Origin of the sequence: Acinetobacter sp. YH12128 (genome assembly GCF_013418655.1) — a bacterium.
Lineage (GTDB): Bacteria > Pseudomonadota > Gammaproteobacteria > Pseudomonadales > Moraxellaceae > Acinetobacter > Acinetobacter amyesii.
In genome coordinates, this window is record NZ_VPBO01000002.1 from 230687 (window position 1) to 286072 (window position 55386).

Genomic DNA, 55386 nt, shown 5'->3' on the forward strand with positions numbered 1-55386 from the left:
ATGCCGGTCTTCGGTGGTAATAAACGACCAGTACGTGAACGCCCACCTTCGATGAAGTATTCAAGCGGTGTATTACGCGCCAAAATACTGTAGAGGTATTCTTTAAATACGGTGGTGTAGAGACCATTGCCACGGAATGAACGACGAATAAAGAACGCGCCGCCGCCACGTAAAATTTGCCCGACAAATGGCATGTTTAAGTTATCGCCCGCAGCAATGTACGGCACCATCAAGCCACGTTTATAGATCACATAAGACAATAATAAATAGTCGATATGGCTACGATGACATGGGGTGTAAATGATCTCGTAGTCTTTGGCTAGTTCACGAACGGTACTGAAGTTATGTACTTCGACGCCATCATAAAGCTGTGTCCACAGACGAGTCAGGGCTAAGTCAGCAAAACGAACCGTTGAGGCTGAATAGTCAGAAATGATTTCATTTAAATAACCAATCGCACGACGTTCAGCTTCAACCATACTGATTTTACTGCGAATGCTTTCACGACGAATCGCATCTTGCACATCCGTAGATTTGATCAGGCCGTGCATCACATTACGACGGTCAGATAAATCCGGCCCCAAAACTACTTCACGCTGTGCATCTAAATAATCATTCAGTGTGCTGACAATATAAGTCGCAGGTGACAAGTTTGGATGTGTAGTTTTGGCATATTCAACCAAACGACGCAAAGACTGTGGTTCATGGAATTCAAGGTACGATTGACGACCGTGCAAACCAATATTGACCAACTGCTTCACTTTGCTTGGTGTAGACCATGTATCGGTAAATAATAATTTAAACCAAGAATCTTCTTTATCGGGTTCACGACCCCACAGCACGGTTACAGGAACGAGCTCAACATCCGCATCAGGATTTTTTTCCAAAACCTCAATTAAACGCAATAAACGAGGTGGAAAGGCATGTGGCGGTGGATTGAGTAAGTTGTCTTCATCATGATGTTGTAAAAACACCACAGAGGCTTTTTCTGTTTGCGTACCCACAGTCATTGGGTCGAGTGCAGGGTGTAGCTTTAAACGACGGGTTTCACCATCGACAATTAAAGCATTACTCCGTGAATGATTTTGCAGAACGTAGCAGGTAATTTTCGTTGTCTGTACGCCGGTATCTGTATCGGTTTCAGTCACTACAGGTTCTACAGGGACTTCACCTAAAACATGCGGTGTTACCACAAGGTCAAGCAGTTTACTCGAAAGCTTTCGATACATCTGACCAAAGCCGCTCTTGGACATACAAACTCCTACTTTTCATGACCAAACCACAGAGATTCTGAGGGGAATCTATTCTGCGTAATTGTACTTAAAAACTGTATGTCATTTTCTGACAAATTGCATAGATATTGTAAGATTTTATCGTTAAAAAACGTATTTTTAGCAGTTATATTGCATCAGCAAGGTGACAGATCAGTCAGCGAATCTTTAGGGTTTTAGTCTGGATTTATGGCAAAATGGAAAATATATTTAAACATCTGTTGATGTTGCCTGCGTTAGCTTAATCCCGAATGATAGATAGGTTTGTTATGAATGCCTTAACACAAGAGTTGGTTGATTTACTCAGCCTTGAAAAATTAGAAGAAAATATTTTTCGTGGGCAAAGCCGAAATTTGGTCGGGAAACGTGTCTTTGGTGGACAGGTTTTAGGTCAGGCGCTCCGTGCGGCATCTTATACAACAGATCGACCTGCTCATTCCTTGCATGCCTATTTCTTATTTGGCGGTGATATCAATGCACCGATCATTTATGAAGTGGATCGTATTCGCGATGGACGCAGTTTTGTGAGTCGTCAGGTGCGTGCGATTCAACATGGTAAAACCATTTTCATGTGTATGGTGTCATTTGCAGAGCAAGAAGACGGGTTGAACTACCAAGTTGCAGAGCCAGAATATCCAGCCGTGGAAGATTTAAAATCTGAAGCTGAGCTAAAACGAATGATGGTGGAATTTGTTCCTGAAAACGTCCGTGCATCTTTTATGCGTGACCGTCATGTGGAAATTCGCCCGATTGATCCGCAAAACCCGTACCAACCGCAGCCTGCTGCGCCATCGTATGCACACTATATTCGTACCCATGACAAAATTGCTGCTGACGTTGATGACATCTCTTTACATCAGGCCATTGCAGCATTCTATTCAGATTTTACATTGATGACGACTGCACTACGCCCACATGGTTTAAGTTATTTATCACCAAGTTTGCAGTGTGCGAGTATTGATCATGCCATGTATTTCCATAAGCCATTCCGTGTGGATGAGTGGATGCTTTATGACATGGATGCCACAGTCAGTGCCAGTTCACGTGGTCTAAATTTCGGTCGCATGTGGCAAAACGGTGAGTTGGTCTGTAGTACGACACAAGAAGGCTTGATTCGTTTACGCGAAATTGAAACCCAATAAGCTTTGAGCACTATGTGTTAAGTCGTAAAAGCTGAATATTGAAAAAACCGAATCTCCTGATTCGGTTTTTTTATGCCGTCAATTTTTAGTATGAATCTACTCACGGATTCGAGTTATCTAATTGGGGTGCAGTACAAATTGAATTGGGTTGAATACATGCTTTGCAGAATTGTAGCAGTATATGTGACAAAAAATTCCTCGATTCCCAGTGGGGCGCATGGCATAGTGCCTGAATAAAGGATGATAAATGCAAGGCACAATGAGCTTAAATACGCAGATTTTAATTGCCGCAATATTGGGTGTGGCATTTGGCTTTTTATTAATTCAGTTTCCAGAGACGCAGTTTTTATCCGCCAGCCTGTATGGCCTGGGGATTGCCAGTAGTATTTTTATTGGCTTGCTGAAAATGATCTTGGTTCCGCTGATCTTTAGTTCGATTGTGGTGGGGGTATCGAATTTACAAGCGGGTGGTCAGCTGAGTCGTACGTGGAAAATTACCTTAGCTTGCTGTGTCACCACCACGGCTTTGGCACTGATCTTGGGTCTAGCATGTGCGCATATTTTTAAAGTTGGGCAGGGCGTGGACATCGTCATGTTCCAAGATGCAATACAACAACATCAGAGTCCTGACACCCTCACAGCAGGTTCATTCTTTACCAATTTTATTCAAAATACACTGATCAATCCGTTTAAAGCCTTTAGTGATGGCAATGTACTCGCTGTCGTGGTGTTTTCACTATTTTTAGGTGTGGCCTTGGTCAAAGGCGGTGAAAAATTTCGAAGTGTGAGAAAGCTCAGTCAGCAATTTTTTGACATCATGATGATGATCATCGGTTGGGTGATGAAGCTTGCACCGATTGGTATTTTTGCATTATTGGCTAAATTGATTGCTACCGAAGATATTTCGGTGTTGAGTCGCCTCGCGGAGTTTGCTGCCGTAGTCACAGGGACCACGATTTTCCATGGGGCAGTGGTGTTACCTCTGTTGCTTTGGATTTTTGGGAAAATGAGTCCACTGACATTTTTTAGAGGAACACGAGCTGCCTTAATCACTGCTTTTGCAACCAGTTCAAGTTCAGCAACGATGCCACTGTCGATGAAATGTGCGCAGGAAAATTTAGGCGTACGTCCTCAAACAGCAGGTTTTGTGATTCCATTGGGCACACAGTTAAATATGGATGGTACAGCGTTGTATGAAGCTGCTGCTGCGTTATTTATTGCTAACTTGATGGGCTTAGATTTAACCTTGGGTCAGCAGTTAATTGTCTGTGCAACCGCCATGATTGCGTCACTCGGCGCACCGGGCATTCCAAGTGCTGGAATGGTGACAATGATTATGGTTTTACAATCGGTTGGGCTTCCTGCGGAAGCGATTGCGATATTGCTGCCGATCGATCGTCTATTGGATACGGTACGGACTGTGGTGAACGTACAGGGTGATATGATGATTAGTGTGGTGGTGGATCGTCATACGCGAGATGTAGATGAACCAGCGTTGTCGAATTAAGCAGATAAAGAGCTAAAATGTGGGTTGTAGACGATCTCCCACAGATGCCCATCTAAGTCTTGAAAATAGCCTGCATAACCATCGTAAAACGTGGGCTGTGCGGGCTTAATTGTTTTTGCACCTGCGCGTTGGGCTTGGTGCATGATTTGATCGACGGCTGCGGGACTGTTGACGTTATGTCCAAGAGACATTTGAGTTGGACAAAACGCTGATGCACTAATTCTGGTGTCATGACTCAGGCTATCTTGCGGCCAGAGTGCGAGCTTTAAACTGTGTTGTAAATCAAAAAATGCCACAGCGCCATGTTCAAATTCAGTCCCAATAATCCCTGCGCTATTTAGACCTAGACCCTCCTGATAAAACGCGAATGCAGCGTGTAAATCTTTCACATCCAGTGTAATGACGGAGATGTGAGCGTGCATGGAGATGCTCCTGAACGATGTATTTTTATTTTAGGATGAGACTGAGTATAAATGCATTTTAAAGAGAATAGGGAGTTCGGAAGAACTGTACTTTAAACCTCGAACTTATGACCTTTTCCATCTTGAGTGTGTTGATTGCGCAATATAAAAATGGAGCGTAATGGATGTGAGCACAAATAAAGCAGGGCGAACCCTGCTTAATACAGATTTTAAATGGTGTTTAAGCAACTTTCAGTGCGGCACGTTTTGCAGCAGGAGAGTTGTCGAGATAGGCAATCGCATCTTCAGTTTTTGCTTCATGTACAGGATCGTACCAAGGCATTAAATACCCCAATTGCTGCGACACTAACCAAAGCGGATGTGGCAATAAGCGATTGTCTTTTTGCGCGATACGCGCCCATTCACGCCAAATCCACGGTTTATATACGGCAGGTTTAATCGATGTATAGCGCGAGTCTTGCTGCATGATATGTGCTGCACCATCGACCCATAGACCAAGTACGGCTGCAATCACGATCACACTTTGATAATAGCGAGAAATATAGCCCCCACCGAGATGACGATACAAATCAAAGGCCACGGTACGATGCTCTATTTCTTCTGCACCATGCCATTTTACTAGATCGAGCATATTCGGATCGGCACCGAGGCGTTCCCACTCTTTGTTGTATAAAGCATATTTGCCTAGTACACAGGTCATGTGCTCAACTGTTGCAATTACCCCTAAACGAAAGAGATCCCACTGATGATCCAAAGCTTTAGGTACGTTGAGCCCTAAAGGTTGGTCCGCAAGCAGTTTGCCAAAGAGAAAGTCCATGATTTCAAGGTTGCGTTGAATACTGATATTGCGGTGAGATAGATATTCTTTATTGGCAGAGTTATGCGCCTGAGCATGCATGGCTTCTTGGCGGATAAATGCTTTAACGTCCTCTGCTAATTTTTCATCTCTAATTTGCGGTAATACTTTGTTATACAGACGGCAAAACCAAAACTCACCTGCCGGTAAGATCATATTAATTTCATTAATAAAATAGCTGACAAAAGCTTGGTTGGGTACCCAGTCAACTTGAGTATCTTGCCACTCAAATTTCACTTTACGTGGCTTAATTTTATATTCGATTGATGATCCAAGTTTTGTGTTTCTCAAGCGGGAGAGTAATTTCATGACCTATCCTTGTTTTTATGTGATCGAGTACACATCTGATGTATTCAGTATCCAAAAAAAATCCTGCATTGTGATTAGCAATACAGGACATTTCATTATCTTCAGATGATACTTTTTGTCAGACAATCATCCTTGCGCTGACTTTAAAATTACTGGATTAGTGGTCTGAATTTTTGCCTTCAGCTTGGGGTAAATCTTCAGATGTAGTGTCGACGTCATCGAATGCTTCCGCATCTGCATCGATTTCAATATCATCTTCCGATGCTTCAGGAATGCTATCAAGATCAAACTCTGTGGATTGTTCTAGAGTGAAGTTAAGACGACCCGCCATGACACTCGCTAACTCTTCTAAACCTTGTTTATTCAATGATGAGAACAATTGGATAGAGAAGTTTAGCTTCATTTTTTTCAATGCTGCTTTCACTTCTTGTAGTGCTTTAGAGGCTGGGCCACGGTTTAATTTATCTGATTTGGTCAGTAGTACATGCACGAACAATTTACGTGAATGTGCCCATTCCAACATCATGACATCAAAGTGTTGTAGTGGATGACGGATATCCATCAGCAGCACAAGACCTTGTAAACTTTCACGGTGTATCAGGTAGTTTTCTAACTCTTTTTGCCACACGATTTTCATCGCTTCAGGTACAGCGGCATAGCCATAACCCGGTAAGTCGACCAAACGTTGATCAGGATTTCCTAAACTGAAAAAGTTGATCATTTGGGTACGACCCGGTTTTTTCGACGCACGAGCCAATTGTTTTTGGTTGGTGAGCGCATTAATGGCACTCGACTTACCCGCATTGGAGCGGCCAGCAAAGGCAATTTCATAGCCGGTATCTTCAACGCAGAGGTTGAGTTTAGGCGCACTCATTAAGAACTCAGCTTTGCGTAGCCAGTTGAGCGAGCGCACAGCATATTCAGTAATCGCAGAGTCTACTTTTTTCTCGTAAGTAATCTTTTGCTTCGGCGCATTGGCCGCTTTACTGTTTCGTGATTTTCCTCTGTGCTGATGCATAACCCAACTTCAATAACTGATTTAACAACACGCATTATAAAGGAAGTCGGGCAGGCAAGCGAATTTTGTCGCAGGCAAAGTGAAATTAGAGATTGATCATTTGAATTGGAGATTGTGTTGTAAATTTAGATGCGCTGCTTGGTTGCAAGACATCGGCAAGTTTGTACTGATCGAGACTTTGATAAAACTGTTCTAAAGCTTGGTCTAAAATGCTTTTTAAACCACACTGACTGCGCAGTACGCAGGGTGGGTCATTGCATTCAACAATCTGGTGATTACCTTGCAAAATCCGTACGATTTGACCGAGCTGAGCCTCAAGTGCTTCAGGGTTAAGGCGGATGCCGCCACCTTTGCCGCGGCTGGTGATTAACCAGTTTTGCTTTGCCATAAAATGCACAATTTTCACCAAGTGATTACGCGAAACGTGCAGGTCTTCTGCAATTTCAGCAATGTTATAAGGCACATCACGAGGACGTGCGATATAGAGCAAAATGCGTAATGCATAATCGGTGAATTTATTGAGTTGCATGATAATACTGTGAGTCTGAGAGAAATAAATAAGGGCTAGTCTAGCATAACTAAACTAACCCTTTGTATTTCAGGTGAATAGCTTAGTTAGTGTTTTACACCACCAGTGCCGAAAGCTTCGCTGTGAATATTGCTAGCAGGAATACCACGAGCAATTAAAGCTTTCTGTTGTTCAGCCATAAATGGCATTGGACCGCAAAGGTAATAATCCGCATTGATCGGTAACAGTGCAGTATCCATGCTGCCTAAGTCTAGACGACCAGCAGCATCATAATCTTCACCTAACTTATCATTAGCATGAGGGAACTCATACGCTGTAAAGGTGCTAAGACGTGGGTATTTTGCTTCCAAATCCTGAATGTGTTTATGCATTGCATGCACTTGTTTGCTACGGCAGGCATGGATAAATGTTACAGGTTGTGGCATGTCTAAAGTCACCAACTGATTTAGCATCGCAATCATTGGTGTTAGACCTACACCACCACTGATAAAGACATTGCGTTTTTGTGAATCAATCAGGAAGAAATTACCTGTTGGTGCAGACACTTCGATTTCTGAACCGATCTCCAAGCCATGCAGTGTATTCGATACCCAACCTGGAACCAAGTCACCTTTCTGATCTTCACGTTTTACAGAGATACGTAAGTAGTTGTCTTGCGGGCTGGTCGACAGTGTATATTGACGTGGCTGTTTTAGACCCAGCTCATCGACCAATACACGTACAGAGATGTACTGACCTGCTTCATATTTTGGTAAATCACCACCATCAGAAGGCTCAAGGTAGAATGAGGTGATTTCATCACTTTCAGCCACTTTTTTCGCGATTTTGAAATTACGCCAACCTAACCAACTGCCTTTAGTTTGCTGATGTTGCTCATAAATCGCTTTTTCAGTGCTGATAAACAAGTCTGCCAATTGTCCATATGCTGCTGCCCAAGCGGCAATCAGTGGATCTTCCATTGAAATGCTTAATACTTCACTGATCGAGTGCAGCAAATTTTCGCCGACAATATTATAGTCTGGCGCTTGAATGTTAAGACTCACATGTTTATGCGCAATTAATTCTACAACTGGTAAAAGTACAGATGGGTCCTCAATATTTTCAGCATAAGCCAATACAGCACCCGCCAAGGCTTGTGCCTGAGCACCGCTGCGCTGATGTCCCATGTTAAAGGTTTCTTTGAGGTCAGGGTTATTGCCCAACATACGATTATAGAAGTAACCAGTCAGCGCGACACCATTTTCACGTAGAACAGGAACAGTAGCTTTTACTAGGTCAATTTGCTGCGGAGTCATAGCTGATCTCTCATGGCTGTTATTTATAAGATGTATTTAAAATACATTTTTAAATACATCCGCGCAATACATGTTTTAGTAAAAACCATAAAAAAATTATGGAATATAAAAAGATTCCATAAATTTGTACTTTTTAATTGGGCTTTTAGATTATTTCTTGCCGAAGATAGAACCTAAGAGGCCACGGATAATTTTCTGACCTGTCGACCCACCCAAGCTGCGTGCTGCACTTTTTGCAAAAGTTCCTACAGTGTCTTGAATCAGTTTTTCACGTTGTTTGGCTGAGCGCTCAGCTTCTTTTTGTTGTTCGCGTGTAAGGCGTTCTTGTTCACGCGCTTGCTGTTTAGCGAGTGCATCTGCTTCCTTGGCTTGTTGTTTGGCCAACGCTTCTTGTTCTTTGGCTTCTATTTTATCTTGTTCCGCTTGGACGGCTTGTTGTTGGCGCTCCGCCACTTTATTTTGTAAAAGTTCATAGGCACTTTCACGATCTGCTTCGGTGTCATACATACCTGCGACAACGCTATTTGCCATCAGAGCTTTGCGTTCTTCTACAGCAATTGGGCTAAATGAAGAGTAGGGTGGCATCACCCAAGCACGTTCAACAATTTGAGGTGTGCCTTGTTCATCTAGACAGCTAATCAGTGCTTCACCTACAGCCAGTTCCGTAATCACTTGATCGACTTTAAACGCAGGATTGGCTCGGAAAGTATCTGCTGCGGTTTTTACGGCTTTCTGATCTTTTGGGGTAAATGCACGTAGCGCATGCTGAACGCGGTTACCTAGTTGTCCTAAAACACTCTCGGGTAGGTCAAGTGGATTTTGCGTTACAAAGTAAATGCCGACCCCTTTAGAGCGAATCAGACGAACCACTTGTTCAATCTTTTCTTGTAAAGCAGGGCTGGCGTTATCAAACAATAAATGTGCTTCATCAAAGAAGAACACCAGTTTGGGTTTATCCATATCTCCAACTTCGGGCAATTGTTCAAACAGTTCTGACAGCATCCAAAGTAAGAAAGTCGCATAGAGCTTAGGGGTATTCATTAACTTGTCGGCTGCGAGCAGGTTGATGTTGCCACGACCTTGTGCATCCGTTTGAATGAAATCCATGATATTGAGCGCAGGCTCACCAAAGAACTTGTCACCGCCTTGATCTGCCAAGGCAAGCAAATTACGTTGAATTGCACCTAAACTTGCAGGCGATAAATTGCCATATTCATTTTTAAATTCAGCTGCATGTTCACTGACGTAGCTAATCATGGCTTTTAAGTCTTTAAAGTCGATGAGCAATAAGCCCTGATCATCGGCAATACGAAAGACCGCAGATAACACGCCTTCTTGCGTGTCGTTTAAATTCAGAATTCGGGCAAGGAGAAGTGGACCAATTTCAGAAATGGTGGTGCGAATGGGATGTCCTTGTTCACCAAACAAATCCCAAAACACCACAGGGGAGGCAGCAAAAGGAATGCTCTCGATATTTAAACTTTTAATTCGCTCGTCAAACTTAGGATTGCTTTCACCTGCTTTGGCAAGGCTAGAAACATCCCCTTTGGCATCGGCTAAAAATACAGGTACACCCAGCCGAGAAAAACTTTCTGCCAACACCTTCAACGTCACCGTCTTACCAGTACCTGTGGCCCCAGCAATCAAACCATGGCGGTTTGCAAATTGTGAATGAAGCACCACATCTTGTGTGGTGTCTTGTGTTTTTTTGCCAATAATAATTGGTGTACCCATAGATGTTCCTGTATTTATTCGAGTTGCTGTTTATTTAAATGTTGTAGTGCGTTTTCTATATCTTGTATTAAATCTGCAGGATGTTCTAGTCCTATACAAAAGCGAACCAGTAAGCCGGCTTGAATATGTGAATGTTCGAGTACACGCATATCTTTTAAGTTATATAGCATGACTAAACTGACTGGGCCACCCCAGCTAAAACCAAGCTTAAAGAGTTTCAGCGCATCGCAAAAGCGGCGTACATCTTGCAAGCTATATTTTTCATTAAATACCACGCTGACCAAGCCGGCACTGTGTTGTTCTGTACAAATTTCTTTCCAATGCTGATGTCCTGCGGAAGCTTCATCAGCAGGATGTAAAACCTGTACAAAGGCTGGCTGCTGTTTTAGCCAATTTAATAAAGTTAAAGCACTTTGTGACTGGTGTTCATAGCGCAGGCGCATTGAAGCCAGGCTGCGTTGTACTTGTGCTGCATCATCACCAGAGATGCTAATGCCTTGAATGGCGTGGGCACGAAACAGTTTGTGATGAAGCTTTTTATCTCGTGTAATTACCGAACCCATCAAAATATCCCCGCCGCCACTTGGGTATTTGGTCAAGGCATGTACACTGATATCGACACTCAGATGCTCAGCACTGAAATCAAAAGCATTAAAGGCAAGTCCTGCTCCCCAAGTATTGTCCAGTGCAGTGAGAATGTTATGGGCTTGGGCTTTTTTGACCAAGCCGACTAAATCTGGAAACTCTAAAGTGACAGATCCAGCAGCTTCTAACCAAATAAGCTTGGCTTGCGCTGAAGGTGTGAATGAGTTGACATCAATCGGGTTATAAACCTTGACCACGATACCGTAGCGGGTTTCTAGGTTGCGTAGATGTTCCATATTTGGGCCATAGATATTATCTGCGACCCACACTTCATCCCCTTGACTTAAAAAACATGAATTGACCAAATTAATTGCAGACAAACCGCTTGGTGCAAGTAAGTGATACAAGCCTCCTTCAATCTGAGCAAGCTGATCGCCTAGGGTAAATGTCGTGGGGGTACCATGCGTGCCATAGCTATAGTCATAATCATCGGTCCAATGGCGATTAAATAGCGCATCTGTATTTTCGAAAATTATAGTGGATGCACGAAACAGGGGAGGTTGAACACTATTGATGTATTGCGGTGCCATTCTTGGTGCATGAATGAGTTCAGTTTGAGGATTCTTTTTCACGTGGCGCTCTGAAATGATCAAAATAATAATGAATGTTCAAAAGAATACGACTAAAAGGCATGGATTTACGATGCTTTTGTATAGAAAATTAAGTGAAAAGCAAAGTTGGCTTCATTCTTGCAAAACCGATATCAGAGCAACAACAATAGGTTTAGCGCATGAAGTCGCATTTAAAAGTACATTATTTTCAGCATATTGCTGGCGAAGGGTTCGGCAGTTGTTATGAATTTTTAAAACAGCATCAGGCCAAAATTACGGCCACAGAATTCTTTGCATTACCGGTCGATCAAGCCTTGGATCTCGAGGCTTTGCCGCATGTTGAAGATGTCGATTTACTTATCATTATGGGTGGGACCATGAGTGTAAATGATGAGGCAAATTTCCCATGGTTAAAAATAGAAAAACGGTGGCTGCGACGCTATTTAGCACTCGGTAAACCCGCAATTGGGCTTTGTTTAGGTGGGCAATTGATTGCCAATGCCTTGGGTGGTGCGGTGAGTCGAAATGCACAACAAGAATTGGGTTGGACGACCATCCGTAAGGTCGCTAACGTACCGCATGACTGTTTCAAACTACCTGAAGAGTTTAAAGTCATGCAGTGGCACAGTGAAACATTTGAAATTCCGAAAGGAGCGGTATTACTGGCAGAAAATGATGCATGTCGTAATCAAATGTATCAAATCGGGCAAAATGTTTTGGGCTTCCAATTTCATCCTGAAATTACCCCGGAAGTACTCGATTTATTTTTGGAAAATGATGAAGAAGTGGCATTTTTTTCAGGAACACATGTACAGCCAGTACATGATCTACGGAAAAGCGCAAAAAACAAATTTATTGAGGGAAATCAAATACTAAACCAAGCAATAGAGTATGTATTAAGAAAAAATGCCTATTGATTAAAAGTTAAGCAATTGATCTTGCATAAAAAATGAAAAATATAAGAAAAACAGCAAAAGACATTTGCTTATGCATTAAACAATAGCTATAATGGGCGACCCTTTGATGAAGGGGGTTAGCTACGAATAAAGTAGTTAACATCGTGACAGTCGCGGCATCGATCGTGACCTTAGTGATATTTCACTGCTCTTGACACTTGCCTCTTTTAAAGTGGGGTGAGATGCGTCAAGGGTGATTCTTTATATATTTGGCTTGGAGTTAACTGGTATGTCTAACCAGAGAATTCGTATCCGTCTTAAGTCTTTTGATCACCGTCTAATTGATCAATCAGCTCAAGAAATCGTAGAAACAGCAAAACGTACTGGCGCACAAGTTTGTGGTCCAATCCCGATGCCTACACGTATCGAACGTTTTAACGTTTTAACATCACCACACGTTAACAAAGATGCGCGTGACCAATACGAGATCCGCACTTACAAACGTTTGATCGACATCGTTCAACCTACAGATAAAACTGTTGATGCATTGATGAAGTTAGATCTTGCAGCTGGTGTTGATGTTCAGATCGCTTTGGGTTAAGGCTTTCGGTTAATTAACGCTCTAAGTTAATTAGGCCGCTTTTTTAGAGGTTTATGCACATGGCTATTGGTTTAGTCGGTCGCAAGTGCGGTATGACACGTATCTTTACAGATGCTGGTGTTTCTGTACCTGTAACAGTGATTGAGGTTGATCCTAACCGCATCACACAAATCAAAACGCTTGAAACTGATGGTTATCAAGCGATTCAAATCACTACTGGTGAACGTCGCGAATCTCGCGTAACTAACGCTCAGAAAGGTCACTTCGCTAAAGCGGGTGTAGCTGCTGGTCGTCTAGTTCAAGAATTCCGCGCTACAGAAGCTGATCTTGAAGGTCGTGAAGTTGGCGGAACTATCGGTGTAGATGTGTTCACAGTGGGTCAAATTGTTGACGTTACTGGTACATCTAAAGGTAAAGGTTTCCAAGGTGGTGTTAAGCGTTGGAACTTCCGTACTCAAGACGCTACACATGGTAACTCTGTATCTCACCGTGTTATCGGTTCTACAGGTCAAAACCAGACTCCTGGTCGCGTGTTCAAAGGCAAAAAAATGCCTGGTCACTTAGGTGCTGAACGTGTAACTACACAGGGTCTTGAAATCGTTGCTATCGACGCAGAACGTTCAGTTCTAGTTGTTAAAGGTGCGGTTCCTGGTGCTACTGGTGGCGACGTTACTGTTCGTCCTACTATCAAGGCCTGAGGGGAAATAACGTGAATTTAAATACTGTTTCCGGCTCTGCTGTTGAGTTATCTGAAGTTGCGTTTGGTCGTGATTTTAACGAAGCTCTTGTACACCAAGTTGTTACAGCTTACTTAGCTGGTGGTCGTCAAGGTTCTAAAGCGCAAAAATCACGTGCTGACGTTTCTGGCGGTGGTAAAAAACCTTTCCGTCAAAAAGGTACTGGCCGCGCTCGTGCTGGTTCTATTCGTAGCCCAATCTGGGTTGGCGGTGGTAAAACTTTTGCTGCTCGTCCACAAGACTGGTCTCAAAAAGTAAACCGTAAAATGTATCGCGGTGCTATGCAATGCATCCTGGCTGAGCTTGTTCGTCAAGATCGCCTTGTTTTAGTTGAAGAGATTGCTGTTGCAGCTCCAAAAACTAAAGAATTGCTTGCAAAACTTAACGACTTGAATGCACCTCGTGCATTAATCGTTACAGATGCTGTTGATGAGAACTTGTATCTTGCTGCTCGCAACATTCCACACGTTGATGTGGTTGATGCTGCTGCAATCGATCCTGTTAGCTTGATCGCGTTCGATAAAGTTGTTATGTCTGTTGCTGCTGCTAAGAAAATTGAGGTAGAACTCGGATGAACAACGAACGTATCTATCAAGTCCTACAAGGACCTGTATTCTCAGAAAAAGCACAAGTTTTAGGCGAAACTGCTGGTGTTCAAGTGTTCAAAGTTGCACTAGATGCAAACAAACTTGAAATCAAAAAAGCTGTTGAGCAACTATTTGGTGTTCAAGTTGTTAAAGTTAACACAACGATCACTAAAGGTAAGACTAAACGCTTTGGTAAAACATTAGGACGTCGTTCTGATGTTAAAAAAGCATACGTCACCCTGAAAGCTGGCCAAGATGTTGAAATGGCTGACTTGGGCGATACCGCTGAAAACGCAGCGGAATAAGGACGAAAATTATGCCGATTCAAAAATGTAAGCCAACGTCTCCAGGACGTCGCTTTGTAGAGAAAGTGGTTCATAACCACCTTCACAAAGGCGCGCCATATGCTCCGTTGGTTGAAGCTAAAAAACGTACTGGCGGTCGTAATAACAACGGTCACATTACAACTCGTCACGTTGGTGGTGGTCATAAACAGCACTACCGTATCGTAGACTTCAAACGTAACAAAGACAGCATCCCTGCTGTAGTTGAGCGTATTGAATACGATCCAAACCGTACAGCTCATATTGCTTTATTGAAATATGCTGACGGTGAACGTCGCTATATTATTGCACCTAAAGGCCTTCGCGCTGGTGATCAAGTTCAATCTGGTAACGATGCTCCAATCCGTCCAGGTAACTGCTTGCCACTTCGCAACATGCCTATCGGTTCTACTCTTCACAACATCGAGCTTAAAATCGGTAAAGGCGCACAATTAGTACGTTCTGCTGGTACATCTGCTCAATTGTTGGGTCGTGACGGTTCTTACGCTATCATTCGTCTTCGTTCAGGCGAAATGCGTAAAGTACACGTTGAATGCCGTGCTGTGTTAGGTGAAGTTTCTAACTCAGAAAGCAACCTTCGTTCACTTGGTAAAGCAGGTGCATCACGCTGGCGTGGCGTTCGTCCTACCGTACGTGGTATGGCGATGAACCCAGTAGACCATCCACATGGTGGTGGTGAAGGACGTAACAAAGGTATTCAACCTGTAAGTCCATGGGGTCAAAAAGCTAAAGGGTACAAAACACGTACCAACAAGCGTACGACTAAGATGATCATTCGCGACCGTCGCGTTAAGTAACAAGTAAAGGAATCTGACAATGCCTCGTTCTCTGAAAAAAGGCCCATTCGTCGATGCGCACTTGTTCGCTAAGGTTGAAGCGGCTATCGCGGCTAATAACCGTAAGCCGATCAAAACTTGGTCGCGTCGTTCGATGATCTTACCGGATTTTGTTGGTCTAACAATTTCTGTACACAATGGCCGTAACCATGTTCCAGTGATCGTATCTGAGCATATGGTTGGTCATAAATTAGGTGAATTCGCGCCAACTCGTACCTATCGTGGTCACGGTGTTGACAAGAAGTCTAAACGTTAATAGGTGCTATGATGGAAGTAACTGCTAAATTACGCGGTGCCGCTATCTCGGCACAAAAAGCACGTTTGGTTGCAGACCTAATTCGCGGCAAATCTGTTGCGCATGCTTTAAATATCTTAAACTTCAGCAACAAAAAAGCTGCAGTTTTAGTTAAAAAAGCATTGGAATCTGCGATTGCAAACGCTGAACACAATAACAGTTTAGATGTAGACGACCTTAAAGTTTCTACGATCTACGTTGATGAAGGCATGAGCCTGAAACGTATTTTGCCACGTGCTAAAGGCCGTGCAGATCGTATTACTAAGCGTACTTGTCACATTACCGTTAAGGTAGGGGTTTGATATGGGTCAGAAGGTTCATCCAATCGGTATCCGCCTAGGTGTTGTGAAACGTCATAACGCTAACTGGTATGCGAATCCGAAACAATATGCTGAATATTTGCTAAAAGATCTTCAAGTTCGTGAGTTTTTAACTAAAAAACTTAAGAATGCGATGGTAAGCAATATTCTTATCGAACGCCCTACAGGCGCAGCTAAAGTAACTATTAGCACTGCACGTCCTGGTATCGTGATCGGTAAAAAAGGCGAAGACATTGAGAAATTACAACGCGAATTAACAGCCATTATGGGTGTTCCTGCGCAAGTAAGTATCAACGAAATCGATCGCCCAGATTTAGACGCTCGTTTAGTTGCTGAAGCAATCGCTTCTCAATTAGAAAAACGTGTAATGTTCCGTCGTGCTATGAAGCGTGCGGTTCAAAACTCTATGCGTGCTGGTGCTAAAGGTATCAAAGTAGAAGTTTCAGGCCGTCTAGGTGGTGCTGAGATTGCTCGTACTGAATGGTATCGTGAAGGTCGTGTACCTCTTCATACTCTTCGTGCTGACATCGACTATGCTACTATGCGTGCTGAGACTACTTACGGTACGATCGGCGTTAAAGTATGGATCTTCCGTGGTGAGATCTTGGGCGGCATGAAACAAGTCATGAACCCAGCTCCAGCTGAAGAACGTCCAGCTAAACGTGGTCGTGGTCGTGGTGAAGGTCAAGAGCGTCGTGGTCGTCGCAATGATCGTTCTGCTGAAAAAGGAGAATAATCCATGTTACAACCTAAACGTACTAAATTCCGTAAAGTGCAAAAAGGCCGTAACACTGGTCTAGCACATCGCGGTAGCTCAGTATCTTTTGGTACTATTGCACTTAAATCAGTTGAACGTGGTCAAATGACCGCACGTCAAATTGAAGCAGCGCGTCGTACAATCAGCCGTCGTATTAAACGTGGTGGTAAGATCTTTATCCGTGTTTTCCCAGACAAACCAATTACTGAAAAACCATTAGAAGTTCGTATGGGTAAAGGTAAAGGTTCTGTGGAATACTGGGTTTGCCAAATCAAACCAGGTAAAGTCTTGTACGAAATTGATGGTGTTAACGAAGAACTTGCTCGCGAAGCGTTTACGCTTGCTGCTGCAAAACTTCCGTTTAAAACCACTATCGTGACTCGGACGGTAATGTAATGAAAACTAATGATCTACGTGAAAAGTCGGTAGAAGAGTTGACAGCTTTGCTTGATGAGCAACAGCTTAACCAATTCCGTCTTCGTATGGCGAAAGCAACTGGTCAATTGGGTAAATCGCACGAAGTTGCGCTTACTCGTAAGACAATTGCTCGTATTAAGACCCTCCTTACCGAAAAACAGGGGAACGGACAATGAGTGAACAAACAGTTCGCACGTTAACCGGTAAAGTAGTTAGCGACAAGATGGACAAGTCTATCGTTGTTCTTATCGAACGCCGCGTTCAACACCCGTTGTATGGCAAATCAATCCGCCGTTCAACTAAATTACATGCTCATGATGAAAATAATGTTGCTAAAGTTGGCGACGTAGTAAGCATCAAAGAAAGCCGCCCAATTTCTAAAACTAAGTCTTGGACTTTAGTTGAAGTTGTTGAAGCTGCTGCTGAGTAATTAAACGTTCTTGCATCATCGGTCAATTTCGAGTACTCTTTGAGCCTTTCGAAATTGCGACCGGTGATGCTCGGTTTTGGAGTAGGGCAATGATTCAAACCGAAAGTATGCTCGACGTAGCAGACAACAGTGGTGCTCGCCGCGTACAATGTATTAAAGTACTTGGTGGTTCACATCGTCGTTATGCTTCTGTTGGCGACATTATTAAAGTTACTGTAAAAGAAGCTATTCCACGTGCACGTGTTAAAAAAGGTGACGTGATGAATGCTGTAGTTGTACGTACAAAATTCGGCATCCGTCGTGCAGATGGTTCAGTTATTCGTTTCGACGATAACGCAGCTGTTATTTTGAACAACAACAAAGCGCCGATTGCAACTCGTATTTTCGGACCAGTGACTCGTGAACTTCGTACTGAACAGTTCATGAAAATTATTTCATTGGCTCCTGAAGTTCTATAAGAGGCACTCATGGCTAAGATTAAAAAGGGCGATCAAGTAATTGTGATCGCAGGTAAAGAAAAAGGCAAACAAGGTACTGTTTTGTCTGTTTCAAATGACCGTGTTAAGGTTGAAGGCCTTAACTTGGTAACGAAGCATCAAAAGCCTAACCGAGCTACTGGCGCTGAAGGCGGCATCGTAACTCAAGAAGCTGAGCTTCATATCTCTAACGTGGCAATTTTTAATGCTACAACCCAAAAGGCTGACCGTGTTGGTTACCAAGTGATTGAAGGCGTGAAAACTCGCGTATTCAAATCTAATGGTGAATCAGTGGCGGTAGCGAAGTAATAGGTTGACTAGGCAATGGCCAGACTTAAAACGCGTTACAACGACGAACTTAAGGCTCAATTAAAAGAAACATTGGGCGTTAAGAATGTGATGGATATTCCTCGCATTACAAAAATCACCATCAACATGGGTGTTGGTGCTGCATCAGCTGACAAGAAATTGTTAGATGGCGCTCTTTCTGATATGCAAGCAATTGCTGGTCAAAAACCAGTACTTACTTTAGCTCGTAAATCTATCGCTGGTTTCAAAATCCGTGATGGTTGGCCGATCGGCTGTAAAGTTACTTTACGCGGCGAACGTATGTACGAATTCTTAGACCGTTTGATCTCTATCGCGATCCCTCGTATCCGTGACTTCCGTGGTTTCTCTGCGAAATCATTCGATGGTCGTGGTAACTACTCAATGGGTCTTAAGGAACAAATCATGTTCCCTGAAATCGATTTTGATAAGATTGATCGTATTCGTGGTATGGACATTACCATCACTACGACTGCTCGCACCGATGACGAAGGCCGTGCGCTTATGCGTGCATTCGGCTTCCCGTTCAAATAAGAGGTCGATATGGCTAAGAAAGGTATGATTAATCGCGAATTGAAACGCGAAGCTACTGTTGCTAAATACGCTGCGAAACGTGCTGAATTAAAAGCAATTATCGCAAACGTTAATGCATCAGACGAAGAACGTTTCGAAGCGATGATGAAATTTCAAGCATTACCACGTAATGCGTCTCCAGTACGTCTACGTAACCGTTGTGGTTTAACTGGTCGTCCTCATGGTTACTTCCGTAAGTTCGGCTTAAGCCGTAACAAATTACGTGAAACAGTAATGCAAGGTGATGTACCGGGCGTTGTTAAGGCAAGCTGGTAAGGAGCACTATAAATGAGTATGCAAGATACCGTTGCCGACATGCTAACACGTGTTCGTAACGCACAAATGGCAAAGAAACAAACTGTTTCTATGCCAAACTCAAAGTTGAAAGTTGCGATTGCTAACGTACTTCAACAAGAAGGTTATATCGCTGATGTAACTGTTGCTGACAATGAAGGCAAAGCGACTTTAACGATTACTTTAAAATATTTCGAAGGCAAACCAGTTATCGATACTGTGAAACGCGTAAGCCGTCCTGGTCTACGTCAATATCGCGGTAAAGATGCACTTCCTAGCGTTAAGCAAGGTTTAGGTATTGCAATTGTTTCTACAAGCAAAGGCATCATGACTGATCGCGCTGCACGTGCTGCAGGTATCGGTGGTGAAGTTATTGCTTTTGTTTCTTAATAGGTGATTCCTCATGTCTCGTGTGGCTAAAGCCCCAGTAACTGTACCTAACGGTGTTACAGTTACTCAGAACGGCCGGCAGGTCGAAGTGAAAGGCAGCAAAGGTACATTGTCTTTCAACCTGCATGCGCTGGTCGAGCTAAAACAGGAAGACGGTACTCTAGTTATTGCTCCTAAAGCTGAATCTAAAGATGCTTGGATGCAAGCTGGTACTGCTCGCGCTGTGCTTAACAACCTTGTAAAAGGTGTTAACGAAGGTTTCGAACGTAAGTTACAGCTTATCGGTGTTGGTTATAAAGCTGCGGTTAAAGGTAACATTGTTAACCTTAACCTTGGTTTCTCTCACCCGATCGACTACAACCTTCCTGAAGGTGTAACTGCAGAAACTCCTACTGCAACTGAAATTGTACTTAAATCTGCTGATAAAGCTAAATTAGGTCAAGTTGCTGCAGAAATCCGTGGTTACCGTCCGCCAGAGCCTTATAAAGGTAAAGGTGTTCGTTATTCTGACGAAGTTGTACTTCGTAAAGAAGCTAAGAAGAAATAAGGCGCGAGGTTCTTATGAACGAAAAGAAACAATCCCGTTTGCGTCGTGCGAAAAGCACACGCTTGCACATCCGTGCATTGGGTGCGACTCGTTTGTGTGTAAACCGCACTCCGCGTCACATCTATGCTCAAGTTATCTCTGCAGATGGTGGCAAAGTATTAGCGCAAGCTTCTACTTTAGACGCTACTCTACGTGCTGGTACTACTGGTAACGTTGAATCGGCTCAGAAAGTTGGTGCTTTAATTGCAGAACGTGCTAAAGCGGCTGGTGTAACTAAAGTTGCATTTGACCGTTCTGGTTTCAAATATCATGGTCGTATCAAAGCCTTGGCTGATGCTGCTCGTGAAAACGGCTTGGAGTTCTAATCATGGCTAAAGTTGAACAAAACGAAGGTCTTGTTGAAAAGCTGGTTGCCGTTGATCGTGTAGCCAAAGTTGTTAAGGGTGGTCGTATCTTCTCTTTCACAGCATTAACTGTTGTGGGTGATGGTAATGGTCGCGTAGGTTTTGGTCGTGGTAAAGCACGTGAAGTTCCAGCTGCTATTTCTAAAGCACTTGAAGCTGCTCGTCGCAACATGATTACTGTTGACCTTGTTGACGGTACTGTTCAGCACCCTATCAATGCTCGTCACGGTGCAAGCCGCGTTTACATGCAACCTGCTTCTGAAGGTACTGGTGTAATTGCTGGTGGCGCTATGCGTGCAGTTTTAGAAGCTGTAGGTGTACGTAACGTATTAACTAAGTGTTATGGTTCTACTAACGCTGCTAACGTAGTAAACGCAACTTTTAACGGTTTGCGTGATATGACTTCTCCTGAGAAAGTTGCTGCGAAACGTGGTTTATCAGTAGCACAAATTCAAGGGTAATCAATCATGAAAACGATTAAAGTTACCCAGACTAAATCTTCATCGCACCGCTTGAAAAATCACAAGCTTAGCCTTAAAGGTTTAGGTCTGCGTCGTATTGGTCATACAGTTGAAGTGCAAGATACGCCTTCTAACCGTGGTATGATCAACCAAGTTTACTATATGGTTAGTGTAGAGGAATAAGCCATGACTCTGCGTTTAAATACAATTGCACCTGCAGAAGGTGCTAAGCGTGACAACCTTCGTTTAGGCCGTGGTATCGGTTCTGGCGTTGGTAAGACTGGTGGCCGTGGTGTCAAAGGTCAAAACTCACGTAAGAGCGGTGGTACACGTCCTGGTTTCGAAGGTGGTCAAACTGCGTTATACCGTCGTTTACCTAAATTCGGTTTCACTAGCCAAATGGCTTTGAAAACTGCTGAAGTACGTTTATCAGAACTTGCTAAAGTTGAAGGCGACATCGTGTCTCTTGAAACTTTAAAAGCTGCTAACGTTGTACGTAAAGATATGTTGCGTGCACGCATCGTACTTTCTGGTGAAATTACTCGTGCATTCACTGTTCAAGGTGTTGCATTGACTAAAGGCGCTAAAGCTGCTGTTGAAGCTGCTGGCGGTAAAGTCGAGGAGTAATCCCCAGTGTCTATGACTCCTAGTTCGACAGGTCATGTTAACATGATGAAAGGCCAACCTTTTCATGTGAAATATCGTGAAATTATTCGCCGTATGATGTTCCTCATCGGGGCGTTGTTGGTTTTTCGACTGGGAGCACATATTCCAGTACCGGGCATTAACAATGCCGCACTAGAGAATCTGTTTAATGCAAACCAAGGTACGATCCTTGGTTTGTTTAACATGTTCTCAGGTGGTGCATTAGAGCGTATGTCAATTCTTGCTCTTGGGATTATGCCGTATATCTCTGCATCGATTATCGTGCAGTTAATGTCTACGGTTGTTCCTTCGCTGGAAGCTTTAAAGAAAGAAGGCGAACAAGGTAAGCGTAAGATCAATCAATATACGCGACAAGGCACATTGTTTCTTGCACTTGTGCAAGCCGTTGGGATGTGTGCAGGTCTGATTAGTCAAAATATTACTTTGACTAGTGGACTTGCTTTTTACGTTCCTGCTGTAACTTCTTTGGTTGCAGGTACAATGTTCCTGATGTGGTTAGGTGAGCAAATTACTGAGCGTGGAGTAGGGAATGGTATTTCCATGATCATCTTCGCTGGTATCGTTGCTGGTTTGCCGAACTTGGTTCTGCAATCTTTAACCTCAGTAGATAATGGCCAATCAAGTTTAATTGGTCTTGCAATCTTTGCATTGCTATCTGTTGCAGTGTTAGCAGCAATTGTGTTTATTGAGAAGGCGCAGCGTCGCATTCCAGTAAACTATGCTCAAAAACAGCAAGGTCGTCGTGTATTTACTGCTCAGCAAACACATTTGCCATTAAAAATTAATATGGCGGGTGTGATTCCTGCAATTTTTGCGAGTTCATTGCTATTGTTCCCAGCGAGCTTAGGGCAATGGGTTGGCAGTGCAGACCCAAATGCTGGCGTGATTAAACGTGGCCTACAAGATTTGGCACTCGTATTGTCGCCGGGTCAACCGATGTATTTGGTGCTATTTGGTGCATTAATTATCTTCTTCTGTTACTTCTATACTGCGCTAGTATTTAGTCCGAAAGAAGTGTCAGAGAATTTAAAACGTAGTGGTGCTTATGTGCCGGGTATTCGTCCTGGTGAGCAAACTGCACGCTATTTAGATCATATTTTGAATCGTTTGACTTTTATTGGCGCGGTTTATATCACAATCATCTGTTTAATGCCGATGATTCTACAAAGCTCATTTGGTATTCCATTTAGCTTAGGTGGTACGTCTTTACTGATCGTAGTGGTGGTGGTGATGGACTTTATGGCTCAGCTCCAAGCTCATCTCACATCGCATCAATATGACAATCAATCGTTAATGCGTAAAACGACTGCTCATCCGAAAGGATAAGCGCACTTAGAGGTTTCATTATGAAAGTTCAAGCTTCTGTAAAGAAAATTTGTGGTAGCTGTAAAGTTATCCGTCGTAATGGGGTTATTCGCGTAATTTGCAGCGCAGAACCTCGTCATAAGCAGCGTCAAGGTTAATCTGATCAAGACCTGTTGATTTCAGTAGGCTAATTAGGTTATTATCCGCCCCTCAAAGATTTTGTCGGGCGGTTGATTATCTTAACTGCCTTTTTGGAGAAAATTGAATGGCTCGTATTGCCGGTGTAAACATTCCGGATAACAAGCATGCTGTTATCTCTCTAACGTACATTTTTGGTATTGGTCGCCACACTGCAAAAGCTATCTTAGCTGCTGCTGGTATTGCACCAACAACTAAAATTCGTGAATTAGATGACGCTCAGCTTGATGCGATTCGTGCAGAAGTTACTAAGGTTCCTACCGAAGGTGATTTACGTCGCGAAATTTCCATGAACATTAAACGTTTAATGGATTTAGGCTGCTACCGCGGTCTTCGTCATCGTCGCAGCTTGCCTGTCCGTGGTCAACGCACCAAAACTAACGCACGTACCCGTAAAGGTCCGCGCAAACCTATTAAGAAATAAGATTTCTGGAAGCTAAAAGATGGCTAAAGATACTCGCACACGCAAGAAGGTCACTCGTACCGTCTCTGAAGGTGTTGCACACATTCACGCTTCTTTTAATAACACCATTGTGACTATTACCGATCGTCAAGGTAATGCACTGGCTTGGGCTACCTCTGGTGGACAAGGCTTCCGTGGATCACGTAAATCAACTCCGTTTGCTGCTCAGGTAGCTGCTGAAGTTGCTGGTAAAGCTGCTTTAGATTACGGTTTGAAAAACTTGGACGTCCTTGTAAAAGGTCCTGGTCCAGGTCGTGAATCTGCGGTTCGTGCTTTAGGTGCAGTGGGTTATAAAATTAACAGCATTACCGATGTGACGCCAATCCCGCACAACGGTTGCCGTCCACCTAAAAAACGTCGCGTGTAAGGAGAAACATTCATGGCTCGTTATATTGGTCCAAAATGCAAACTCTCTCGCCGCGAAGGGACAGACCTGCAATTAAAATCTGGCGTTAAACCATTTGACGTCAAAACAAAAAAAGCTGCTAAAGCACCTGGCCAACATGGTGGCGCTCGTGGCGGCAAACAATCTGAGTACTCACTACAATTACGTGAAAAACAAAAAGTACGTCGTATGTACGGTGTTTTAGAGCGTCAATTTAGTAACTACTACAAAGAAGCTGCTCGTGTTAAAGGCGCAACAGGTGAAAACTTGTTGAAACTTCTTGAAAGCCGTCTAGATAACGTTGTTTATCGCATGGGTTTTGGTTCTACACGTGCAGAAGCTCGTCAGCTTGTATCTCACCGTTCAATCACTTTAAATGGTCGTCGTGTTAACATCGCGTCTATCCAAGTTAAAGCTGGTGACGTTGTTGCAGTTCACGAAGGTGCTAAACAACAATTGCGTATCAAAAACGCAGTTGAGTTAGCGACTCAACGTGGCATTCCAGCTTGGATTGAAATTGATCATTCTAAATTGGAAGGTACGTTCAAAGCTGCACCAGATCGTTCTGATTTACCTGCTGAAATCAACGAAAGCTTGATTGTAGAATTGTATTCTAAATAATCCTTGAGGTAGCAATAATGACGCGTACTGCAAATGAGTTTCTAACTCCGCAAGCGATCAAGGTCGAAGCGGCAAGCGGGACCTCGGCAAAAGTTATTCTAGAACCATTAGAGCGTGGCTTTGGTCATACTCTTGGTAATGCTTTACGTCGTATCCTTTTGTCTTCTTTACCTGGCGCAGCCGTGGTTGAAGTAGAGATTGAAGGTGTCGAGCACGAGTACAGTACTTTGGAAGGCTTGCAGCAGGACATCGTCGAGCTCTTGCTGAACCTAAAAGGATTGTCTATTAAGCTGTTCGATCAAAATGAAGCTTATCTGACATTGGAAAAACAAGGTCCTGGCGACGTTACAGCCGCTGACCTTCGTTTACCACACAATGTTGAAGTGGTTAACCCTGAACATTTGATCGGTACTTTAAGTGCTTCTGGCTCATTAAAAATGCGCCTGAAAGTTTCTCAAGGTCGTGGTTATGAGACTTCTGATTCACGCTTCCCTGAAGGCGAAACTCGCCCAGTGGGTCGTTTACAATTAGATGCTTCTTACAGCCCAATCAAACGTGTGTCTTATACAGTGGAAAACGCTCGTGTAGAACAACGTACTGACCTTGATAAACTGATCATTGATCTTGAAACCAACGGTACTGTTGATCCTGAAGAAGCAATCCGCAAAGCGGCAACAATCTTGCAACAACAAATTGCAATTTTTGTTGATCTTCAGAAAGATCAAGCACCAGTTGCTCAAGAGCCTCGTGAAGAAGTTGATCCGATTTTGCTTCGTCCAGTAGATGATCTAGAGCTTACTGTTCGTTCTGCTAACTGTTTGAAAGCAGAAAATATTTACTACATTGGCGATCTTGTTCAACGTACTGAAGTTGAGTTGCTTAAAACTCCTAACTTAGGTAAAAAATCGTTGACTGAGATTAAAGATGTTCTGGCATCGAAAGGCTTGCAATTGGGCATGCGTTTAGAGAACTGGCCACCGGCTAGCCTCCGCATGGACGATCGCTTTGCTTATCGTAGCCGTTAATTAAGTAGGACTATCACCATGCGTCATCGTAATAGTGGTGTGAAATTAGGCCGTACAAGCAGTCATCGTAAAGCGATGTTCCAAAACATGGCTAATTCTTTGTTCGAACACGAGTTAATTAAAACTACTGTTCCTAAAGCAAAAGAATTACGTCGTGTTGCTGAGCCTTTAATCACTTTAGCTAAAGTCGATTCTGTAGCAAACCGTCGTTTAGCGTTTGCTCGTACTCGTTCAGCTGCAACTGTTGGTAAATTATTTACCGTTCTTGGCCCTCGTTACAAAGAACGTAACGGCGGTTATCTACGTGTTCTTAAAGCGGGCTTCCGTGCAGGTGATGCTGCACCGATGGCTTACGTTGAGCTAGTAGATCGCGAAGTTAACTAATTTCGTGAAGAGCAGCGTACGTTGTTCTAAAAAAGGTCGGTTTTTAACCGACCTTTTTTAATGCCTGCAGTTTTGTATTGGCTGTATATTGTTAGACAATAATTCAATTTGTCCTTAAAAGATAAAAATAAATCGCCTTTTGCTTAAACTTGACATTGTGCATTGTCAAAAATGTGATTTAATAAATATAAATCTAAGATAGGTTAAAAGAACAACATGGAAAAACAAGTTGATATTCTCATTGTAGGTGCAGGGATCTCTGGTGTAGGTTTGGCTGCTCATCTTTCAAAAAATTGTCCAAATCGTTCATTTGAAATTATTGAACGACGTGAAAGTTTCGGTGGTACATGGGATCTTTTTAAATATCCGGGTATTCGTTCTGATTCGGATATGTCAACTTTTGGCTTCAATTTTAAGCCGTGGAAAAAATCTAGTGTGCTTGCTGATGGGTCTTCGATTAAAGGCTATCTTTCTGAAGTGATTGATGAATATAAGATCAAAGAAAAAATTCATTTTCAGCACCGTGTTGTGAGTGCGAACTACGATTCACAAACTCGTAAATGGTCTGTTGTTATTGAAGATGCGAAGAAGAAACAACAAACCTGGGTTGCAAATTTCGTCTTTGGCTGTACGGGTTATTATAATTATGACCAAGGTTTCCAACCTGAGTTTAAAGGGCAGGAAAACTTTAAAGGTACCTTCATTCATCCACAACATTGGCCTGAAAATTTTAATTACGCAGGTAAAAAAGTGGTGATTATTGGTAGTGGCGCAACAGCAATTACCCTTGTGCCAGCTATGGCAAAAGGCGGTGCAGGGCATGTGACCATGCTACAGCGTTCTCCAACCTATATTGCCTCAGTACCTTCTATTGACATCATTTATGACAAGATGCGTAAAGTATTGCCTGAAGATGTTGCTTATAAACTGACCCGTGCACGAAATATCGGTGTCCAACGGGCTGTTTATGCTGTTGCACAAAAGCAACCTAAATTACTCCGTAAATTTTTATTAAAATCAATTGAGTTGCAGTTAAAAGGTAAAGTGGATATGAAGCACTTTACCCCAGATTACAATCCTTGGGATCAGCGCCTTTGTGTGGTGCCAGATGGTGATTTGTTTAAAATTTTACGCGAAGGCCGTGCATCTGTTGAAACCGATCAAATTGAAAGTTTTACTGAAAATGGCATTCAATTAAAATCAGGTAAACATTTAGAAGCGGACGTGGTGATTTCAGCTACAGGACTCAACATTCAAATTCTAGGCGGGATCAGTGCCACAATCGATGGACAGCCACTGAATACCTCTAAGCATATGTTGTACCGTGGCGTGATGGTCAGTGATGTACCAAATATGGCGATGATTATTGGCTATATTAATGCTTCATGGACTTTAAAAGTCGATATTGCTTCTGAATACATCTGTAAATTGATTAACTATATGGATCAAAATGGTTATAACCAAGTGATTCCACAAGGTGATGCGACCGAGTTGTTAGAAGATACGGTGATGGGAAGTTTGACGTCAGGCTATATTGCACGTGCAGCGGATGTGATGCCAAAACAGGGTAAACATGCACCGTGGAAAGTCAGTAACAACTATTTGGCAGATCGTAAAGAATTAAAGCATGCTTCATTTGAAGATGGAGTGCTGAAATTTGAAAAAAAGTCAGATCAACTAGCGGCTAAACCCAGATTAGTTTCTTAAGTCAGTTACATAAAAAAGGAGCATCATGCTCCTTTTTTTGCTTTAGATGTGTGACTTTAGGGTTTTATTTGATGCGCTTTATTTGTTGAAACATATATCATGTTGAAAACAAGGAAAAACACACAGGGTTAATGTGAAGAATCAAGAACATTCAGAATTTATAAAATTAAATGCTTATGAGCTATATACCCAAGCTTGGCAGCCTGAAACAGCAGATAAAGATGCAACTTTGGCCCCGATTATATTGATGCATGATTCACTGGGGAGTGTGGATTTATGGCGTGATTTTCCTGCGCAATTGGCTGCTGAGTCTGGCAGAACGGTGATTGCCTATGATCGATTGGGTTTTGGCCGATCGTCAGCGAATCCTCATCTATTAAGTACAGATTTTGTCTATGCTGAAGCGCGGCAGGGCTTTAAGGCACTTCTTCAACATTATTCCATTCAACAGTTTATCGTGATGGGGCATAGTGTTGGCGGGGGAATGTCAGTCGTCATTGCAACTGAATATCAAGAACAATGTCATGGTCTGATTACCATAGCTGCGCAGTATGAAGTGGAAGAACTGACATTATCGGGTATACGTGAAGCCAAAACAGGTTTTGCGCAGCCGGGACAGCTTGAACGCTTGGCTAAATACCATGGGGATAAAGCCCAATGGGTTTTGGATGCTTGGACGGAAACTTGGCTTTCACCAAGTTTCCGTCAATGGAACCTCGAAGATTATGTTGGAAAAGTACAGTGTCCAAGCTTGATCATCCATGGAGAACTGGATGAATACGGGACGACAGCACAAGCTCAGAAACTTTTTTCGGGTATAAAAGCTGATGCAGAGCTAGAGATTTTGGAAGGGCTTCATCACATGCCGCACAAAGAGCAACCCGCATTGGTCGCTGCATTAATCTGTGATTTTGTGAATGATTTAAGTTGATATCGAAAGAATGAAAAAAGCCCATCATCTGATGGGCTTATTTGTTATAAAGAGCGGGAAATCAGCTCTTTCATAATTTCATTGGTACCGGCATAAATACGATTGGCTCGATTGTCAATATAAGCCCGTGCAATTGGATATTCAAGCATATAGCCATAGCCGCCATGCAACTGCAGACATTCATCCACGACTTTGGAGAACATTTCTGAAATTTTGTATTTAGCAGCTGCGGCTGCGTCAATACCGAGCTGTTCCTCAAGTTGCAGCTCCATACATCGGTCTAGATAAGTTCGACAAAAATCGATTTCAGTGCGTAGCTCTGCCAATTTAAAACGGGTGTTTTGGAAACTAGATACGGTCTTGCCAAATGCCTTACGCTCTTTGGTGTATTGAACAGTGTGCGCAAAGGCTGCTTCTGCACCGGCTTGGCAAATAATCGCGACCAACATACGTTCCCAAGCCAATTCCTTCATCAGCATCATAAAGCCCATACCTTGCATGCCAAGTAAGTTGCTTTTAGGGACGCGGACATTGTCAAAGAACAGTTCACAGGTATCCTGACCTTTCATGCCAATTTTATTTAAAGGTTTGCCTTTGCTAAAACCGACGCGATCTGCCTCGACGATAATTAGCGATAAATTAGCTGAACCTTTTTCACTATTACCTGTCTTGCAGACCACAATTGCCATGTCACATAAATAGCCATTGGTGATAAAGATTTTTGACCCATTAATAATATAGTCATCGCCATCTTCTGTAGCGGTTGTGCGTACCGCTTGTAGGTCTGAACCTGTGCCCGGTTCGGTCATTGCAATGGCAGTCACGGTTTCGCCAGAAGCCATTTTCGGCAGCCAATGCAGCTTTTGTTCTTCATTGCCAAAGTTATGAATATAATTGGCCACGATGTCGGAGTGCAGTGAAAAGCCGGTAGAGGAGTCCATAGCATAGGCCTGCTCTTCAATCAGAATCATGCTATAGAGTCGGTCTACACCATAGCCGCCATAAGCTTCGGGCATGGTCGGGCAAAGCAAGCCCATGGCACCGGCTTTATTCCATAAGTCACGGTCTACATGTTGTTGTTTTTCATACTTTTCGATATTGGGCACAACTTCTTTTTCATAAAATTTTCGTACTGTTTCACGAAATGCATCATGTTCTGCATTAAATAATTGACGTGGCAGCATGTTGTTGAGTGGGCGAATCGCTCCAGATTGCATTTTGAATATCCTATTCATTTTTATGGCTTTGTCTCAACTTATAAGATGCAGCGAGTGACTGCAATGTGCAGAACATTCAAAAGCAGGGAATGCGATGAAGCATTCGGTCAATCTGTGAAAACACTCCACTTCAATGGGGTGGATGAGTTACACTAGACGGGTTCAACGATTGGGGAAGACAATGACTGATGAAATCAGCTTAGAAGAGCGTAAAGTGATCTACCGTGCACGTCGTGGTTTAAAAGAGATTGATGTTTATTTTGATCCCTACGTCAAAAATTACTATTTACAAGCCGATGCAGCTGAAAAAGACATGTTTGCAGAACTCGTTGCTGCAGAAGATCCAGATTTGTTGGATTGGTTTATGGAAGTTAGTGAACCGCCACGTCCTGAATTAAAAACGTTTATTCAAAAATTAAAACATTACGTTCATGGATAATCGGCAATTCAAACTGAAACGCAGTTTTTTATCGCATGCGTTTCAGTTTTTTATTTTTGCGGTATTGATGACGCTGCTTTATCAGTTACTAACACCCATGCTTTGGGGGATATTTTTCCTCATTGGACTGGTGGTTTATGTTCTGTTTTTCCGTAAGCATTTACACGTCACCAGTCTAGATTATTTGGATGGAACTGATTGGTCTTTGCAACGACTCAACCGCCCGGTGCAACGCGTTCAAATAAGCCATATTTTGGATCATCAAATGTATATTGTGGTGTATTTTATGCATGCACGTGCAAAACCAGTGATTATTTGGCGCGATCAATTGTCATTGAAACAGTGGAAATCACTCAAAGTATTGGCCAAAATGATCTAATTGTTAGACAGCCTTTATTTTTAAAATTCAATAAAATGCAAATATTTCATTATCTTATATTGTGGGTAAAATAATCTTGTCTGACAGGATTGAAATTTATTGGCAAAATATTTAAATTGTCTGACAATTTTAAGCTGTGCGGTGATTCTCTGCCTATATATTAGCCTTACCAACAGCCGTTAAGGGAAATCATCATGATGATGCCAACTTGGATGTTTCTGGTAATAGCGATTGTGTTAGCAATTGTTATAGGACGACTAGGAACAGTGCTGAAGGAACAGTTAACTCAAAAATAAGCAGTCAAACGCTTTCACAGTTAATAAGTAGCATGTGCCGAACCGTCGCTATGCTACTTTTTTTTGCCTAAAATTTAGTCTTTGTAAAAAATCAGTCAATTGCATTCAGCGTGATTCATGGCACAGTGTGTCGTTCAAATTAGAGCAAATACTCTTTTATTCATTTTTTGCTTCTGATATGTTTGTCGTGATGGACATAAACACAATTATAGAGGACAGGAAAATGTCGAGCGTCCAAAAAATATGCCAGGGTGTGGCAGTTGTAGCAATAACAAGTACATTATTCGCGGGTTGTTCGCAGGTTGTAAAAACCGGTGCTAATGTTGCACTCGGATTTACCGAAAAACATATTGTGCCACCAATTTTAGCCATGGAAGATGCTGAAATGGTGTGTAATTCAGGTAATTCATTAACTCCAGCCATTATGGCCACCAAAGATATGGGCGCAGACCCAACACGTGTGGCTGTGTTGATGTATTCAGCAGCAGGGATTTGTGCAGAACAAAAAGCCTTGGATGCAGAGTTACGCTATTTACGTGCATCTAAAGCTAACCAAGTATCCGAAGCACAGGATGCTCGTGTTGAGCAAAAGCGTTGGGCGGCACTTGCTGCACAGCGTCAATATACCGGCTATCAATTATTTCAAGATCGTTTTGAAAAGAAGTATAAGAAAAGTCTAGGTGAAGGCTGTCCAAAAATGAACAGCGACATTGACCAAACAGTGTATATGTTGGGAATGTTAAGTGGCTTACAGGCCATGACCAATGATATTAACTCAGGTGGGGCGGTAAACGTTCCAAAAGACATTGCTGCGATTGTTGAACGCGGTATGGTGTGTCTGAATAATGAAAAATTCTGGGGCGCACCAAATGCAACCCGCGCTGTGATCTGGACGTTATTACCGGGTGCTGGAGATGGAAAACCTGATCCATACCAAACATTGAAACAATCTACGCAAATTGGTGAGCAAAAGGGTGTGAGACTGTCACATGCTTTATATGCGGTTGCTGCACAAGCCAGTGGCGATGATGCGAAAATCCGTGATGCCTTACGTACCTTTGCACAAGCGCGTAGCGATGAGAAACCTGTTAATCCACAATTTAAGCTCATCGATAGCATGGCTGAAAGCATGGTGAAAGGGATTTCAGATCGTTATTGGACTGAACATACAGGCGTTCGTACGGCTGATGATGGTATGGAACATTTCTGGGATGAAAGTGCCAATAGTTCTGAACTCGATGATTTGTTTAGTGGTGATATTGAAACCAGTGGCACAGCTGCAAATTAATCTTTGCAATAGCGTTTAAAAGTGAGGTACAGGAGGAGCGAAAATGAAACTACAATTTTTAATACCGAAAATTGTCTTTCTTGCCGTATTCGTTTCGATCTGTGCCTCGCTACAGGTATTTAAAGATTATTTTATCTACTGGCAAGATGATTTATTTCATGACTTTTGGCGCTTATGGACTGCCCATTGGGTTCACGTCGGTTGGATTCATTTTGCTTTAAATATGTTGGCCTTTATCTGCTTACCGTTTATTTTTCCAAGAGTTTCAATATGGCACTTTGTTGCCATCTTATTGATTTTATCCCCTTTAATCAGTCTGAGTTTCTATTTTTTCCTTTCCGATATTGAAGCCTATGCAGGATTATCTGGTGTCTTGCATGGCGCCTATGTTGCGGTCGCTTGCGTACATTTAATGTATAAACGGGAGCGAAATTTTGCAGCCTTTGTTCTCTTGCTGATTTTGGCAAAATTGGTGTGGGAAAATACCATGGGGAATACCGGAACGGCAGAATTAATAGGAAGCCCCGTTTTAGTCGAAGCCCATTTATTGGGGGTGATTTGGGGCATTGTCATCGCCGTGTTTTATCTTATTGGTAATTATTTCTGGGATCGCTAGCGCACTTTAGGTGATTGGGTTGACAAAAAAAAACCGAAAAGAAAATACATATTGTCATTTTAATGTTTTGAATATTGATGCAAATTTAAACGTAATAATAAAACAGTTAGGTCAGGGAAAGGAACTTCTCGAGCCGCTAAGGAAAAGGATGCTTGGCTCCGCTAGGCTCCAAAATAAAAAATAGGAAGACTCATGCAAAATGATGCACAAAACAGATCCGGCATCGTCGGGCTGTTAAGGTATGTCTGGACAGAATGGATTTCGACTCTAGTCGTGTTGATCTTGCTTCTGCTTACATTGATTATCGGTACAGGGGAGATGATTCATGGTCAGCTTCTGCGTACTGGTGAGCGTTTGTATGGTAATGAAAGCATTGGGATGCAGTATTCATTTTTACGTGCAGAACCGACCAAGCCTGAATGTGACCGTAACCCGAATGTCGATGCGTTGGTGAAAACTCAAATGCAAGCCAATGCAGCAGATGAGTTTGCTGATTTTTTTGGTACGGCATCTGAGAATGACGTTCGTTCGTCTATTTTAGCGAGTGTGCAGCAGTGTGAAGAAAAGTATCAATTTTATGATAAAGCCATGCAACATATGGAGAAGCATCCGAGTATTCGCGCCTATCGTAATTTTGAAACAAGCTTCTTCGGTATCTTTAAATTTGGTACTGAAAATCGCGCCATTTTGTTGATTTTTATGGTGGTTATAGCTGCGATTAGTGCGACATTGAAAATTCATCATATTGGTCTACGCGGTCCTGCAACCAAGAAGGATTATCGTGTTTATAGCCTGATGATGAGCTTCGGTAATGGACTGTTAACCTACTCAAGTATCAGCCAATTCAATTCAGTGAAAAATTCGGGAGTTCCAATGACCACCGAAACTGAACTGATTTATTGGATGTGGATGACGCTGTTCTCAATCCTGACATTGATCAGTGTTTTGCAATTGTTTAGTCCGCCAAAAGATGCCAAAGAGGGCGGTAGTCTTAGTTTCGCGTTCCTAAGCGTGCCTTTATATGCGTATATGGCGTTGATTACAGGTATCGCCTTTATCTTCTTTATGGACTACCCGATGGGGCAAGGCATCTATTTAGGGCAATTGGTCGAGTTTTCAAGTATTTTCCTGAATCTAGCGTTATTCATTTGGGCGGGTATGTTGTTGAAGCAAACCCGTGTCGTAGATTTATTCTTGAATATTTTACGCCCATGGAACTTAGCTCCTGAGACTTTAACATGGCTGATTTTAATCGCAGCAGCATTGCCTACAGCCTATACTGGAGCATCGGGGATCTTTGTCATTGCGGCAGGCGCGATTATTTATAAGGAAGTGTGGAACGCTGGCGGACGCCGTCAATTTGCCTTGGCTGCAACAGCAATGTCCGGTTCGCTTGGGGTGGTTTTACGTCCATGCTTATTGATTGTGGTTGTTGCATCGCTAAATAAAGAAGTGACCACGGATCTGCTTTATCAATATGGTATTTATACGTTCTTGCTGACATCTACGATGTTTTTAATTGTGTCGTTATTTTTTGCAGAACATAAGTTCCGTATTGCTCAAGCCAATGTGGCAGCGCCGCAGTCAGGACGTGCCTTCTTAGCCGTTATTCCTTATATTGTGATTTTCGTGCTGATTTGGATGTTCTATAAATATTTATTGAATACAGATTTAAATGAATTTACTGCACCAGTCATGATGCCTGTTATTCTGCTGATGATCGTTTTAGTGGATAAATTACGTCATCAGCCAGCACCATTGTCAGCAGTTGGGCATTGGGATGAAACACTAACAGCAAATTATAGTGCGAATGCTGAACCTGCTTTAGCCGGCGCACAGGTTGCACATGCAGAATACCGTGAAGGATTACATGGTAATAGCACAGATGATGGGCAGGCTGCGAATCATACAGTGGCTCAATCCAGCTCTATGCAGATTCTACGTCAAGTTGGTTTTTGGAAGTCGATGCATATTTCGACCAGTGAAACCGTTGGACATATCGGTGCTTTGGTTATTTTGATGGCGCTTTCGGTAAGCGTTGGTGGATTGCTAGAGCGTACTGAAGTCATGAGTTTATTCCCAACTGATATCAGCAGTACTTTTTTGGTTATCACATTGATTGTCGGATTGATGGTCTTTGTGGGTATGATTATGGATCCGTTTGGCGCAGTCATTTTAATTTCTGCAACTATTGCTCCTGTAGCCTATCAATACGGTATTCATCCTGTGCATTTTTGGATGATTACACTCATTGGTTTTGAGCTAGGTTATGTTACGCCTCCAGTTGCATTGAACCACCTCTTGGCCCGACAGTCGATAGGGGATGCTGAAGTCAATGAAGCGGATGCTGAAGTTCGTCACTTGTCGTTTTATTACCGTTATGAACGTTGGATTTTGCCGCTGATTGTGCTGTTCCCTGCAATGTTGATTATTGCGTATCTGCCGTATTTCTTTAAGCTGTTTGGTTGGTATCAATAAATTAATTTTGAAGCATTAAAAAAGCACCTTCGGGTGCTTTTTTATTGAATAAGGGGCTGTGCATTTGATGGTAAATGAATGAGATCTTTATGACTTTTTAAACTTATTTTGTAGGAACGGACTACATAGCAAAATCGCTAAAAATATAAAAGCAAAGCCGAATAGGCTGTAAATATCTGGCAATTCTTGCCACAGTGTAAAGCCCCAAATACCGGCAAAAATAATCGCTATATAGTTTACGGGACCAATTTGACCTGCGGGTGCAAGCTTATAAGCATTGGACATAAAAATTTGACTGATATTGGCCAAAAGTCCCGCTGTAATCAGAAAAGCTAACTCCTTTAAACTATAAGGACGCCAGAGCCAGAGCATCGGGATCATCGATATGAGCGTGCCAATAAAGCAGAAATAAAACACGATGCGTTCAGGTGGTTCAGTTGCAGTAAGGGCACGGACAGTGACAAATGCCATGGCTGCCAAGAAGCTTGCGGTTAGTCCGATGAGTGATAACTGATTGAACATTCCTGCATCGGGCTTTGCGACGAAGAGCACGCCGATTAAACCAATGACGGCGGCAATGAGCATACTCAGGGTTATTTTTTCTTTTAAAAATAACCATGCAATTAATGGGATGAAGATCGGCGAGGAATAGGTGAAGACCATGGCATTGGAGAGTTTTAAGTGTGCGATGGCATAAAAAAAGCCATACATTGCCACCAAGCCTACGATTGAACGCCAGGTATGCATCCACAGTTTTTCAGTTCGAAAAAACGTGCTGCCTTTTTGTAGGATCAAAGGGAGAAAGATGAATAAGCCAACCGCATTGCGAAAAAATACGATGGTGGCATTATCTACTGTATGGGAGGCGTAGCGTATACAAACCCCCATGATGGAAAAAAGCAGCGCTGACAGCATGAGAAAGCCAATTGCTTTGGGGATATTTTGTGGTGGTGTAGTAGTGGACATAACAAAAAAGCTAGAATATCTGATGATATTCTAGCCTATAAGTACGCATGGTGTAGCAGAAGTCGGTTATTTTGCTTGTTGTGCTAACTGTGCTTCGAGTAATTTAATTTGTTCTTCTTTCAGTTTAATCAGCTCATCTGCATCTGAATGCTGCTGTTTTAAACTTTGCTCCTGATCATTCAATTGTTGTTGAATGTCATCTAATTTGGCAATTTCCTCTTTGGCTAAAGAGGCATTTTCAGGCACAGCTGCATCTAAAATGTCTTCTTCGACCAATTTAATGGTTTCAGTCTCTGCGGTAGGGACTGATGCTTCAGTCTCAGATTGGACAGGGGTTGCAACAGGCGGCTTAGCCGGTGCAGCGACCAGTTCTTCTTGAAGTGCAGATTTATCTGCTGTACTGCTGCTTAACCATTGATATGCAAAAAAGATAGCAATCAATAACGTTAAGCCCCCAATGATTCCAACTAACAATTTTGGATTATGTCTTTGATCTTCTGTCATTGCTTGACCTTAATTTTTATTTAGGCTGACGTGGCTTAAATTGGATCACACCGATATCGTCTGGCACGGCAGGTTGTTCAGGTTGATCGACATGAGTCGGTCGATTTTCACTGTAACCACAATCAATGCATTCGATCCATTCGTCTTCGCCAGAGGTCAGCATGACAACCCGGTCCATCGCTTGGCATTTTGGACATTTTGCACCTGCAATGAAGCGTCGTTTAATGGTCATCATACTTACCTTGAATCTAACTAAGGTCCCTAGTTTAAGCGTTTTTAGATGCGTTCGTCCAACCTTGATGACGCAGCAAAGCATCTATTTTTGGCTCGCGTCCGCGGAAATTGATAAATGCGTCAAGTGCCGTATCTTTTCCGCCAACTGCTAGAATAAATTGTCTAAACGACTTGCCAGTCGAAGTATTAAAAATTCCTTCATTTTCGAATCGGTCGAAGGCATCACTTGCCAAAACCTCTGCCCATTTGTATGAATAATAACCAGCAGCGTAACCACCTGCGAAGATATGACTGAAACCATGTTGGAAACGGTTGTACGGAGTGGTTGGTGCAACCGCATATTTTTGACGAATATCATCTAAGGTGTGTTGGATGCCTGCAGCGTCCAAAGCAGGGTTGGCCTTATGGATATTTAAGTCAAACATGGCAAATTCAATTTGACGTAACGTTTGCATCCCAGACTGGAAGAAACGTGCATCTTGTAGTGCTTTTAACAGATCGGCTGGTAAGGTTTGTTTTGATTCAACATGTTCACTGAGCAAATCTAAACTTTCTTGATCCCAAGTCCAAAATTCCATGAATTGACTTGGCAACTCTACCGCATCCCACGCCACGCCATGGGTACCAGCCACAGCAATATTATCGACTTCAGTGAGCATGTGATGTAAGCCATGACCAAATTCGTGGAACAGCGTCGTTACTTCATCATGGGTAAGTAAAGCAGCTTGCTCACCGACAGGTGGGGTAAAGTTGCAGACCATGTAGCAAATTGGTTTTTGCAGACCATTTTCAGTTTGCATGCGTGAACGGAAGCCGCTCATCCATGCGCCGCCACGTTTACCGCTTCGTGCATACAGGTCAAAGTAAAAACCGCCAATCACGCTGCCTTGATCTTCAAGTTCAAAATAACGTGCATCAGGATGCCAAACAGGCGCTTCACGCTCGATTACATTGATGCCATAGAGACGATTTACAATGCTGAACAAGCCTTGAATAATTTTAGGTGCAGGGAAATAGGGCTTCAGGTCTTCTTGTGACAAATTAAACTGTTGAACTTTGAGTTTTTCTGAATAGAAAGTGGCATCCCACGGTTGTAACTCAGTGATACCGTCTTGCGCTGCAATGGCTTTCAGTTCAGCGATTTCTTTCTCTGCTGGTGCACGCGCATGTTCTGCCAGTTCTATCAGGAACTGATCTACAGTTGCTACATCGGGTGCCATTTTGCTTGCCAAGGACAATTCGGCGTAGTTGTTAAAACCAAGCAGGCTTGCCATTTCCTGACGTAGCTTCAAGATTTCTTCCATGACTGCTGTATTGTCAAATTCAGCAGAGTCTGCCTGATCAGAAGCACGTGTGGTATAGGCTTTATAGAGCGCTTCACGCACTTCGCGGTCTTCTGCATAGGTCATAATGGCAATATAAGACGGGAAGTCGAGTGTGGCTACAGCCTGTTCGAGTTCGCGTTGCTGACCATATTGTTTCAGAAGTTCAATACTGCCTTGAGGTAGTCCTTTGAGCTGCGCTTCAGTTAAAGGTTTGAAGTAGGCTTGGGTGGCATCCAATACGTGATTGGAAAAGTCTGATGATAACTGTGAAAGTCGTGCAGATATTTCTGCATAGCGTTTTTTGGGTTCACCTTCTAAGGCTACGCCTGAAAGTTTAAAATCTCGTAACGCAAGTTTAATCGCGCTTTGCTGTGCTGCAGGAAGCGTGTCGAAAACACTGTTGTCATGTACATGCTGATACGTTTGATACAACACTGTATGTTGACCTAGCTGCGTATAGTACTCACTCAGGACGGGCAGTAAAGATTGGTAAAGTTCACGAGTTTCAGCATTATTCATCACGGCATTTAGATGCGACAGCACGCCCCAAGCTTCACTCATGTTATTTTCAAGGGTATCGATGTGTTCGAGTACTTGTAGTTGTGCTTGTACGGATTCGGGTACATCCGTTAATTCTTTTAAAAATGCCTGACCTTGGGCAATGCTCTGTTCAATCTTTTGTTTTAAGTCTGCAAGGGTAATTTGGTCAAATTGTGGAACAGGCAAAGTTGCCTTTTCTAATGTCATGTCGGTCTGCCGATTTATTTCCTGTGTTATTTGTAGAAGTAAGGCTTCTAGAAGGATAAATCAAGCCTTGGGTGCTATTTATTCGCTCTTGTTTCACCGTGGATAGATTGAATATCTTGGATGTAGGTGCCAAAGCGCCCCTCAATGACCGATAATTTTATGAATAGATTTTGATTTTTGTAGTGTTCATATTCATCTACATTGATTCGAAACATACCAGTAGAGTCATACGGTGTTTCAATAGAATAGTAGACACTTCCTTTTTTACCATGTTTTTTAACAGCGCTTGCTTCCAATGTCACCACAGTAGGTGTACCCAAAACTAGGGTATGAAGCAGAGGAGGATAGACAACTAGATTTAAGTAAAGAAACAGAATTACAAAAATAGGGAAGAGGAGTAAAAAATAGAATTTTGGCTTTTTTTGTACATTTGTCCATGTACGTGGAATGATCCATTGTCCGTATCTATGCAGAACATAAAAGTAGATCAAAACAGCCAAATAAATCAACGTTGCAACAATGAAGGCTGTGATTTTGACTTGATTTGTTGGGGTGAAGTCTATAAAAAAGAGAGCAATCAGTGCTGAAATACTAAGTACAAAGACTAAGCATATTACATATTCATGGTAATAGTATTTAGTAATTTTCTGTGATGTCATGATTTTTAAGTGGTTTATTTTTATAGAGATATATTAAATGAAAAAGAGCGCCGAAGCGCTCTTGATTTAAACCTTAATCCGCAGATGATTTTGCATTGGATTTTTTCTTTTTCGGTTTGGATTTTTTCTTCACTTTATCTTTAGCCTTCGCTTCAGATTTGCTTGCAGATTTTTTAGCAGGCTTTTTACCGAATGAACTGGGCTTAGATTTCGATTTTTTGCGTCGTATGGGCTGTTCTCCATCTTCAGCAGCGTTGGTTTTACGTTCTGAAAAGACTTCTTCTTTGGCTGTAGGCTTTGCAACACGAGGGGCACGCGCTCGAATAGCCCGACCTGCATGGCTCAATTGTTGAATCAATTCAAAGTCGATTTTGCGCTCTTCTAGATTTACACCAGCGACTTTAATTTTTACTTCATCGCCGAGACTGAAAACTTGACCTCGAGATTGACCAATTAAGCTCTGACTCGGTTGGTCATAGACAAAGAAGTCATCACCCAATTGGCTGACGTGGATCATGCCATCAACATATAAGTCTTTGAGCGTTACAAACAGACCAAATTCAGCAGTCGCACTGATAGTGCCGACAAACTCTTCACCCAAATGCTGCTGCATGTAATGGCACTTCAACCATGTAGTGACAGAACGTGAAGCTTCATCTGCACGGCGCTCGGTCGCAGAGAAGTGTTCACCTGCATCATCCAGCGAAGCACCAGAAATTGGGTAAGGCTTTTTCTTCAATTGTGCTTTGATGGCACGGTGAAGTAACAAGTCTGGATAACGACGGATTGGAGATGTGAAATGCGTATACGCTTCATAAGCCAAGCCAAAGTGACCTGCATTGTTCGCGCCATAATAAGCTTGCATCATTGAACGGAGTAAAACGGCATGAATACTTGGAGCATCAATACGGTCTTTGGTGGCATCAATCACGGCTTGATAGTCAGCTTGAGTCGGCTGTTCAGGGAATGGCAGCCCCAATAATTTCACAAAATCACGAACCTTTTGAATGCGTGAAAACTCAGGTGGCTCATGCACACGGTACAGCATTGGAATTTCATTTTTTAATGCATATTCTGCCGCTGCGACGTTTGCCAACAACATACATTCTTCAATTAGCTTATGTGCATCATTACGGCTGCGCGGTAGGATTTCGTTAATACCGCCTAGCTCATCAAAGGTCATATAAGTTTCAACGGTTTCAAATTCCATCGCGTGGCGTTCAGCACGTAAGCCTTTCAACACTTGATACAATTGGAATAAGGTATTGACCGATTTACGTACATCACGGTCTTCAGGAATGGCTTGACTATTACCCTCAAAATATTCGGCCACTTGAGTATAGGTCAAACGAGCTTTTGAATGCATTACACCCGGATAGAGCTCAAACTTAGTGACACGACCCGCGCGAGATAAGTTTAAATCACAGACCATACATAAACGGTCTACGTGTGGGTTCAAAGAACATAAACCATTCGACAGCGCCTCAGGCAACATCGGCAATACAAAATGAGGGAAGTACACCGATGTACCGCGCTCTTGAGCTTCGTCATCCAGCGGTTTACCCGGACGTACATAATGGCTGACATCGGCAATTGCCACCACAACACGATAACCACCACCCGGACGTTTTTCCGCATACACGGCATCATCGAAGTCGCGGGCATCTTCACCATCAATGGTGACAAGCGCTAAATCACGTAAGTCGACACGACCTTCACGGTCTTGTTCTGATGGCTCTTTAAAGCTGTCGGCTTCTTGTTGTACCGCTTCAGGGAATTCGTAAGGTAAACCAAATTCTAAAATGGTTTGTGGAATAATAATTTCAGTGTCTGCTTTATCAGCCATCGACTGAACAATATGACCTGTCGCAAATTCCTCTTTGGTTGGGTAGCTGTCAATCGCAATACGCACAGAGTCGCCGAGTTTGACTTTGGCATGCTCGATTAATTCTCTTTCTAACGTAATCGGTTGGTGTGCATTGGGATTTGCCGGCTGAATAAAATATTCACCTTCATATTCAGACACTTTACCGATAATTTCTTTGACACGATGCTGTAGAACTTCAGTAATAAAGCCCCATGCTTTGCCTTTACGGTCTATCGACGTTTGGCGGACTTTAACACGGTCACCATTAAACACTTGACGCAACTCACGTTCAGGAAGTAAGAGGTCATCTTCACCACTAATATTGGCTGTGCCTAAACCTTTTGAGTTGATATAAACCGTTGCTTCATGAGTCGGTTGCTCAGCTGCAAGCTGGAACTTAAATCCGTCTTTCATCAACTGACCATCTCGAACCATCGCAATCAGACGATGACTCAGTGCATCAATACTTTTTTGATCGGCAATTTCAAAATGTTCTACAAGATCGGCATGCGACATTGCAGTTTTCAGTTGTTCAATCGTCTCTTGAATCAGAGTACGGCTTGGAATTGGATTGTCATAACGTTCGGCTTCAGCTTTTGCTTCAGGGTCGACCCAGTTTTTCATAATGTATTTGGCTTCAAATCAGAAGATTAGGATTAGCATAAGTCATGCAAGCAGATACTGCACGCAATTGATTGCAATAAAGTGTTTTATGCCGATATTTTATAATGTTTAAAGCTGAAATGTAGGGGACAGCAGTGTGTGCTGAACTAATTTTGCACTAATTTTTTGAAAATCGTTTAAAAAATATCTAATTGAGTAAAAAAATGAAAAAAATATAACGACTGTGCTTGCAGTCGTATCATGATCTTTGTATTATGGCGGCACGTTACGGTGAGATGGGTGAGTGGCTGAAACCACATCCCTGCTAAGGATGCATACGGGCAACTGTATCGAGGGTTCGAATCCCTCTCTCACCGCCACGATTTACTTATGTCGCGCTCATAGCTCAGCTGGATAGAGCACTTGGCTACGAACTAAGGGGTCGGGAGTTCGAATCTCTCTGAGCGCACCAATAAGTAAACCGAACAGTAACGTATCGCCTAAATTGGCACACAAGTAATGCGCTCATAGCTCAGCTGGATAGAGCACTTGGCTACGAACTAAGGGGTCGGGAGTTCGAATCTCTCTGAGCGCACCAACTTGAAAAAATTACCGCACATGTTGCGGTTTTTTTGTGCTTGTGATTTATCGCTTTGATATTGCCGTCTTTTTTTTGGATTCTATTAAGCGTTCTATTTCATAAAACTACCCATCAGTAAATTTCAATTTTGCTTATCTTCTATAGATAACCCTTTTTTCAGATATTCATAGTGATGCAATTTTTTTAAATCTAAGTTTAAAAAAGAATTGAGTGAGTTAAAGCCGCGATTCAATGATGGCGATAGATTTGTTATCTATCTTGAGCATTTATACATGAGTATTGCTAAGTTTAAATTCCAAACTTGTGATGAAAAAGCCATTAAAAAAGTAAATCTGGCTGATTTTTAGCGTGTTTAAAGGGTAATTGTTTATTTGCTGTGCGTTTGGTTAAATTTATATGAAAAAGCTCTTAACAAAAAATAAAAATCACGTATAATGAGCCTCATCAAGACGTCGCGCTCATAGCTCAGCTGGATAGAGCACTTGGCTACGAACTAAGGGGTCGGGAGTTCGAATCTCTCTGAGCGCACCAACTTGATCAAGATTGAAAAAACCGCACATGTTGCGGTTTTTTTGTGTCTGAAATATAGCTAAAACCAATAAATTCAGCTTATCAATTAAGGTTCTAATTTAACTTCTGTTTAACTTTGAGTGCAAAGACTGTATTGCCGCCTAAAGCCGGCAGCATGTCGTGATACGGCATACTGCGCATAGCACGAAGTAAAAAAGGCGCTTTGTCATCAATCTTCATCGCACTGGTCAATTGTAATAACGAACCTTGTTGTAAGGGGCGAATATGCATTGCACCTCGGACAAACTTTAGGTCTCCACCGGTTGCGGTATATTGATTTTGCAGTAAGTCGGGATAGTTAAAACGCATTTTAAAATCAAATGGAATATTGATCACACCTAAACCCACCGAAATTTTATAGTCGGCATCCATGAGGTGCGGATTAATTTTCTGCACTTGCATATGTTTAACTTGTCTTGGAAATAAGTGCTTGAACGAAGACACATTAATCCAGCGCTGTAAGCTCGAAGGCTCTTGTGCATAATATTGAAAACTGGTGCTAAAGCGCATCAATTCATAATTTTGCCCAAAGGGAACGCGCTGCGCTGCCAAAATAAAGGACACAGGTTCTTTCGAGCTTTGACTTAATTGGGTGACTTTGTCGAGTTGAGAGGCATTTAATTTGAGTTCAGGCAATTGATTTGCAGCGAGAGTTTCACTACTAAAGGCTTTAAATCGGCGCTGTAATGATTCGAGTAAAAAACCATTGGTTCCCGCAGGAATCCCTAATTTGGCATCGGGTAAGGCATTTAATATTTTGCTAAACAAAAAACCTTTGGGCTGATTTAAATCGCCCCATTGGGTCACACTAATCAAGGTGTGTTGTGCATCGATCTCAAACCATTCAATTTTCCCTGCACCAAAGGGCACCGGTGCTTGTAGAACCAAACTATTAATGCTGTTGTGATCAATTTGGTGCTGCATCACCACGGTTTCTTTAAAGTTTAAAACCGGAATAGGTGTCGGGATATGGATGCGGTATTCAACTTGGCTGGTTGAACCTTGCTGTTGCAAAACCTCAGCAGATTTTAGCGTGGGAAATAAGCCGGCGTAGTTTGGATAATTACTGAGTAATCTCGCCACATTTTTGCTGTTGGTTGGGACAACCACGGCGGCACTTTGAAATTTACCAATGACTTTTTTACCTGCTTTCATCGTGGGTAGACTAATTTGCTGTGAAGGATGTGCAAAAATCACGATGTGATCACCGGCAAGATTTGCCAAGGCTTTGGCATTGCCATTAAACAAGTCCAAACTACTGGGGATCTGGGGTTGCCATTGAACGAATTTGGCCCAACTGGTCGATATGCTCAGTCCAGTCAAAAACATCAGCACCATAATTATTTTTGTTATCTGCATGTCACATCCTGCGTATGCAATCTTTTATTTGTTGCTGTTTTTAACGTATTTCTAGATGGAAGGGAAGTAGTGAAGTGTTACAACCGACCATTAAAAAGCATGAAGCAAGTTTGAATTGTGGTGTAGTATTTAGCGCAATTCATTTTTAAATATTCATACGCTTATGTCTGAAAATCTACCTGCATTATCGCTGCGCTATTTTTTAAATCTAGAAGAATCACAGGATGGTTTTGCACTAGCAACTTTTGGCAAAAAGCAATTTACGCGTTTTTTAACGCCAGCCATTAGCCTTGGGATTATCATCTGGGGTTTTTACTTAGGTGTAAATGGTGTCGGTGCCTACTATGTTGGTCTGGGTGCTTTCTTTTTACTCCTTCAAGGCATCATGCGTTATTGGTTTTTACCGATGATGTTTAAACGCCAGTTTGTAAAATACCAATTAGGCAAAAGTGAACAAGGTATTGATTTATTTCAAGACTATGCAGAAATTCATGCCAATGGTCGTAAGAATGTCTTTCATTATGCTGAAGTGGCAAATTTTGCTGAAGGCAAATTGACCTATATGCTTGAACTGAAAAATAAAACCGTGATTATTGTGCCGAAAAGTGCATTTAAAAATACTGCGGACCAAGCGATTTTTACCAATACTTTTCAGCACTAAGACAATCTATTCATAACAAAAGAGGGAGTAGTATGCAGTCACGTCCATCTAAAATTGTTTGCGTCGGTCGTAGTTATGCAGATCATGCCAAAGAATTAGGCAATGCAATTCCTGACCGTCCTGTACTTTTTATGAAGCCGCCAAGTGCATTAACCGCATTAGACCAAGGCATCTCATGGAATCCTGCATGGGGCAGTTGTCACTATGAATGCGAATTAAGTTTACGTATTGATCGTCCTTTATCGGCTGAAACTGATCCTCTCAAAGCCTTAGAAGCAGTTGGAGCTTTGACTTTGGGCCTAGATCTGACTTTGCGTGATCTACAAGATGACTTAAAGAAAAAAGGTCAGCCGTGGGAACGTGCCAAAGCTTATGATGGTTCTTGTATCCTTGCGGATTGGGTCGATGTCCAAGAGGTGGTTCAAGATTGGAAAAATGTGCATTACACCTTGCATGTCAATGATGAACTGCGTCAGAACGGTGATACTGCATTGCTGATTTTTGATGTGGGTACTTTGTTGGCAGATATTAGCCAAGTGTTTAGTCTTGAAGCGGGTGATGTGGTCATGACAGGTACGCCTGCAGGTGTCGCGGCACTACAGTCAGGTGAGCAGTTGAAAATGACGCTGAAAGGAAAAAATCAGGATTATATCTGGACAACCTTTGTCAAATAATCTGTGGGCTAAATATAAATAAAAGGCTGCTTAATGCAGCCTTTTTTGATTGACCTATTCATGACTGCTTGGCGGTGGTTCATTGGGTTGTAAAGGGCCTGTCTCTTTCCATGCTTCATAGGTCTCGGCCATATACTTTGAGTCGGTGTCTCCCAATGCACCTGCTTTGGCATACCATTGTCGCGCTTTTTCACCATCACGAATGTCATAATGATAATAATGTGCCATTTTCATCGCCGCGTCAGCATCTTGCCCTTGTTCTGCGGCATAGCTTAAATATTCAGCTGCTTTGTCGGGTGTTGACGAAGGATGTTCAGAAAAATAGTGTTGATTTCCCAAGACTTTGATCGCTTCGACATTCTTTTGTTTGGCTGCTTTTTCATACCAAATTTGCGCTTGGTGCTTATCTTGAATTAAGCCTTTTCCAGTGTCGTACATCCAACCAACGGTATATTCAGCAGCAGGATCATGAGTCTTTTTTGCAAGGTCTAGCACCCAGTGTGCAAGGAAAATATTGCCATCTTGCTGCATCTTTCTAATCACTTGATCTGCATGCGGGTTACCTTGATAAGCTTGGGTCATCAACCATGCGAATGCGTCCGTAGTGCCTTGATCCGCAGCAGCTTTGTACCAATGTACACTTTGTTCGATATTTTGTTCTGTGCCCGTTCCACTGAGGTATAAATCACCCACTTTCATTTGTGCGGTCGCATCACCACTTTGAGCTATTTTGAGCGCGGATTTAAATTCACGCTGTTCTTTGGAACTACAAGCCATTAAAAATACGGCAGATAAACACAGCGCTAAAATGGTTTTTTTATTCATTTGAAATGGAATTATTATCATTTTTCGTAGATTTTTTGATCTTAGCGGATTGTTGAATCACTTTATAGAGACCCTTATAGCTAAATTTAAACAAATTTAGGGCTTTAAGGCAGATTTTCTAAACTGATCTGGGGTGCAAAGCATCCATTTTTTAAACATATTTATAAACGCCGAGGCATTGGCATAACCAAGTTCTAAAGCAATATTTTCGACGGTTTGACCTGCGTTGAGCATCGACATGGCTTTCATGACTTTGAGGCGTTGTCGCCATTCATGCAGCGACATCCCAAGTTCTTTTTGACAATAACGTGCCAGAGTACGTTCCGTCATGTTTATCCGCTGTGCCAATTGCTCAAGCGCGCTCTGATCTGCAGTATGTTGATGTAAATAATCAAGCAGTTGTTTGAGGGCAGGGTGTTCCGAATGCGGTAAATAGCTACTGACCAATTTGGCTTGATGTAGTTGATCTAAGATCACATGGAGTAAGCGTTGATATTCGGCGGTATTTTCCAAGAGGTCGGCTTGTTGGTGCAACAGACGCAAATGGCTGAAGATCGCAGTGACTAAGGGCGAGCTGAGTAAAATCCCCGGTTGTTTCGGTAAGTGAGTACATAGCGATTCATGTACATATAAGGTTCCATGTGAAACCGCAGTACGATTTAAACCACTGTGTTCTAAATGTGGAGGAAGCCAAATGCCATAAGGCGGTGGAGTAATATAGTCTATCTGATTGATGTTCACTTCCATTACGCCATTAAAGGCATAGACAAACTCGCCCCAAGCATGCCCATGAACGGGATAAACAGACAGTGCAGGATCGTCACGAAAACTGATCCACAGCGCTGCTTGAATTTCATCGTTGGTGGGAAGTTGTTGGAACTGCGTATGATCTACACGAGCTTTATGACGCATGAGAAATTTTGCCTGAATAAGAAGATCACTTGTCTATTTTGAAGTATATATTTTATTTCTGACAGTTCTATAGTGTTGCTTGTCGTATTGCCGAGTAAATAGTAAGGAACAGCGTAAGGCGCTAGATGCAAAAGCTTCTGGTCTGATGATTATTTTGTGCATGATTTTAGGGATTCAACAGGTCATTTTGAAATTGGCCGCGGTTGATATTGCGCCGATCATGCAAATTGCCATTCGGTCGGGTTTGGCTGCGCTGTTGGTCTTTCCACTGATTCGTCTCAAGCCGGGAACACATTTATATACACGCGAATACTTGCTACCGGGTATCTGGTTGGCGTTTTTATTTTCAGCTGAATTTATTTTAGTGGCAGAATCCCTGCGCTATACCTCTGCATCACATACTGTTGTCTTGCTCTATACCGCACCGATATTCGTGGCACTAGGTTTACATTGGAAGTTGCCTGAAGAAAAGCTTACAGCGATCCAATGGGTCGGTATTTTTATTGCCTTTTCAGGAATAGTACTGTCGTTTATGGGACGTGAAAGTAGTACTACAGTCAACACTCAAGCCCCGTTGGGTGATGCGATGGCATTACTTGCTGGGGTGATGTGGGCCTTGACCACCATTTCATTAAGACTCACCAAACTCTCTGATGCACCTCCGACTCAGACCTTGTTTTATCAGTTAGTTGGTGGTTGTGTGTTTTTATTACCTGTGGCGTGGCTGACAGGACAAATGACTGTACATTGGACCGTATTGTCCATCAGCAGCATGATTTTTCATGTGCTCATTATTTCATTTTTCAGCCTCATGTTGTGGTTTTGGCTGTTAAGTAAATATCTGGCCAATGGTCTGGGCGTATTTTCATTCCTTACCCCAATCTTTGGTCTGGTCTTTGTTGTATTGATCTTAAACGAAACGATTGAACTGAACTTTATCTTGGGGACGGCCTTAGTAATGGTCGGGGTGATGACGGTAACCTTGCATCGATGGTTAGCTAAATTGATGGGACGTCAGCGCACAGCGACCTAAGATCATGTATAAATAAAAAAGGAGAGCTACGGCTCTCCTTTTTTTATTTACGCTTATTTTTCTTCAAAAATAGTCGCAAGTGGAATCGAGAGTTTGGCCACGAGATAATCATCCGATTCGACCAGTTGCGGCCCAATTTTTTCCATCCAAACATCATCTGGATCGACGCGACCTAAATCTTGCCGTTTAGGGAGCGGATAGGGCAGCTTACTGTAAAAACTCCAAAAGTCCACTTGGGTTAAATTACGAACTAAAACATAATGATCATCATCTGTACGTTTAATCAGGTGTTGCTCTTCAAACAATAAAATATAGCTTGGCAGGCGGCCGATTTCATCACGCCCTAAAACCTCAAGCGCTTCTTTTTCTGTCACGCTCTGACCGAGTTTTTGCTTTTTATAAAATAATTCAAGCAAATCCATCAACATAATAACAGGATGACGTTTTTGGTCGTTGCCCGAATTGAAAGCGGTCAGTGCATAACTAATTTCTACCCCAATCAGTACGATATTCCATGAAAGGAATATCCAAAGCAGGAAAATTGGCACTGCAGCAAAAGCACCGTAAACGATTTGATAACTAGTGAAATTTGACATGACAAAACCAAAGAGGTTTTTGAGTAATTCAAATACCACGGCACTAAAGACACCCGCGATCAGCGCCGCCTTAATCGGCACACTGCGGTTGGGAATCGTCCAATACAGAATGAAAAAACCTAAAATGGTCAATGAAAAAGACAAGATCCACAGCAGAAAAGCCCCATCCAGTTCATAGCCGGCAAAATTATTGCTGAGGACATTCATAGAGGCCAAGGTAGATGACACAACAAATGCGCTACCCAGTAAGATTGGGCCTAATGAGATAATAGTCCAATAGCGCATAAAGCCAATAATGCCGCCACGTGTCTCACGCACCCGCCAAATTCGGTTAAATACTGTCTCAATGCTGGTCAGCATCATAACTGTGGTAATGAATAAAAACAGTACACCAATAACAGTCAGGTTACTGGATTTATCGGTGAATGCATTCAGTGCTTTATCAAAAGCAATTGTCGTTTTCGGTAGAAAATTACTATAAATCAATTGTTGAAGCTGTTGACGAGCAGGTTCTAAAGCTTTAATTGAGGAGATGATGACCAAGAATACGGTCAACATGGGTACCACTGCAAACAAGGTGGTATAGGTTAATGATCCTGCTTGTTCACGGCAGCGATCGGCTTCAAAACGTCGAATGACAAATAAAACAAACTGAAACCATTTCTTGTCGTAAAAGGGAAGTTTTTTTAAAAATGCTTCGATCATTCGTTCAAGTCTCGAGTTATTTTAGTCATGTTTATGCAATTTTCATCACTTAGCTTAACCAAAAAATAGGAAAAATACCGTATAGTTTTCTTTTTTCATTGAATTTATAAAAATGACGCAAGCTTATGTACTAGTGCTGTATTACAGCAAATATGGTTCAACACGTGAGATGGCACATTTGATTGCCAATGGAATTGAAGCGTCTGGAATGGCGGTAAAAATACGAACCGTTCCAAATTTATCCGCTGTGGTGACTGACGTGCAGCCCAGTATTCCTGCCGAAGGCGATATTTACTGTAGCTTAGATGACTTAGCGCATTGCTCAGGTTTAGCCCTTGGTTCGCCAACACGTTTTGGTAATATGGCGTCGGAAATGAAATATTTCTGGGATCAAACCACAGCGCTTTGGCTCAATGGCGCATTACATGGCAAACCTGCCTGTGTGTTTACCAGTTCAGGTTCAATGCATGGGGGACAGGAAAGTACTTTGCTGACCATGCTGCCACCTTTGTTTCATCACGGAATGATGGTTATGGGTTTAAGTAATGCCCATCCTGCATTATCGAATACCAAAACGGGTGGTACGCCTTATGGTGCAAGTCATGTCAGTGGTCCACGCCATGATCAGTCATTGAGTCAAGATGAGCGAAACTTATGTGAAGAGCAGGGTAAACGCCTGGGCGAAGTGGTCAAAAAGTTGATTTGATACTTACTTGTTCTAGGAAGTTACACAGACTTTGTAGCGAACGAGCAAGAAAAGGCTTAAATATTGCCCTTTTCTTGCTTTTTTACGTGTGATTTCTTTTTATTAACGATGTCGTATTTGCGCCCAAAAATATAAAAATAAATCTGTCGAACTATTCTTAAAATACCCAAAATAAGTGATATCAATAACATATTGAAAGTTTTTAAATACAGCCTGCTCAGTGATGGCCTTGAATCGATTTTTGCTGTCTTTTTGGGCGCGTTATTTTTATTTTTTGATTACATGATTTGTATTTAAATTTCTTCTTTGGGGTGTGTGATGTCTATTATTAATTTTCGAATGATTTTCCTGTGTTCCGCATTTGCTGCATCTTCCTTGTGTACGGCAATGCCAGTTTTGCACAGTATGGATTTCCCGCAAGAGAAAAAAGCTGAAGAAAACGAATTTTTGGCGAAACAAGATCAAGTCAAAGCAGAATCAAAATCTTTAACTGATGCTTCAAATTAATTGATTCGCCATGGTTTTCGAATAGCATTTCAATAGACTAGAAATACATATTAGAAAAACAATAACCTATAAAAAAAGAGCGCTGATGCGCTCTTTTTTTATATCCAAATTAGTCTTGATCCGAAGTCTTTGCAGCGTCTTCAGGCTGTTGCTCAACTTCAAAGCGCTGTTTGCAATCTAAACATTGGTAGTCGAGAAAAATATTTTGATCGACGATCACGCCGGCTTTTTTACCAAAACGGTGTCCGAGGAAACCGCCTGTGATACCGACGCTAATTGCACCAACAAAAGTCCCGATGGTTCCGCCCATAATCACGCCAAGTGGGCCAGCAGTCACGCCACCAATCGCAGCACCAATAGATGCGCCAGATGCCGCACCACCGACAGTCCCTGCAGCAGTTCCTGCACCACTGAGTAAGACACCACCAATTTTTTGTAAGTTTTGTTCATGGTTACGCTTTTCAATATGGGTTGATCCACATTTTGGACATTTAACTGTCGATTCCATGTTTTGCTCTTCTGTATTCATAACTTTCCATAGCCTTAAAAAATAAAATGGCCGAATTTATGGTGCAGCATAATGTAATTTGACAGATGAGTAGTTGACCCATTCGATCAAATGTGACGATTTTCCTGAATTTTATCGAGTTTTGCACACCGATGTTTTGTCTGCTTGTAACTAAGGCGTTAAAAAGTGCGCTCTATGTCACCTTAATGGCAAATTTTTAGCAAAAAAAAGAACACCTGATGTGTTCTTTTTTCTTTTGAACGTAAACTAGTCACGAACAAATTCAACTGTACCATTCGCCAGCGATTTCACACGTGCCAATGATTCAACGCGATAACCTTTTTCAAGCAAAATATCACGACCAGGTTGGAATGATTTTTCAATCACGATACCGATACCCAACACTTCAGCACTTGCTTGATGAATAAGATCTGCAAGACCTAAAGCCGCTTGACCATTGGCCAAGAAGTCATCAATCACTAAAACTTTATCTTCAGCATTGATGTGCTTTTTAGAAATCGCGATCGTGCTTTCAGTTTGTTTGGTAAAAGAAAACACTTTTGAGCGATACAAATCATCTTTTAAGGTCAAAGATTGATATTTACGTGCAAAAATCACAGGAACACCAAGTTCAAGACCAGCCATTACTGCAGGTGCAATACCTGATGCTTCAATCGTAATGATTTTTGTGATGCCAGCATCTTTAAAAAGACGGGCAAATTCTTGACCAATTTGTTGCATCATCACAGGGTCAATTTGGTGGTTCAGGAAAGAATCGACTTTCAGAACTTCTTCAGAGAGAACGATACCTTCAGCTAAGATTTTCTGTTCCAGAGCGTGCACGGGAGAATCCTCGAGGGGCAGGTGCTTTTTAAAGCAAAAGCGTATTTTAAAAAGCACCGTGAAAAATGCAAGCGAAATTGATCAAATCAATTAATTTGTTGCACCTTTATAGCCCGTTAACAATAAACCGTAAGAGGTTTTATTGTCTTGGTGGGAAACTTTGACAGGTAGATAATCTAGTTTTGGTGCTAACCAGAAAGTCGTTTGACGGCCTGGTTTGTCATGACGCATCACGACTTTAACGGTGTCAAAAGTTCCATAAGTGGTTTTCACTTTTTCAGTGCCTTGTTTCACGAACTTACGAGCTTCAACCTCTTTGGCGTCGGCAATGTAGTAATTCGATTTCAAACCACCATTTTTTAAATCTTCACGAATTTGCAATTCAGCATTGAGTTCATCTAGCACACCTGATTTCCACGCAAATGAACGCGCTTTATCATCTTTTTTGGTATTAATGGTTTTTGCGCCAGCATTGAAATTGATGTTCATGGTGTTGTTGTGCACCAAAATTTTGCTGCTGCGGCTAAAGCTGTTCGAGTGAATTTGGCTGCCATTTAAACTAAAACGACTGGTTTCAGTTGCAGAGGCCATCGCACCAGCTTTTGCTGCGAAAATATACGTCCAGTTATTCCCAGATTGTTTTAGGGTACGTGTTGCAGAACCCAAGTTTTTGCCGTTGTAATTAAACTGGTAGCTTGCTTGGAATGGACTCATGGCAAATGACTGACTTGAGAAACCAGTCAAAAGCAGTGTAGTCGATACCCCAGCAACAAGACCTAAATTTTTCAAAACTGAATGTGCCATAAGTATGGTTTTCCTATTCAATAGAAGTGCGGTGGGCTAAACCACCTGATATGTTTATTATGCGGCTGGATTGTGGAGAATCACGTCACAAATCCGTGCCTAATGTATATATTGTGTAGCGTTTTTATAGGTTCAAGATGCCTAAGTACAGGATAAGTCTAGCTTTCCTTTTGCTTTATAGGCGTGACTTCATCGTCTTTTAAATTTGAATCATCCCAGTCTTCCATCCGTTCTTGCGACATTTTGGTGAACAATGCGGTTAAATTAACATTACCAATCACCACCAATTCGGCCTCACGTAAAACAGCATGGTTCACATGGACTTTGCCCAGTGTGTCGATAATCGATCGACTTTTACCGAGCCAGCGATTCAGGTCTAAATACAGTAAATCATCTTTAACTTTGATCACATTGAGCTTTTCCAAAATCATACCCAATGGATCTTGGTTGAGTACTTTTTGATAGAACCATAACGCCATGCGCACGCCCATCTTATACAGAACATTTGGATACTTTGCTTCAATCACTTGTGTATCACTAATTTGTTCAAATACGATCAATTGGGTTTGTTTGTTGAGTTCCATCTGTACCAGTTTTAAATCAACAGAGAGTGTTATGATCAGCCCGTTATAATCCAATGTGGCATACAGTCGAAGCCAGTCATCATGCAGGTCAGCATGCAAGTCTTTGAGCATTTTCACATTATCGGTCACAAAGCGCTGAAATGTCGCATTTAAAAACACTTGAGACATTGGGAATTCACGCTCATCTTCAATAAATCCTTCAGCTTTTTGGTACACTTGGCGTATACGTTTAGCGATATTGGAAACTAGCGTTTGCATAAGAAGTGCATCCTGACAAATTATGTTTTTTGACGATGTTTATCTTGTCGATTTCTATAAAAACACAAGGTTTTGATCTTGCAGTTTAGCAAAATAAATTGCACCATTTTCATGATTTTAATTGTGCATTATCTATGTGTTGATGGATTTCTCGTTTTCATCAAAAAATGAATACGAGTTTTATTTTATACTGTTTTAAGCAGTTTGGGGAATGCGGCAAATTGTCGGTTTAATGTGATGCTGAAAAAAATAACGTTCATGCCCTTGATGAAAGAGTGGTGGAAAGATCCCATATTTGCAACTGCATTGGCGTTTGCTGCTGTGTTGCATTTGGCTTTTTTAACCATGCAATTTTCCATGCCCCAAGAGGCGGATTATAACACCAAAGAAATTGCAGTTTCTTTACGTTCTACGACGGAAAAAATTGAACATGCAGACTTTTTAGCACAAGCCGATCAGCAGGGCTCAGGGACATTCCGTGAGTCACATCGTATGTCGAGTGACATGCCTGCACCGATGATCGAACAAAAAGCCGGGGAGCAAAAAAGCGAAGCTTTAGAACAACTGCAACAAAAGAAAGAGCTGAGCTTTGAAGACAAAGTGTTGATGACAACCTTGAGTTGGCAAAAACAAGCGGAAGAAAACAGTCGCAAAAAAGCCGTTGAGGAGTTGAATAGTCAGTTTCAGGCCAAGGCTGCGATGGTGGCGAGTATCGAAGCTCAATATTTACAACGCCAACAAAATTTTAGCCGTCAGCAAAAAATTAAAACCATTGATGGTATTCAAGCCAAGCAAGATGTTTCTGCTGCTTACATGGAAAAATTTCGCGAAAAAGTCGAATTTTACGGTAACCGTTATTATCCTGAAGCGGCAAAACAGCAACAGCTACGCGGTGAAGTACGTTTAATGGTTATTTTGAACAGTAATGGCGGGATTCGTGCCATTCGTTTGATCGAAAGTTCAGGT

At 42.2% G+C, this 55386-nt stretch carries 67 protein-coding genes and 4 tRNA genes (2 of these 71 only partly in view); 48 read left to right on the plus strand and 23 right to left on the minus strand.

The features are described 5' to 3' along the window. On the minus strand, positions 1-1253 hold the 5' end (the start) of the coding sequence (gene plsB / locus FTU64_RS02720) for a glycerol-3-phosphate 1-O-acyltransferase PlsB (protein WP_180059174.1). The gene continues 1321 nt to the left of window position 1, outside the view; the window shows 1253 of its 2574 coding nt (coding positions 1-1253); its start codon is at positions 1251-1253; the stop codon falls past the left edge of the window. Positions 1254-1540: 287 nt separating this feature from the next. Here plsB and FTU64_RS02725 point away from each other — a divergent pair, with 287 nt between their 5' ends. Next, entirely contained in the window at positions 1541-2413 is an 873-nt protein-coding gene (locus tag FTU64_RS02725; RefSeq protein WP_168379112.1) for an acyl-CoA thioesterase II, read from the plus strand. Positions 2414-2660: 247 nt separating this feature from the next. Next, positions 2661-3920 carry a dicarboxylate/amino acid:cation symporter gene (locus FTU64_RS02730; RefSeq protein WP_180059175.1) on the plus strand — a complete coding sequence of 420 codons (1260 nt, stop codon included), beginning with the start codon at positions 2661-2663 and terminating at the stop codon, positions 3918-3920. Here FTU64_RS02730 and FTU64_RS02735 read toward each other — a convergent pair. From FTU64_RS02735 to FTU64_RS02765, 7 genes are all read right to left on the minus strand, one after another. Continuing rightward, the gene (locus tag FTU64_RS02735; protein WP_180059176.1) at positions 3917-4342 is read right to left on the minus strand and encodes a VOC family protein; all 426 of its coding nucleotides are present in this window, start codon (positions 4340-4342) and stop codon (positions 3917-3919) included. The two genes, FTU64_RS02730 and FTU64_RS02735, sit on opposite strands and share 4 nt — an antisense overlap. A gap of 220 nt (positions 4343-4562) precedes the next feature. After that, on the minus strand, positions 4563-5507 hold the full coding sequence (locus FTU64_RS02740; RefSeq protein ID WP_180059177.1) for a metal-dependent hydrolase: 945 nt from the start codon (positions 5505-5507) through the stop codon (positions 4563-4565). A 157-nt stretch (positions 5508-5664) separates the two neighbouring features. Next, on the minus strand, positions 5665-6525 hold the full coding sequence (yihA, locus tag FTU64_RS02745; protein WP_180010522.1) for a ribosome biogenesis GTP-binding protein YihA/YsxC: 861 nt from the start codon (positions 6523-6525) through the stop codon (positions 5665-5667). An 85-nt stretch (positions 6526-6610) separates the two neighbouring features. Beyond that, on the minus strand, positions 6611-7054 hold the full coding sequence (locus FTU64_RS02750; protein ID WP_078192461.1) for an Rrf2 family transcriptional regulator: 444 nt from the start codon (positions 7052-7054) through the stop codon (positions 6611-6613). 86 nt (positions 7055-7140) lie between these two features. Then, on the minus strand, positions 7141-8349 hold the full coding sequence (gene hmpA / locus FTU64_RS02755) for an NO-inducible flavohemoprotein (RefSeq protein ID WP_078192460.1): 1209 nt from the start codon (positions 8347-8349) through the stop codon (positions 7141-7143). Positions 8350-8499: 150 nt separating this feature from the next. Next, positions 8500-10083, minus strand: a complete 1584-nt coding sequence (locus FTU64_RS02760) for a helicase HerA-like domain-containing protein (protein ID WP_180059178.1) — start codon at positions 10081-10083, stop codon at positions 8500-8502. A 14-nt stretch (positions 10084-10097) separates the two neighbouring features. Then, positions 10098-11300 (minus strand): PLP-dependent transferase, encoded by a 1203-nt coding sequence (locus tag FTU64_RS02765; protein ID WP_180021614.1) that lies wholly within the window; start codon positions 11298-11300, stop codon positions 10098-10100. 158 nt (positions 11301-11458) lie between these two features. Between FTU64_RS02765 and FTU64_RS02770 the strand changes: the two genes are divergently transcribed. The 31 genes from FTU64_RS02770 (at position 11459) to FTU64_RS02920 (ending at position 28656) form a co-directional block, all read left to right on the plus strand. Continuing rightward, positions 11459-12196 carry a type 1 glutamine amidotransferase gene (locus tag FTU64_RS02770; RefSeq protein WP_078189281.1) on the plus strand — a complete coding sequence of 246 codons (738 nt, stop codon included), beginning with the start codon at positions 11459-11461 and terminating at the stop codon, positions 12194-12196. A 268-nt stretch (positions 12197-12464) separates the two neighbouring features. Then, positions 12465-12776: a 30S ribosomal protein S10 gene (rpsJ, locus tag FTU64_RS02775; protein ID WP_000070912.1), complete on the plus strand. Its 312-nt coding sequence runs from the start codon at positions 12465-12467 to the stop codon at positions 12774-12776. 59 nt (positions 12777-12835) lie between these two features. Beyond that, complete coding sequence (rplC, locus tag FTU64_RS02780; RefSeq protein ID WP_078189280.1) at positions 12836-13474, plus strand: 50S ribosomal protein L3; 639 nt, start codon at positions 12836-12838, stop codon at positions 13472-13474. Positions 13475-13485: 11 nt separating this feature from the next. Continuing rightward, on the plus strand, positions 13486-14088 hold the full coding sequence (gene rplD / locus FTU64_RS02785; protein ID WP_078189279.1) for a 50S ribosomal protein L4: 603 nt from the start codon (positions 13486-13488) through the stop codon (positions 14086-14088). After that, positions 14085-14405, plus strand: a complete 321-nt coding sequence (gene rplW / locus FTU64_RS02790; RefSeq protein ID WP_005012992.1) for a 50S ribosomal protein L23 — start codon at positions 14085-14087, stop codon at positions 14403-14405. Before rplD ends, rplW begins: the two co-directional genes overlap by 4 nt. An 11-nt stretch (positions 14406-14416) precedes the next feature. Beyond that, positions 14417-15241 carry a 50S ribosomal protein L2 gene (gene rplB, locus FTU64_RS02795; protein WP_078189278.1) on the plus strand — a complete coding sequence of 275 codons (825 nt, stop codon included), beginning with the start codon at positions 14417-14419 and terminating at the stop codon, positions 15239-15241. 19 nt (positions 15242-15260) lie between these two features. Next, positions 15261-15536 carry a 30S ribosomal protein S19 gene (gene rpsS, locus FTU64_RS02800; RefSeq protein WP_004281508.1) on the plus strand — a complete coding sequence of 92 codons (276 nt, stop codon included), beginning with the start codon at positions 15261-15263 and terminating at the stop codon, positions 15534-15536. Positions 15537-15547: 11 nt separating this feature from the next. Further along, positions 15548-15877, plus strand: a complete 330-nt coding sequence (gene rplV, locus FTU64_RS02805) for a 50S ribosomal protein L22 (protein WP_035265103.1) — start codon at positions 15548-15550, stop codon at positions 15875-15877. 1 nt (position 15878) lies between these two features. Further along, positions 15879-16631: a 30S ribosomal protein S3 gene (gene rpsC / locus FTU64_RS02810; RefSeq protein WP_078189277.1), complete on the plus strand. Its 753-nt coding sequence runs from the start codon at positions 15879-15881 to the stop codon at positions 16629-16631. A 3-nt stretch (positions 16632-16634) separates the two neighbouring features. After that, positions 16635-17048 (plus strand): 50S ribosomal protein L16, encoded by a 414-nt coding sequence (gene rplP, locus FTU64_RS02815; protein WP_068909575.1) that lies wholly within the window; start codon positions 16635-16637, stop codon positions 17046-17048. Beyond that, positions 17048-17245, plus strand: coding sequence for a 50S ribosomal protein L29 (rpmC, locus tag FTU64_RS02820; protein WP_005012982.1), 198 nt, complete (start codon positions 17048-17050; stop codon positions 17243-17245). The genes rplP and rpmC overlap by 1 nt, the downstream gene beginning before the upstream one ends. Then, positions 17242-17499, plus strand: coding sequence for a 30S ribosomal protein S17 (gene rpsQ / locus FTU64_RS02825; protein WP_078189275.1), 258 nt, complete (start codon positions 17242-17244; stop codon positions 17497-17499). The genes rpmC and rpsQ overlap by 4 nt, the downstream gene beginning before the upstream one ends. Before the next feature lie 89 nt (positions 17500-17588). Continuing rightward, positions 17589-17957: a 50S ribosomal protein L14 gene (gene rplN / locus FTU64_RS02830; RefSeq protein WP_005012978.1), complete on the plus strand. Its 369-nt coding sequence runs from the start codon at positions 17589-17591 to the stop codon at positions 17955-17957. A 9-nt stretch (positions 17958-17966) separates the two neighbouring features. Then, a complete protein-coding gene (rplX, locus tag FTU64_RS02835; protein ID WP_078189274.1) occupies positions 17967-18284 on the plus strand; it encodes a 50S ribosomal protein L24 in 318 nt (105 codons plus the stop codon). A gap of 15 nt (positions 18285-18299) precedes the next feature. Continuing rightward, complete coding sequence (gene rplE / locus FTU64_RS02840) at positions 18300-18836, plus strand: 50S ribosomal protein L5 (RefSeq protein WP_067762907.1); 537 nt, start codon at positions 18300-18302, stop codon at positions 18834-18836. Positions 18837-18845: 9 nt separating this feature from the next. Beyond that, positions 18846-19151: a 30S ribosomal protein S14 gene (rpsN, locus tag FTU64_RS02845; protein WP_067762906.1), complete on the plus strand. Its 306-nt coding sequence runs from the start codon at positions 18846-18848 to the stop codon at positions 19149-19151. A 12-nt stretch (positions 19152-19163) separates the two neighbouring features. Beyond that, positions 19164-19559 carry a 30S ribosomal protein S8 gene (gene rpsH, locus FTU64_RS02850; protein ID WP_180059179.1) on the plus strand — a complete coding sequence of 132 codons (396 nt, stop codon included), beginning with the start codon at positions 19164-19166 and terminating at the stop codon, positions 19557-19559. Between the two features lie 13 nt (positions 19560-19572). Beyond that, the gene (gene rplF / locus FTU64_RS02855; protein WP_078189272.1) at positions 19573-20106 is read left to right on the plus strand and encodes a 50S ribosomal protein L6; all 534 of its coding nucleotides are present in this window, start codon (positions 19573-19575) and stop codon (positions 20104-20106) included. A gap of 14 nt (positions 20107-20120) precedes the next feature. Beyond that, positions 20121-20471 (plus strand): 50S ribosomal protein L18, encoded by a 351-nt coding sequence (gene rplR, locus FTU64_RS02860; RefSeq protein WP_067762903.1) that lies wholly within the window; start codon positions 20121-20123, stop codon positions 20469-20471. Positions 20472-20473: 2 nt separating this feature from the next. After that, a complete protein-coding gene (gene rpsE, locus FTU64_RS02865) occupies positions 20474-20971 on the plus strand; it encodes a 30S ribosomal protein S5 (RefSeq protein ID WP_067762902.1) in 498 nt (165 codons plus the stop codon). 6 nt (positions 20972-20977) lie between these two features. After that, a complete protein-coding gene (gene rpmD, locus FTU64_RS02870; protein WP_005012961.1) occupies positions 20978-21154 on the plus strand; it encodes a 50S ribosomal protein L30 in 177 nt (58 codons plus the stop codon). Positions 21155-21157: 3 nt separating this feature from the next. Continuing rightward, positions 21158-21598: a 50S ribosomal protein L15 gene (gene rplO, locus FTU64_RS02875; protein ID WP_078189271.1), complete on the plus strand. Its 441-nt coding sequence runs from the start codon at positions 21158-21160 to the stop codon at positions 21596-21598. Positions 21599-21643: 45 nt separating this feature from the next. Next, complete coding sequence (gene secY / locus FTU64_RS02880) at positions 21644-22963, plus strand: preprotein translocase subunit SecY (RefSeq protein WP_171263746.1); 1320 nt, start codon at positions 21644-21646, stop codon at positions 22961-22963. A 20-nt stretch (positions 22964-22983) separates the two neighbouring features. Next, positions 22984-23100 carry a 50S ribosomal protein L36 gene (gene rpmJ, locus FTU64_RS02885; RefSeq protein ID WP_000867907.1) on the plus strand — a complete coding sequence of 39 codons (117 nt, stop codon included), beginning with the start codon at positions 22984-22986 and terminating at the stop codon, positions 23098-23100. 107 nt (positions 23101-23207) lie between these two features. Continuing rightward, entirely contained in the window at positions 23208-23564 is a 357-nt protein-coding gene (rpsM, locus tag FTU64_RS02890) for a 30S ribosomal protein S13 (protein ID WP_078189269.1), read from the plus strand. A 19-nt stretch (positions 23565-23583) separates the two neighbouring features. After that, positions 23584-23970, plus strand: coding sequence for a 30S ribosomal protein S11 (gene rpsK, locus FTU64_RS02895; protein ID WP_001040166.1), 387 nt, complete (start codon positions 23584-23586; stop codon positions 23968-23970). Positions 23971-23982: 12 nt separating this feature from the next. Then, positions 23983-24609 carry a 30S ribosomal protein S4 gene (gene rpsD / locus FTU64_RS02900; RefSeq protein ID WP_078189268.1) on the plus strand — a complete coding sequence of 209 codons (627 nt, stop codon included), beginning with the start codon at positions 23983-23985 and terminating at the stop codon, positions 24607-24609. A 17-nt stretch (positions 24610-24626) separates the two neighbouring features. Continuing rightward, positions 24627-25634, plus strand: coding sequence for a DNA-directed RNA polymerase subunit alpha (locus FTU64_RS02905; RefSeq protein ID WP_004650465.1), 1008 nt, complete (start codon positions 24627-24629; stop codon positions 25632-25634). 18 nt (positions 25635-25652) lie between these two features. Then, positions 25653-26018, plus strand: a complete 366-nt coding sequence (gene rplQ / locus FTU64_RS02910) for a 50S ribosomal protein L17 (RefSeq protein WP_005012953.1) — start codon at positions 25653-25655, stop codon at positions 26016-26018. Between the two features lie 216 nt (positions 26019-26234). Then, entirely contained in the window at positions 26235-27725 is a 1491-nt protein-coding gene (locus FTU64_RS02915) for an NAD(P)/FAD-dependent oxidoreductase (RefSeq protein ID WP_180055987.1), read from the plus strand. A 133-nt stretch (positions 27726-27858) separates the two neighbouring features. Next, on the plus strand, positions 27859-28656 hold the full coding sequence (locus FTU64_RS02920) for an alpha/beta fold hydrolase (RefSeq protein ID WP_373886564.1): 798 nt from the start codon (positions 27859-27861) through the stop codon (positions 28654-28656). A 44-nt stretch (positions 28657-28700) separates the two neighbouring features. Here FTU64_RS02920 and FTU64_RS02925 read toward each other — a convergent pair whose 3' ends face one another. Then, positions 28701-29873, minus strand: a complete 1173-nt coding sequence (locus FTU64_RS02925; RefSeq protein WP_180055988.1) for an acyl-CoA dehydrogenase family protein — start codon at positions 29871-29873, stop codon at positions 28701-28703. 181 nt (positions 29874-30054) lie between these two features. Here FTU64_RS02925 and FTU64_RS02930 point away from each other — a divergent pair, with 181 nt between their 5' ends. From FTU64_RS02930 to FTU64_RS02950, 5 genes are all read left to right on the plus strand, one after another. Then, a complete protein-coding gene (locus FTU64_RS02930; protein ID WP_078189264.1) occupies positions 30055-30312 on the plus strand; it encodes a succinate dehydrogenase assembly factor 2 in 258 nt (85 codons plus the stop codon). After that, the gene (locus tag FTU64_RS02935; RefSeq protein WP_078189263.1) at positions 30305-30691 is read left to right on the plus strand and encodes a hypothetical protein; all 387 of its coding nucleotides are present in this window, start codon (positions 30305-30307) and stop codon (positions 30689-30691) included. The genes FTU64_RS02930 and FTU64_RS02935 overlap by 8 nt, the downstream gene beginning before the upstream one ends. A 519-nt stretch (positions 30692-31210) precedes the next feature. Beyond that, positions 31211-32275 (plus strand): hypothetical protein, encoded by a 1065-nt coding sequence (locus tag FTU64_RS02940; RefSeq protein ID WP_180010528.1) that lies wholly within the window; start codon positions 31211-31213, stop codon positions 32273-32275. A 43-nt stretch (positions 32276-32318) separates the two neighbouring features. Next, entirely contained in the window at positions 32319-32891 is a 573-nt protein-coding gene (gene rrtA, locus FTU64_RS02945; protein ID WP_180010529.1) for a rhombosortase, read from the plus strand. A gap of 192 nt (positions 32892-33083) precedes the next feature. Further along, positions 33084-35369: a TRAP transporter large permease subunit gene (locus FTU64_RS02950; protein ID WP_180003463.1), complete on the plus strand. Its 2286-nt coding sequence runs from the start codon at positions 33084-33086 to the stop codon at positions 35367-35369. A gap of 87 nt (positions 35370-35456) precedes the next feature. Here the strand turns inward: FTU64_RS02950 and FTU64_RS02955 are convergent, their stop codons facing one another. The 6 genes from FTU64_RS02955 to rnr form a co-directional block, all read right to left on the minus strand. Next, positions 35457-36335 carry a DMT family transporter gene (locus FTU64_RS02955; RefSeq protein WP_180055989.1) on the minus strand — a complete coding sequence of 293 codons (879 nt, stop codon included), beginning with the start codon at positions 36333-36335 and terminating at the stop codon, positions 35457-35459. Between the two features lie 66 nt (positions 36336-36401). Next, positions 36402-36839, minus strand: a complete 438-nt coding sequence (locus FTU64_RS02960; protein ID WP_180010531.1) for a hypothetical protein — start codon at positions 36837-36839, stop codon at positions 36402-36404. 16 nt (positions 36840-36855) lie between these two features. Continuing rightward, positions 36856-37065: a YheV family putative zinc ribbon protein gene (locus FTU64_RS02965; protein ID WP_171256675.1), complete on the minus strand. Its 210-nt coding sequence runs from the start codon at positions 37063-37065 to the stop codon at positions 36856-36858. A gap of 40 nt (positions 37066-37105) precedes the next feature. Further along, on the minus strand, positions 37106-39145 hold the full coding sequence (locus FTU64_RS02970; RefSeq protein WP_180055990.1) for a M3 family metallopeptidase: 2040 nt from the start codon (positions 39143-39145) through the stop codon (positions 37106-37108). A 74-nt stretch (positions 39146-39219) separates the two neighbouring features. Beyond that, positions 39220-39804, minus strand: coding sequence for a hypothetical protein (locus FTU64_RS02975; protein ID WP_111885424.1), 585 nt, complete (start codon positions 39802-39804; stop codon positions 39220-39222). Positions 39805-39877: 73 nt separating this feature from the next. Continuing rightward, positions 39878-42298, minus strand: coding sequence for a ribonuclease R (gene rnr, locus FTU64_RS02980; protein ID WP_180059198.1), 2421 nt, complete (start codon positions 42296-42298; stop codon positions 39878-39880). 266 nt (positions 42299-42564) lie between these two features. On the opposite strand from rnr, the gene FTU64_RS02985 reads away from it, so the two are divergent. The 4 genes from FTU64_RS02985 to FTU64_RS03000 all read left to right on the plus strand — a co-directional run bounded on the left by FTU64_RS02985 (position 42565) and on the right by FTU64_RS03000 (position 43406). Next, positions 42565-42654 (plus strand) — tRNA-Ser (locus FTU64_RS02985). Between the two features lie 15 nt (positions 42655-42669). Beyond that, a tRNA-Arg gene (locus FTU64_RS02990) sits at positions 42670-42746 on the plus strand. Between the two features lie 49 nt (positions 42747-42795). Further along, positions 42796-42872 (plus strand) — tRNA-Arg (locus FTU64_RS02995). A 457-nt stretch (positions 42873-43329) separates the two neighbouring features. Then, positions 43330-43406 (plus strand) — tRNA-Arg (locus FTU64_RS03000). Between the two features lie 93 nt (positions 43407-43499). Here FTU64_RS03000 and FTU64_RS03005 read toward each other — a convergent pair. Next, positions 43500-44783: an SRPBCC family protein gene (locus FTU64_RS03005; protein ID WP_373886239.1), complete on the minus strand. Its 1284-nt coding sequence runs from the start codon at positions 44781-44783 to the stop codon at positions 43500-43502. 184 nt (positions 44784-44967) lie between these two features. On the opposite strand from FTU64_RS03005, the gene FTU64_RS03010 reads away from it, so the two are divergent. Further along, on the plus strand, positions 44968-45465 hold the full coding sequence (locus tag FTU64_RS03010) for a YcxB family protein (RefSeq protein ID WP_111885932.1): 498 nt from the start codon (positions 44968-44970) through the stop codon (positions 45463-45465). Between the two features lie 32 nt (positions 45466-45497). Then, complete coding sequence (locus FTU64_RS03015) at positions 45498-46139, plus strand: fumarylacetoacetate hydrolase family protein (RefSeq protein WP_180055992.1); 642 nt, start codon at positions 45498-45500, stop codon at positions 46137-46139. Between the two features lie 54 nt (positions 46140-46193). Here the strand turns inward: FTU64_RS03015 and FTU64_RS03020 are convergent, their stop codons facing one another. Together FTU64_RS03020 and FTU64_RS03025 are read right to left on the minus strand one after the other, a co-directional pair. After that, positions 46194-46964, minus strand: a complete 771-nt coding sequence (locus FTU64_RS03020; protein WP_180055993.1) for a tetratricopeptide repeat protein — start codon at positions 46962-46964, stop codon at positions 46194-46196. A gap of 96 nt (positions 46965-47060) precedes the next feature. Next, positions 47061-47876 (minus strand): helix-turn-helix domain-containing protein, encoded by an 816-nt coding sequence (locus FTU64_RS03025; protein ID WP_180059181.1) that lies wholly within the window; start codon positions 47874-47876, stop codon positions 47061-47063. 145 nt (positions 47877-48021) lie between these two features. Here FTU64_RS03025 and FTU64_RS03030 point away from each other — a divergent pair, with 145 nt between their 5' ends. Continuing rightward, positions 48022-48909, plus strand: a complete 888-nt coding sequence (locus FTU64_RS03030; protein WP_180059199.1) for a DMT family transporter — start codon at positions 48022-48024, stop codon at positions 48907-48909. Positions 48910-48962: 53 nt separating this feature from the next. Here FTU64_RS03030 and FTU64_RS03035 read toward each other — a convergent pair whose 3' ends face one another. After that, the gene (locus FTU64_RS03035) at positions 48963-50210 is read right to left on the minus strand and encodes a YihY family inner membrane protein (protein WP_180059182.1); all 1248 of its coding nucleotides are present in this window, start codon (positions 50208-50210) and stop codon (positions 48963-48965) included. 112 nt (positions 50211-50322) lie between these two features. Here FTU64_RS03035 and wrbA point away from each other — a divergent pair, with 112 nt between their 5' ends. After that, positions 50323-50916, plus strand: coding sequence for an NAD(P)H:quinone oxidoreductase (wrbA, locus tag FTU64_RS03040; RefSeq protein ID WP_180059183.1), 594 nt, complete (start codon positions 50323-50325; stop codon positions 50914-50916). 318 nt (positions 50917-51234) lie between these two features. Further along, the gene (locus FTU64_RS03045) at positions 51235-51423 is read left to right on the plus strand and encodes a hypothetical protein (RefSeq protein WP_180059184.1); all 189 of its coding nucleotides are present in this window, start codon (positions 51235-51237) and stop codon (positions 51421-51423) included. Between the two features lie 109 nt (positions 51424-51532). On the opposite strand, the gene FTU64_RS03050 is transcribed toward FTU64_RS03045, so the two are convergent. The 4 genes from FTU64_RS03050 to FTU64_RS03065 all read right to left on the minus strand — a co-directional run bounded on the left by FTU64_RS03050 (position 51533) and on the right by FTU64_RS03065 (position 54420). Further along, complete coding sequence (locus FTU64_RS03050; RefSeq protein WP_143221668.1) at positions 51533-51931, minus strand: hypothetical protein; 399 nt, start codon at positions 51929-51931, stop codon at positions 51533-51535. Between the two features lie 267 nt (positions 51932-52198). Next, positions 52199-52774 (minus strand): xanthine phosphoribosyltransferase, encoded by a 576-nt coding sequence (locus FTU64_RS03055; RefSeq protein ID WP_078189246.1) that lies wholly within the window; start codon positions 52772-52774, stop codon positions 52199-52201. A 90-nt stretch (positions 52775-52864) separates the two neighbouring features. Beyond that, positions 52865-53578 (minus strand): DUF3108 domain-containing protein, encoded by a 714-nt coding sequence (locus tag FTU64_RS03060; RefSeq protein ID WP_111885940.1) that lies wholly within the window; start codon positions 53576-53578, stop codon positions 52865-52867. 158 nt (positions 53579-53736) lie between these two features. After that, entirely contained in the window at positions 53737-54420 is a 684-nt protein-coding gene (locus FTU64_RS03065) for a hypothetical protein (RefSeq protein WP_111885941.1), read from the minus strand. A 258-nt stretch (positions 54421-54678) separates the two neighbouring features. On the opposite strand from FTU64_RS03065, the gene FTU64_RS03070 reads away from it, so the two are divergent. Further along, positions 54679-55386 carry the 5' portion of an energy transducer TonB gene (locus tag FTU64_RS03070; RefSeq protein WP_213066202.1) on the plus strand. It continues 150 nt past the right edge of the window, so the window shows 708 of its 858 coding nt (coding positions 1-708); it begins with the start codon at positions 54679-54681; the stop codon falls past the right edge of the window.

Excerpts from the sequence above, each read along its gene's own strand:
- rplE (WP_067762907.1), top strand. The coding sequence starts at position 18,300 with ATGGCCAGACTTAAAACGCGTTACAACGACGAACTTAAGGCTCAATTA.
- rplX (WP_078189274.1), top strand. The coding sequence starts at position 17,967 with ATGGCTAAGATTAAAAAGGGCGATCAAGTAATTGTGATCGCAGGTAAA.
- FTU64_RS03045 (WP_180059184.1), top strand. The coding sequence starts at position 51,235 with ATGTCTATTATTAATTTTCGAATGATTTTCCTGTGTTCCGCATTTGCT.
- rpsC (WP_078189277.1), top strand. The coding sequence starts at position 15,879 with ATGGGTCAGAAGGTTCATCCAATCGGTATCCGCCTAGGTGTTGTGAAA.
- rplO (WP_078189271.1), top strand. The coding sequence starts at position 21,158 with ATGACTCTGCGTTTAAATACAATTGCACCTGCAGAAGGTGCTAAGCGT.
- rpsN (WP_067762906.1), top strand. The coding sequence starts at position 18,846 with ATGGCTAAGAAAGGTATGATTAATCGCGAATTGAAACGCGAAGCTACT.
- FTU64_RS02930 (WP_078189264.1), top strand. The coding sequence starts at position 30,055 with ATGACTGATGAAATCAGCTTAGAAGAGCGTAAAGTGATCTACCGTGCA.
- FTU64_RS02955 (WP_180055989.1), bottom strand. The coding sequence starts at position 36,335 with ATGTCCACTACTACACCACCACAAAATATCCCCAAAGCAATTGGCTTT.
- rpsE (WP_067762902.1), top strand. The coding sequence starts at position 20,474 with ATGGCTAAAGTTGAACAAAACGAAGGTCTTGTTGAAAAGCTGGTTGCC.
- FTU64_RS02925 (WP_180055988.1), bottom strand. The coding sequence starts at position 29,873 with ATGCAATCTGGAGCGATTCGCCCACTCAACAACATGCTGCCACGTCAA.
- rpsJ (WP_000070912.1), top strand. The coding sequence starts at position 12,465 with ATGTCTAACCAGAGAATTCGTATCCGTCTTAAGTCTTTTGATCACCGT.
- FTU64_RS02735 (WP_180059176.1), bottom strand. The coding sequence starts at position 4,342 with ATGCACGCTCACATCTCCGTCATTACACTGGATGTGAAAGATTTACAC.
- rpsM (WP_078189269.1), top strand. The coding sequence starts at position 23,208 with ATGGCTCGTATTGCCGGTGTAAACATTCCGGATAACAAGCATGCTGTT.
- FTU64_RS02970 (WP_180055990.1), bottom strand. The coding sequence starts at position 39,145 with ATGACATTAGAAAAGGCAACTTTGCCTGTTCCACAATTTGACCAAATT.
- rplN (WP_005012978.1), top strand. The coding sequence starts at position 17,589 with ATGATTCAAACCGAAAGTATGCTCGACGTAGCAGACAACAGTGGTGCT.
- FTU64_RS02740 (WP_180059177.1), bottom strand. The coding sequence starts at position 5,507 with ATGAAATTACTCTCCCGCTTGAGAAACACAAAACTTGGATCATCAATC.
- FTU64_RS03030 (WP_180059199.1), top strand. The coding sequence starts at position 48,022 with ATGATTATTTTGTGCATGATTTTAGGGATTCAACAGGTCATTTTGAAA.
- FTU64_RS02935 (WP_078189263.1), top strand. The coding sequence starts at position 30,305 with ATGGATAATCGGCAATTCAAACTGAAACGCAGTTTTTTATCGCATGCG.
- rpsD (WP_078189268.1), top strand. The coding sequence starts at position 23,983 with ATGGCTCGTTATATTGGTCCAAAATGCAAACTCTCTCGCCGCGAAGGG.
- FTU64_RS02940 (WP_180010528.1), top strand. The coding sequence starts at position 31,211 with ATGTCGAGCGTCCAAAAAATATGCCAGGGTGTGGCAGTTGTAGCAATA.
- rplB (WP_078189278.1), top strand. The coding sequence starts at position 14,417 with ATGCCGATTCAAAAATGTAAGCCAACGTCTCCAGGACGTCGCTTTGTA.
- rpmC (WP_005012982.1), top strand. The coding sequence starts at position 17,048 with ATGAAAACTAATGATCTACGTGAAAAGTCGGTAGAAGAGTTGACAGCT.
- rpsH (WP_180059179.1), top strand. The coding sequence starts at position 19,164 with ATGAGTATGCAAGATACCGTTGCCGACATGCTAACACGTGTTCGTAAC.
- rpmD (WP_005012961.1), top strand. The coding sequence starts at position 20,978 with ATGAAAACGATTAAAGTTACCCAGACTAAATCTTCATCGCACCGCTTG.
- rpsS (WP_004281508.1), top strand. The coding sequence starts at position 15,261 with ATGCCTCGTTCTCTGAAAAAAGGCCCATTCGTCGATGCGCACTTGTTC.
- wrbA (WP_180059183.1), top strand. The coding sequence starts at position 50,323 with ATGACGCAAGCTTATGTACTAGTGCTGTATTACAGCAAATATGGTTCA.
- FTU64_RS02960 (WP_180010531.1), bottom strand. The coding sequence starts at position 36,839 with ATGACAGAAGATCAAAGACATAATCCAAAATTGTTAGTTGGAATCATT.
- FTU64_RS02725 (WP_168379112.1), top strand. The coding sequence starts at position 1,541 with ATGAATGCCTTAACACAAGAGTTGGTTGATTTACTCAGCCTTGAAAAA.
- FTU64_RS03010 (WP_111885932.1), top strand. The coding sequence starts at position 44,968 with ATGTCTGAAAATCTACCTGCATTATCGCTGCGCTATTTTTTAAATCTA.
- rpsQ (WP_078189275.1), top strand. The coding sequence starts at position 17,242 with ATGAGTGAACAAACAGTTCGCACGTTAACCGGTAAAGTAGTTAGCGAC.
- FTU64_RS02760 (WP_180059178.1), bottom strand. The coding sequence starts at position 10,083 with ATGGGTACACCAATTATTATTGGCAAAAAAACACAAGACACCACACAA.
- secY (WP_171263746.1), top strand. The coding sequence starts at position 21,644 with ATGAAAGGCCAACCTTTTCATGTGAAATATCGTGAAATTATTCGCCGT.
- FTU64_RS03005 (WP_373886239.1), bottom strand. The coding sequence starts at position 44,783 with ATGGTGCTGATGTTTTTGACTGGACTGAGCATATCGACCAGTTGGGCC.
- rpsK (WP_001040166.1), top strand. The coding sequence starts at position 23,584 with ATGGCTAAAGATACTCGCACACGCAAGAAGGTCACTCGTACCGTCTCT.
- FTU64_RS02905 (WP_004650465.1), top strand. The coding sequence starts at position 24,627 with ATGACGCGTACTGCAAATGAGTTTCTAACTCCGCAAGCGATCAAGGTC.
- FTU64_RS02770 (WP_078189281.1), top strand. The coding sequence starts at position 11,459 with ATGAAGTCGCATTTAAAAGTACATTATTTTCAGCATATTGCTGGCGAA.
- FTU64_RS03015 (WP_180055992.1), top strand. The coding sequence starts at position 45,498 with ATGCAGTCACGTCCATCTAAAATTGTTTGCGTCGGTCGTAGTTATGCA.
- FTU64_RS02915 (WP_180055987.1), top strand. The coding sequence starts at position 26,235 with ATGGAAAAACAAGTTGATATTCTCATTGTAGGTGCAGGGATCTCTGGT.
- rrtA (WP_180010529.1), top strand. The coding sequence starts at position 32,319 with ATGAAACTACAATTTTTAATACCGAAAATTGTCTTTCTTGCCGTATTC.
- FTU64_RS03050 (WP_143221668.1), bottom strand. The coding sequence starts at position 51,931 with ATGGAATCGACAGTTAAATGTCCAAAATGTGGATCAACCCATATTGAA.
- rplW (WP_005012992.1), top strand. The coding sequence starts at position 14,085 with ATGAACAACGAACGTATCTATCAAGTCCTACAAGGACCTGTATTCTCA.
- FTU64_RS02975 (WP_111885424.1), bottom strand. The coding sequence starts at position 39,804 with ATGACATCACAGAAAATTACTAAATACTATTACCATGAATATGTAATA.
- FTU64_RS03020 (WP_180055993.1), bottom strand. The coding sequence starts at position 46,964 with ATGAATAAAAAAACCATTTTAGCGCTGTGTTTATCTGCCGTATTTTTA.
- FTU64_RS03035 (WP_180059182.1), bottom strand. The coding sequence starts at position 50,210 with ATGATCGAAGCATTTTTAAAAAAACTTCCCTTTTACGACAAGAAATGG.
- rplC (WP_078189280.1), top strand. The coding sequence starts at position 12,836 with ATGGCTATTGGTTTAGTCGGTCGCAAGTGCGGTATGACACGTATCTTT.
- yihA (WP_180010522.1), bottom strand. The coding sequence starts at position 6,525 with ATGCATCAGCACAGAGGAAAATCACGAAACAGTAAAGCGGCCAATGCG.
- rplP (WP_068909575.1), top strand. The coding sequence starts at position 16,635 with ATGTTACAACCTAAACGTACTAAATTCCGTAAAGTGCAAAAAGGCCGT.
- hmpA (WP_078192460.1), bottom strand. The coding sequence starts at position 8,349 with ATGACTCCGCAGCAAATTGACCTAGTAAAAGCTACTGTTCCTGTTCTA.
- rpmJ (WP_000867907.1), top strand. The coding sequence starts at position 22,984 with ATGAAAGTTCAAGCTTCTGTAAAGAAAATTTGTGGTAGCTGTAAAGTT.
- rplR (WP_067762903.1), top strand. The coding sequence starts at position 20,121 with ATGAACGAAAAGAAACAATCCCGTTTGCGTCGTGCGAAAAGCACACGC.
- FTU64_RS03025 (WP_180059181.1), bottom strand. The coding sequence starts at position 47,876 with ATGCGTCATAAAGCTCGTGTAGATCATACGCAGTTCCAACAACTTCCC.
- FTU64_RS03060 (WP_111885940.1), bottom strand. The coding sequence starts at position 53,578 with ATGGCACATTCAGTTTTGAAAAATTTAGGTCTTGTTGCTGGGGTATCG.
- rplF (WP_078189272.1), top strand. The coding sequence starts at position 19,573 with ATGTCTCGTGTGGCTAAAGCCCCAGTAACTGTACCTAACGGTGTTACA.
- FTU64_RS03065 (WP_111885941.1), bottom strand. The coding sequence starts at position 54,420 with ATGCAAACGCTAGTTTCCAATATCGCTAAACGTATACGCCAAGTGTAC.
- FTU64_RS02730 (WP_180059175.1), top strand. The coding sequence starts at position 2,661 with ATGCAAGGCACAATGAGCTTAAATACGCAGATTTTAATTGCCGCAATA.
- rplV (WP_035265103.1), top strand. The coding sequence starts at position 15,548 with ATGGAAGTAACTGCTAAATTACGCGGTGCCGCTATCTCGGCACAAAAA.
- FTU64_RS02750 (WP_078192461.1), bottom strand. The coding sequence starts at position 7,054 with ATGCAACTCAATAAATTCACCGATTATGCATTACGCATTTTGCTCTAT.
- FTU64_RS02950 (WP_180003463.1), top strand. The coding sequence starts at position 33,084 with ATGCAAAATGATGCACAAAACAGATCCGGCATCGTCGGGCTGTTAAGG.
- rplQ (WP_005012953.1), top strand. The coding sequence starts at position 25,653 with ATGCGTCATCGTAATAGTGGTGTGAAATTAGGCCGTACAAGCAGTCAT.